Origin of the sequence: Klebsiella sp. JN_Kp126 (assembly GCF_033843325.1) — a bacterium.
GTDB classification, from domain to species: domain Bacteria; phylum Pseudomonadota; class Gammaproteobacteria; order Enterobacterales; family Enterobacteriaceae; genus Klebsiella; species Klebsiella michiganensis.
Genome location: NZ_JAWXQV010000042.1, coordinates 1 through 57,671, shown reverse-complemented (window position 1 = coordinate 57,671; position 57,671 = coordinate 1). Strand labels below are relative to the sequence as shown.

Genomic DNA, 57,671 nt, shown 5'->3' with positions numbered 1-57,671 from the left:
AGCAATAGGCGCTACCCATAATCGTGTTATCAACGAACGCCGGGTGGCACATCACCTCCAGCGATAGCTCATCACGCTGGATAGAGGCATCCAGGGTTTGCAGAAACAGCGCTTCCGAAACCCCTTCCCCGTAAAACTCGCTGGTAAACCCGTCGCTGCTGCGCGCCGCATCCTGCGCTAAACCTGACAGCGTCGCCAGCTGCCGATCGATCCGCAGCGCCACCCCCTTCTCGCGCGCAAAGGCCGCGACGATGGGGTAAATCTGCGCAATCATATGCACATGGTGATGGCTGTCGATATGCGTCGGCTCATGGCCAAACAGCTCGACAAAGCGCCGGTACTGGCACTCCAGCTCGTGCGCGATCTCATCCAGCGGCAGGCTATCCTCTTCCGCCATCTGCCAAATCCACTTACCGAGACGACCTTCGCGGGTTAAGCCCGGCATCGCCGACAGCGGTTCGCCCAGCGTCAGGACAAAGTGCATCCCCACCGCCAGCTCAGGGACGCAGCGGCTAAGCTGGGCAGCGTGGCCGATCGCCGCGCCGTTGACCAGCGCCGTCGTGGAGGTGACCAGACCGTTCTTGCAGGCTTCGATAATGCCGTAGTTTTGCCCTTTGCTGAGGCCAAAGTCATCGGCATTGACGATTAACACGCGTTCCATAAGCCGCTCCCGTTACTGTTTCAGTTTTTCGATAGTCGCCGCAAAGTTTGGCAGCCACTGCTCGTGCGCAAGGATCATCTCACGCGCCAGCTGTTCGGCGTCACGATCGGAGTGGATCAGCGGGCTCAGGTTAAGCGCCAGCAGCACGTCATCCAGTTTACCGCTGATTGCCGCTTCGCTGGCCGCGACTTCAAAGCCTTTAATGGTGTAAATCAGCCCCAGCACTTTTTCGTCGAAATGCGTGATGCGCGGCGTCGGTTTCGCACCGTCGCGACCCAGCGTACAGGTCATCTCGACCGCCCAGTCGGCCGGGATGTTATCCACGTGGCCATGGTGCGGCACGTTCACGTAATGTTCGGCCTGCTTATCATTATAAATGGCGTTAATCACTTCACAGGCCGCGTCGGAGTAATACGCCCCGCCGCGCTGTTCCAGCTCTTTTGGTTTAACGTTCAGATCCGGATCTTTGTACAGCTCAAACAGCTGTTTCTCAACCTTCTGCACCACCTGCGCGCGGGCGCCGCCTTTGTAGTACTCGCCCATTTCAATCGCCAGCATCTCTTTTGGCTTAAAGTAGTAGAGCAGATAGGAACAAGGGATCAGGCGCAGCGAACGGAGCAGCCCTTCGCTAAACGGCAAATCAAAGATATTTTTCACCGAGTTTGCGCTCAATCGACCCGACGCCACGCCGTCAAGCAGCTCGTCAAAGCGCGAAACGCCGTTGACCAGCACATCCCGCACGAACACCAGATGATTCAGACCAAACAGATCGATATTGAGCTCATCGCTCGGGCTCAGCTTCAGCACATCGGTGATAAACATCTTCATGCCGATAGGAATATTGCATACGCCGATAAAGCGCTTAAAGCCGGTATGACGATAAACCGCTTCGGTCACCATGCCCGCCGGGTTGGTAAAGTTAATCACCCAGGCGTTCGGACAGACTTCCTGCACATCTTTCACAATGTCAAAAATGACCGGAATGGTGCGCAGACCTTTAAACAGTCCACCCGCGCCGTTGGTTTCCTGGCCTAAATAGCCGTGGCTCAGCGGAATACGCTCATCCTTTTCGCGCGCCTTAAGCTGGCCGACGCGCAGCTGAGTAGTGACGAAATCTGCGCCTTCCAGCGCCGCGCGGCGATCGAGAGTCTTGTAGACTTTCATCGGGACGCCGGCTTTTTCCACCATGCGCTGGCACAGCGCGTGGATTATATCGAGCTTTTCCTGCCCTTCCGCGACGTCCACCAGCCACAGTTCGCTAATCGGCAGTTCATGGTAACGCTTCAGGAATCCTTCCAGTAATTCTGGGGTATAGCTGCTGCCGCCGCCGATAGTCACTACCTTCAATTTCTGGCTCATCTTTTTCTCCCTTGCGGATAGCGCGTATGCGGCACCCGCTCTCCGTTTAAATACGGACAGTTAATTTGAATATTTAGACCGCGCGGACTATTCCGCGCCCGGTTAATTAATACTGGTGAGGTGTTTCCGATAGCTGCTGGGGGTAAAGGAAGTCAGCTTCTTGAATGTTTTAATAAACAGACTTGGGCTACTGTACCCCGACTCATAGGCGATATCGGTCACCGAGTAGTTGGTTATCTCCAGCTGTTTTTTGGCGAAGTTGATGCGAATATCGTTAATCATCTGCATCGGCGTTTTGGCGTAATAACGCTGGGTCGCCCGGGTTAAGTATTCCTGAGTTTTCCCGGAAAGCTCGACCATATTTTCCAGCGCCCCCTCGCCAAATTTAAGCTTATCGTGCATACCCTCAACGGTATTTTTTAACCATTGCGGAATAACGTCTTCCGTAGGTTCTTCACGATAATGCCGCAAACGATTCAGGGTGTAAAAAGACACCAGCTCGATAAATTCGTCGAATTCAGTTTCGCGAAAATTCAGTGATGCAATAACCGACTCAATATAACTGAGAAAAGTACTTTTAACGGCATAGACCTGTGAGGCGACCAGACCAAACGGCAGCAGCGGCAGATAGTGTTTCTCAAAGAAACTTTTGCTGATGCCAACGTTAAGAATGCGCGTCGCACCAAATTCATAAAAACTCTGGTGATGCGACCCCATTGGGATGAAGACAAAATCCCCGCGCTCCAGCAGCACCCGCTTGCCATTAATAACCTGATAATAGCGCCCGGTTAAAACGATGGTGTACTCGTAGTAATCATGCTGGTGAAGCCCGCTTACGCTCTCCGTTTTGTTATAGATGACCACATGAAAGTTCTTGCCGTTAAAGAGTTGTTGCTCCCGGGCGGTACTGATTTCAGTGGTCATCATCTTTGGCTGCCTCATCGTGTCGATGACCTATTGTACCTTCTCGTGCAGCTCAATCAATTCGGCAACCAGCTCACGAGCCAGCATTGAGGTCATCAGATGATCCTGCGCATGAACCAGCACCAGGCTCACCTTCATTTTGCCTTCACCCTCATCGCTCTCAATCAGCTGCGTCTGCACAAGGTGCGCTTCGCTCAGCGCCATGCGCGACTGTTCCATCATCGTTTTCGCCGCCTCGAAATCTCCCTGCTTTGCCTGCTTCAGCGCGGCATAAGCCAGGCTGCGCGCTTGACCGGAGTTGATAATCAGCCCCATCACCACCTCTTCGAGGTCGTTTACCGCGGTCTCTTCTGCTGCGATGTTATCCAGATCAAACATAATGACTCCCTTATTTCCAGGACGGTACGGGAAATCTCCCGTACCGGCTCAATATTAGAATTTCAGTGCGTTAGCGATATCTTCTTCGCTCTCTTCCTGCTCAATGACGCCCTGCGCTTTGTTGGAAATCACCACAAACGGCAGGTAGACCAGGGTGGACACGGCAAGGTTGAACAGGGCCAGCAGCAGAGCGGCTACGCTACCGTTGGTGTTAAAGAAGGCGCCTAAACCGGTCGGCATGGTCCACGGCGCGATATTGGTAATCGGCGGAATGATGCCCAGGGTATAAGCCGTCATGGTGATAGCCGCCAGCAGAGGCTGAATCAGAATGAAGGGGATAAACATCACCGGGTTCATAATGATCGGCAGACCGAACAGGATTGGCTCGTTAATCTGGAAGATGCCTGACGGCAGCGCCAGTTTCGCCACCTGACGATGATCCTCACGACGTGAAGCGATAAAGATGGCGATGATTAAGCCCAGAGTCGCGCCGGTACCGCCAAGGAAGATGTAGGAATCCAGCATCGGCTTGGCCCACATATGGAAGCTCTTACCCGCGGCCAGCGCGGCCTCGACGGAACCGTACTGCTGGTAGGTTGCAATGTTTTCCAGCGCCCACGGCGTCATGATTCCGCTATCCAGCGCTGACAGCGCCAGCGACCCGTGTACGCCGAAGAACCACAGCAGCGAGGTGAAAATGACGTATGCCCAGCCTACGACGGCGCCCATTGAAGCCAGCGGCGTGGAGATAGTGTCCATGATGATCTGGTGGAAGTTAGTCCCCCAGTGGGTCAACGCCCAGGAGATAATCCCCATAATCGAGAGGATGATAAAGGCCGGGATGACCGCAGAGAATGAACGGGAAACCGAAGCCGGCACGCTGGACGGCAGCGTAATCACCCAGTTGCGATGCACGATAAAGGTGAACATCTCGGCAACGACCAGACCGATGACAATACCAGAAATGATATTGGCGCCGCCTAACCAGTTCGCACCCACGGCGTAGGCTTCACCGACGCTATAAGGCGTGACGGTCATAAATGCCGCAACGGCCAGTAAACCGGCGGCCATCGGGTCTACTCTCCGCTCCTCAGCTAAAGCTGAGCCAATAAAGAAAGGCGCCATGAGCGACATAATGCCAAGCGTACCGTTATAAACGTTACCGCCGATAGCTTTAAAACCGTTAAGCGTTTCTATTGTAGACGCATCCAGACGGATGCCCATTGAATAAAAGAATGAGCCGTCGCCAAAGCTCAAAAATACGTTGTTAATTAAAACAAACATCGCCCCGGCTAGCGTCAATGGCATTAACTTAATAAAGCCGTTTTTAATTGCATTGACGTGGGGCTGCCTTCCTATTTTGACGGCAAAAGGCAGGAGTACCTTTTCAAGCGAGTCAATCACTTTACTCATAATAAATACCCTTTAAGGCCGCAATATAGTCACTGCGGCAATGATAGATGAAATTACTCTTTGACGGGAAAATAAACTCTGGGTATTTCGGACAGCGAGCAGCTAAAACACACCCTCACGAAATTCTAACCGCTGCTATCCGAAATATGTCGAGTTTTAAAATAAAATTATTGTGCAGCAGCTTTCTTAATGGCCGCAACGGCCGCTTTCAGAACACCTAAACCATCGATCTTACCGTACAGAACAGAATCAATGACTTCTACGGGTTTATTTGGCAGTAAACGCTGAATGTCCGGCAGCATATAGGAAATTTGTGGGCCTAATAATACGACATCCGCATCAGGTCCTTTTTCACCGGCTAAGGTCTCCGGAAATGCTTCAATAATCACCGGCACTTCATACTTCTCGGCCTGGGCACGCATTTTCGATACCAGCAGTGATGTCGACATCCCAGCAGAACAGAACAGGTAGATATGTTTCTTTTCCATGAACGCTTCCTCAATTTGTGTGACCCGGTCCTCTCTGCAGCATTGATGCCTGAGAGGCGGTAAGAGATGTTTCTTTGAATTAGTATTGTTTATGCATTGAGTATACGGCATCGATCGGCAGCAGGATAATTCCTCCTTGAACAGAATTGTCTCTCATTGACCTCGCGTTTTGACTGCCTTCACATTTCCCTCAAATAATTCGCGCAATTAAATAAGCATCAGAACTCATAAAAAAACCCGACCAATGGTCGGGCTTTCGTAGGAATCAGCACTATGGCGGGGCGTTACTTACTGTTGCGTGGGTCGGTATCGTACTCGGCGCAGGTCTGATAACCAGAATTCATCACGCGGCCGGTTTCATCCAGCGCAACGAAGTAGGTTTCAATTTTACCATCGCGTTGACCCAGGATATATGTCTGGCAGGTACCGCGCGCGTGGATCATGGTGACTTCTGATGAAGGTTTACCGGCAATTTGCGCAACCTGCGCGCGGGTCATGCCTTTCTTAACGTCTTTAACCACGGGTTGAGTAAACTGATCTTTCGTACGGTCGTAGGCCGTACACCCTGCCAGCAGGGTCAATACTGCTGCTGCGCCCAGAAATCCTGCAAAATGCTTGTTCATATACCATCCTCTTTTTTTTGGCGTGTTAATAAGCCTGGAATAAATATCGTTATTTTTCAAGCCGAAGGTGGAAATGAAGCGAAATTAAGAGCTTTCCAATAATAAATCCCCTCTTGTTGAGGTTGCCTGCTTTTGCTTCACTCAAAATTGTGATCCTTGTCGTTTTACCGGCAAAGAGGTAGGTTAAACCACTGCTGATTGGCAAACAGATTCACTTCCCGGAGGGCGCAATGACGCTACAACAAGAGATTATTCAGGCGCTGGGCGCAAAACCCCAGATCGATGTCGAAGCCGAGATACGCCGCAGCGTAGACTTTTTGAAGGCCTATCTTCAGAGATACCCTTTTATTAAATCACTGGTCCTCGGCATCAGCGGCGGCCAGGATTCAACGCTAACCGGTAAATTGTGTCAGTTAGCCATCAACGAACTGCGTGCCGAAACCGGTGACAGCAGCCTGCAGTTTATTGCCGTGCGCCTGCCCTACGGCGTGCAGGCGGATGAGCAGGACTGCCAGGACGCTATCGCTTTTATTCAGCCGGATCGCGTATTAACGGTCAATATCAAAGGCGCCGTGCTGGCCAGCGAACAGGCGCTGCGCGAGGCCGGGATTGAACTTAGCGACTTTGTTCGCGGTAACGAAAAAGCCCGCGAACGCATGAAGGCGCAGTACAGCATCGCCGGAATGACCCACGGCGTCGTGGTGGGTACCGACCATGCGGCGGAAGCCATTACCGGATTCTTCACTAAATACGGTGATGGCGGTACGGATATTAACCCTATCTTTCGCCTTAACAAACGCCAGGGCAAACAGCTGCTGGCCCAGCTAGGCTGCCCGGAGCATCTGTATAAAAAGCTGCCGACCGCCGATCTTGAGGACGACCGCCCCTCCCTGCCGGACGAAGTGGCGCTGGGCGTGACCTACGAAAATATCGATGATTATCTGGAAGGCAAAGCGCTGGATGAGAAAATTGCGAAAACGATTGAAGGCTGGTATTTGAAAACCGAGCATAAACGCCGACCGCCGATTACGGTCTTCGACGACTTCTGGAAAAAGTAATTCGCCTCTCCCCCTCCGCCCCGACCCGGTTCGGGGCGATTTTTTATCCTTTTCGCCTCTTCCTTCGGCTGCTATACTGGATAAATAACCAGCATCAGGAGCAAAAGTGGCAAGAAGGCAATCCGCCCCGCGTCTCGAATTTGAAGCGGCGGCAATTTATGAGTATCCCGAACATCTGCGACCGTGGCTTGAGGCTTTGCCCAGGCAGCCGGGGGTGTATCTGTTCCACGGCGAAAGCGATACCCTACCGCTCTATATCGGGAAAAGCGTGAATATCCGCAGCCGGGTGTTGTCGCATCTGCGCACGCCCGACGAAGCGGCGATGCTGCGCCAGTCCCGGCGCATTACCTGGCAACGAACGGCGGGAGAGCTGGGCGCACTCTTATTAGAGGCACAGCTCATTAAAGAACAGCAGCCGCTATTCAATAAGCGTCTGCGGCAAAACCGACAGCTATGTTCATTACGCCTGGCTGACGCCCGTCCGCAGGTGGTGTACGCCAGCGAGCTGGATTTTTCCCTGCAAAGCGATCTCTATGGTCTTTTTGCCAACCGCCGCGCGGCGCTGCAGGCGCTGCAAAAAATTGCCGACGAGCATCGCCTGTGCTACGGATTAATGGGCCTCGAGCCGCTCAACCGCGGGCGGGCCTGCTTTCGTTCGGCGCTCGGCCGCTGCGCGGGCGCCTGTTGCGGAAAAGAGAGCGTTGAAACACACCAGCAGCGTCTGGTCGACAATATGCAAAAGATGCAGCTGGTATGCTGGCCCTGGGCCGGGGCGATCGCGCTGGAAGAGAGCAGCGAGGATATGACCCAATACCACATTATTCAAAACTGGCTTTGGCTTGGCGCGGTAGAGTCTCTGTCGCAGGCGTCATCACTCACGCGCCTGTCGGCCAAATTTGACCATGACGGTTATAAAATATTGTGTAAGCCGCTGCTCAGCGGCCGCTATAAGCTCCATCCTCTGTGAGGCGAATGTCAGCCCCGATGCGCTATCGGGGCAATTACCAGCCGCCCCCGCCGCCGCCGCCCGAGCCGCCTCCGGATGAACCGCCTCCGGAGGAACCGGAGCCGCTGTAACCTGAACCTGATGATGAACCGCTCCCTGAACCGCTATCCGGCGTTGACATAGAGGCGGTTCGGCAGGCTTCGCTGAAGTGGTGGACGCTTCCCCAGTCGGCGCCGGCAAACGCATGCGACACGGCGCCTGTACTACTCAGGTAGTGGGCAAAGGTATTTGCCCATGTTTTCCCTACGCCAAGCGCCAGGGCAACCGGCAGCAGCGCTTCAAAATGGGAAATCATCTGCTCAGGCGGATAGATAATCTGATAACGATGCTTTTCGGCGGTGCCCAGATAGCGCATCAATCCTTTCGCGATAGCCAGTTCATCAAGCCCGCGCTGCGTATAGCGAGGCGTTTTCCAGGCAACGAAAACGCACAGCACCAGCGCGGCAATAAGCGCGCCAATGTATCCTGACGGAAGCTGGGTGATGGGCAGTATACCAAAGAGAAAAATCCCGCCTCCCAGCGTCGCGAAGGGGCCGAAGATCGCCAAAAAAAAGAGCGGCACCGGCCCCCAGGCACGCCACATTTCCCGCGGGCGGCATATAAAGCGCAGCAAACAGGCGAGCATCGCTCCGCCAATCAGCATAAAAACCGCGGCCGGTATCGTCAGCAGCGCGGCCTCCGTATTAACCCAAAGACCGCAGGCCACCGGCACCAACAGCGCAATGTAGATGCAGCGCCGCAGCGGCTGCCCCCATTTGCGAAATAATTTATCCCGCTGCGCTTCACAACGCTTTTCCTGCTCTGCACGCGCTGTCTGCATCGATCGCTGATGGGCCTTGCTGAGATCGATATTTTTTTGTTTACCTTTAAAGAGCGTACTTAATAGCTGCCTGTCATCATAGTTTAATTGCCGGTTTCCCTCGACGGGCAAACGGGTCAGCCGCTGTTTTACGCCGGCGTTCGCAAGCCACGGGTTAGGGGTGTGTTGACTGTCCCCGCTGACCGCCATTCCGCGTTTAGCCACCAGCGCTAATAAATCGCTACTAAAAGCCACATCATCATATTTACGCCGGGTGATAAAACGCAGGTAGCCCGGAGACATGCCGGGAGGCGGCGAATAAAGCGCAACGACCGGCGGCATTTTTAGTCCGGCTTTGGTGACGTTTTTTCGCCACCACATCAGGTAATAAGCGGCCATCAGCAGCAGAGGTAGCCAGACCACGCTGGTTTTTAGGGTGGGGATAAGGAGATGCACAAGCGGCAAAGCGGCCTCCGGCGCCGGAGCGTCGGCAAGGATCGACCGAGGCCAGGTATAGACAACGGTCAACCCCTCCCCCCGCGCCAGAGGCCGCAGGGTGCGTACGCTACCGTCAGGAAGCACCTGCGCGTTGTGTTCTTTCGCCCCTGCGACGCCGGTATAAACATCAAGCGATCGCACTCTGGCGTCCTTAGCGTCGGCGTTGAGATTTCCGGCGGCGTCCGGCAGTTCAAGACGAAAGCTGGCCTTGCTGATAGGCCACGCCCAGTCATTGCCCGTCACGTTCCAGTAAAGCTCATCCCATTCGGGGAAGCGGCTGAAATGGTTGCTGATTTGATAGCGAATCTCGTAGTTATAGATCCCTGGTTTCAGGACCCGTTCGCCGCTGCCAATGCGTACCGTCAGGTTTTTTTCTGCTTCATCAAGGCTAAACGGCTCAGGCACGCCATCGCGCGACACCGACTCGATCGCGTAATACACGCGAAAGATCTTGCCGTCCTGGCGGTTCCAGGTCAGGGGCAGCGTACGGAAAATCCCCCGCCGAATCTGCCTGCCCAGAGAAAGTACTTTGATATTTTCCCGCATCTCCATGCTACCGTCCGGGTTAAAGCGCGCCCGGGCATCGAAAGAGAGGATATGTTCATACGCTGGAATAGCGTCAGCGGGAAGCTGGGAAGCATCCTTGATGATGATCATGTCGCCGGCGGCAAAAGCTGCGCTGATGTTCAGAAGCAGCAGCAGGACGAGGGTGCGCAGCCCCCGAAAAAGCAAATTCGCCATTTAATCACGCCATCCGCGATGATTTAGCTTCTTCTGGTGAGTCCAGCTCGAAGAAAACTTCCGTTTGAAAATTAAACAGTCGCGCCAGCAGCAGGCTGGGGAAAGACTCGACCAGGATATTGAAATCGCGCACCGTACCGTTGAAGTAGCGGCGAGCCATCTGCAGCTGCTCTTCTATTTCGCTGAGAGATTGCTGTAAGGCAAGGTAGTTTTCGCTGGCTTTAAGTTCCGGGTACGCTTCGCCAAGCGCGAAAACGCGCCCTAGCGTACCAGAGTACTGGCGTTCGCTATCGGCGATCTGTCGGGTACTGCCGACCAGTTCGCTGCGCTGGCGGGAGATCTCTTCCAGCAGTTCTTTTTCATGCTGCGCATAGCGTTTCACCAGGCTCAGCAGATTCGGCGCCAGGTCGTGGCGGCGCTTAAGCTGTACGGCAATGCCGCTCCAGGCTTCGTCTTTGAAACGTCGCAGGGAGATAAAGCGGTTATAGGTCATCACGACCCAGATGAGGACGACAACGAGGACGGCGAGGCCGATATACATTTCCATATGCAAGATCCATGAGCAGAGTAGGCTTTAGACCAGGACACCAGAGTCCGTGGCGATGGCACTCATACTGGCACATTCGTCCCTGCCGGGTAAATCAGCTTGTCGCTACAGATAAAGAAAAACCGCCGGTCCTGCCCAAAGCCTGTTGGCGTTATTGGGCAAGACCGGCGGTCTTAAGTCAGCGCGCTGAGTTATTCAGCAGGTGCAGGCATTTTACCTTCCGGCGCTTTACGATCTGTCAGATGCTTCTCAAAATTGGCATTGAACTGCTTTTTCTGTTCCGGCGTCAGAATGTTGTAAATCTTATTCTGGGTTTCCAGACGAGCCAGCGCCATCTCTTTATGCTGGGCTTCCATCTTATCAATCTGCGCTTCCGCTTTTGCCTTATCGAAGGTATCGCTGGCTACCAGCTCATGCATCGCGCGGCGCTCATCCAGGGACGGACGCTTCATGTTGTCGCGCTGGCTCTTCATAATGTCGCGGATTTGCGTTTTCTGCGCATCGGTCAGGTTCAGCCCTTTAAACATCATTTCATGTGGGCCCGCAGGTCCGCGCTTATGATGCATCATCGGCGCGTTATCGGTTGGGGTTGCAGTAGCGTCAGCCGCGTGGGCCAGGTTAGCCGCGCCCAGAGCCAGAGTAGAGGCAACAAACAGTGCAGTAATCTTCTTCATAGTTCAATCCTTACTTTGCGTTATTCTTACGGCGCGTTGCCGTGTTGACGAGATTAACTTTACGACGTTTATCGTCAATTAATCAGAGCAAGCGTAAAACATTGAAAGTGTAAAAAACATTTTCTCGCCAATTATGGAGAAAATAAGGAAAATGAGGGAATAAATGCAATAAAAAATAAATAAGCAACTGTTTTATTGGGAAATTATGAAGATTATAAATCAGCAGAGATTAAAAACAAAGCATTTAACCAGGAATAATCTGCAATCAATGGACAGAGCACGAAAAAATAAGATGGCTGCGGAAAAATAAACGCTGAAATAAATGCCGCCGCCCGGACGGGCGACGGATTCACCGGAAGCGCTCCAGCATGAGCCCGGCGCGCTGGCCGAAGGCGACGCTGGGATTGGGAAACAAAACGTACTCTTGCTCCCTTTCCACTATGTAGCGGGTATCGCCATCCTCAGCAAGCAGCGTCCCGGCGGCAAACGGCGTAAAGTTCAGCGTCTGCGCCGACATATGCAGCCGGAAACTGTCGCTGCTGCGGGTAATTTGCTGTACCACCCTGTAGCGCAGCGGCGCGTGCGCCTCTTCCGCCGCCACTTCTCCCGCCAGCAGCAGCGACAGCGCGCGTTGAGTCGCCGCGAACAAGCGCAGATCGTTTTCGCCAAAAGGTAGCGCCTTGCCGAGCTCCAGCGTGCAGGAGCGCGCGCCGAAGCGTTCGCAGCTGAAATGGGTAAAAGTCCCGCCAGGCTGCTGATGAAACACCAGCGCCTCCAGCCCTGCCGCCCCTAACCAGCGCAAAAACGCTTCATCCCACGGCGTATCCCGCGCTGGCAGGACACCAAAGCGGGTATGCAGCGAACCGCGTATGGCGGTATGTAAATCCAGGTGCCAGCGCTCGCCGGGCGTCCCGGCATAAAATCGCGCCAGCGCATGCTCCAGCTGCCGGGCGCGAACGGTTTCATCGCTGGCGCTAAAAGCGCGCCATCGCTCGCCGAACATCCGGTTGATATCGCTGTGCATATAGCGCTTGTTGGCCCGCAGCGCCGGAGGGTTACCAAAGATCGCCAGCAGCCGCCAGCGGAGCGGTATTTCCCCACGAAACAGCTGCCGCAGCAGTAAATCGGTGATTTCGACCGGCGCGGTTTCATTGCCGTGAAGCCCGGATGACAAAACCAATGACCGATCGCAGGGTTCATGAGGAATGAGCTGCAAAATACCGCAGTCAATCCAGTGCCAGCGAAAATGCGCGGTTTGACCGTGGAAATGGTGGGGCAGACGCCCCGCCAGAGTAAGTGCCAGAAAGTCGTCCACGACGCCTCCTTATTGCTGAAACGGATACACTGAGCCCAGGCGCAGGATTTGCGTTAAGCGGTCGAGCGCCTCGCGGCCTTCGCGCAGCAGCTGCGGATCCGCGAGATCGACCTGGGTCAGGCGATCGCGATAGTAGCGGTCTACCCAGTCATTAAGGGTGGCGAACAGCGTATCGTTCATCATGACCGCCGGATTCACCGCCTGTCGCTCGTCCTCCGTCAGCACCACCCGCAGCCTCAGGCAGGCAGGGCCGCCGCCGTTGGCCATGCTTTCGCGCAGATCGTAAACCTGTAGCTCATCGATGGGGTTATCGCCCTCCACCAGCCGGTTCAGGTAGCGCCAGACGCCCGGGTGTTCCTGCGCTTCCAGCGGCAAAATCAGCCGCATCCCGCCTTCTTCTTTGCTTAGCAGCTGGCTGTTGAACAGATAGGTCGCCACCGCCTCTTCCACCGAAACCTGACTCGCCGGCACCACCAGCGGCGTAAAGCCGGAGACCTGCTGCGCCAGCTGCTGCAGGAGCTGCGGCTGGTCAACAAACGCCTGCTCGTGGCAAAACAGCACCTGCTGATTGCTTACCGCAATCACATCGTTATGAAACACGCCCTTATCAATCACCGCCGGATTTTGTCGGGCGAAAATCACCTGCCGGGGATTGACCTGATTCAGGCGGGCGACGGCCTGGCTGGCCTCGAGCGTCTGCCGCGCCGGGTAGCGCAGCGGATTATCTTCGCCCCCCTGCTGGCGGCCGTAAATAAACAGCTGCACGCCGGGCGCGCCGTAGTCGCCGCCGAGGCGGTTGTGGTTTGCCGCCCCTTCATCGCCGAACAGCGATACCTGGGGCAGCGCGCCGTGTACGGCAAACCGCTGCTCATCGGGGAAAATCGCCCGCAGCAGCGCTTCGGTGGTCGGCGCTTCGCTGGCGCGATGGAATTTATCGTTCAGGTTGGCGACGGTCAGATGCACCCGGCCATCCAGCGAATCGGCCGAGGGCGAGACCGTGGCGGCGTTAGCCACCCACATCGATGACGCGGAGCTGACCGCCGAGAGCAGTTCCGGCGCCTGGCGCGCCGCCTTTTCCAGCACCTGCTCATCGCTACCGCTAAAACCGATCTGCCGCAACAGCGGAATGTTTGGCCGCTCCTGCGGCGGGATCAGCGCCTGCGGATAGCCAGCATCCGCCAGCGCTTTCATTTTTTTCAGCCCCTGCTTTGCCGCCAGCTGCGGGTTCGACACCCGATAGCGGTGCTTCGTCGAGGCTTCGTTGCCGAAAGATAAACCCGCATAGTGGTGGGTCAGGCCCGGCAGCCCGTCAAAGTTCACTTCCCGGGCTTTCATTGTGATGTCTCCTTACGGAAATTCAGCCCGGGGCTGAGGGTTGCCGGCAGCGCCAGCTCCGGTGATTCGAGACTGGCCATCGGCCAGGCGCAATAATCCGCGGCGTACCACGCCCCCGGCCGGTGGTTACCGGAAGCGCCGGTACCGCCGAACGGCGCGGTGCTGGCGGCGCCGGTTAAGGGTTTGTTCCAGTTAACGATCCCGGCCCGCGCCTCCAGCAGCAGCTGGTCGAATTTGTCGCGTTCGGCGGAGATCAGCCCGCAGGAAAGCCCGAAACGGGTCGCGTTAGCGAGGGCAATCGCCTCATCGAAATGGTCATAGCGCCAGACGCAGAGCAGCGGCCCGAAGACCTCTTCGTCGGCCACCTGCGCCACCGCGCTCATCTCGATAATACCCGGCGTCAGCAGCGAGGTTCCGGCCTGCAGCAGGCGCGGCTCCAGCAGGGTTTTTCCGCCGCTGGCCACGTGGGCCAGCCAGGCCTGATGTACCTTTTGCGCGGCCTGCGCTGAAATTAACCCGCCGAGGAACGGCTGAGGTTCAGCGTCCCACGCGTCGGGAATCAGCGTTTGTGACACCGTCACAAGCCGCTGAAGAAACGCATCGCCGGCCTCGCCGCGTTTTACCAGCAGCCGCCGCGCGCAGGTACAGCGCTGTCCGGCAGTAATAAACGCCGACTGAATGGTCAGATGGACCGCGGCGTCGATATCCTGTGGGTCATCGACGATCAGCGGGTTGTTGCCGCCCATCTCAAGAGCGAGAATTTTTTCCGGCTGCCCGGCAAGCTGGCGATGAAGTTGAAAACCCGTCGCAGAGCTGCCGGTAAATAGCAGGCCGTCGATGTCCGCCTGGCCGCTCAGCGCTTCGCCGGTTTCCCGCCCGCCCTGGAGCAGGTTAAGCACGCCCGGCGGCAGGCCGGCTTCGGCCCATAGCTTCACCACCGCCTCTCCGCTTTGAGGCGTCAGCTCGCTGGGTTTGAATACCACGGTATTTCCCGCCAGCAGCGCCGGAACGATATGCCCGTTAGGCAAATGTCCGGGAAAATTGTAGGGGCCAAAGACCGCCAGCACGCCGTGTGGCCGATGGCGCAGCGTCGCCTCTCCGTCCGCCATCGCGGTCTGCGCTTCCCCCGTACGGCTATGATACGCGTTCACCGAAATGGCGATTTTGTTGATCATCGCGGTAATTTCCGTTGCCGCTTCCCAGCGCGGTTTGCCGGTCTCCTGGGCGATAATCCGGGTTAATTCGCCTTTGTTTGCTTCCAGTAACGAAGCAAATTTTTCCGCTATCGCTTTCCGGGCGGCAAACGGCTGACGCGCCCACGCGGGAAACGCCGCGCGCGCCGCGGTGACCGCCAGCGCCACCTGCCCGGCATCGGCATCGTTGCCCTGCCACAGCAGCGCCTGGCTTACCGGGTTATGTTTACTACGGGCCGGGCCGCGACCGCTTTGCCAGTCGCCGTTAATCCATAAACTCATGATTTTTTCTCCTCAGGGCACAGACGAACCAGGCGAATCTGGTCGCCAGGGTGGCATTTCAGGGCATCCAGCTCGCGCGCGCTTAGCACCAGGCGGTCGCTCTCCGGGTCGGCGTGAACCAGCATGGCGCGAAACTGCTGGTACTGCTCATTAGCAACCAGACAGGCCGGCCACTCGCCCGGCGCGGGCTGGCCTTCAACGACGGTGACCAGCCGGCTTTTGCGAATGGCCCGCACCCGGTCAATTTCGCACTCCAGCGTCGGGCCGCCGTCGAAGATATCGACGTAGTTGAGATAGCGAAATCCCTCTTTCTCCAGCACCGCGCGTGCCGGCGCGGTTTGCGGATGGACCTCGCCGATGACCGCTCGCGCTTCGTCGCTTAAAAAGTCGATATACAGCGGGTGCTTCGGCATCAGCGCGGCGATAAACGCCTTCTGTCCGGTGCCGCACAGGTAGTCGGCGCGGGAGAACTCCATCGCGAAGAAGCGTTTCCCGAGACTCTCCCAGAACGGCGAGTAGCCGTGTTCGTCAATGACGCCGCGCATTTCCGCCACGACCTTATCGTTGAAACGTTCGCGAAAGGCGGCCATAAACAGAAAACGCGATTTCGACAGCAGATAGCCGTTGCCCTCTTTACGCCATTTTGGATCCAGGAACAGCGTACACAGTTCGCTGCTGCCGGTATGGTCGTTACTGAGAAACAGCGTCGGCAGGGCGTTGTAGACGTTAAGCTCTTTCGATGCGTGCACCTGGGTACCGACGCGATAGTTGTACCAGGGGTCGTTAAGCCCCACGGCCACCTCAATGGCGCAAATTCCCGCTACCGCGCCGCTGGCGCAGTCCTCAAGAACGAACACATAACCCTGCTCGCTTTTCGGCAGCTCGCCGCGCCAGGTCATCTGCGAACGTTCAATGCGCGCGGCCAGCGTGGCTTCATCGGCCGGCAGCGACGTCAGGCCGCCGCCGGTCTCGCCCGCCAGGGTCATTAGCCCCGGCAGATCGCCTTTTTCTACAGGACGGATCACCATCATGATGAGACCCCCGCGAGAAAGCGTTTGCAGGCCAGTTCGAAGCGATCCAGCCCGGCGTTGATCTCTTCTTCGCTGATAATCAGCGCCGGAGCGAAACGCACCACGTTGGCGCCGGCGATCAGCATCATCAGCCCCTCTTCCGCCGCTTCGTTACTGATGGTCTTCGCCTTGCCGGCATATTCATCCTTCAGCACGCAGCCGATAAGCAGCCCCAGGCCGCGAATCTCTTTAAACAGGCCGTAACGCGCGTTAATCGCGTTGAGCCGTTCGCAGAACCATTGATGGCGCTGCTTAACGCCGCTGAGCACTTCGCGGGTATTGACGATGGCAAACACTTCTCCCGCCACCGCGCAGGCCAGCGGGTTGCCGCCGTAGGTCGTGCCGTGGGAGCCGACGGTCATCACGCTGGCGCAGCGCTCCGATGCCAGCAGCGCGCCGATCGGGAAACCGCCGCCCAGCGCTTTCGCGGTGGAAAGCACGTCCGGCGTCACGCCGTAGTGCATATAGGCGTACAGCTCCCCGGTACGGCCGACGCCGGTCTGGACTTCGTCGAAAATCAGCAGCGCGTTGTGCTCATCGCACAGTTCACGCAGGCCGCGCAGGAAGTCCGCATCCGCAGGCACGACGCCGCCTTCACCCTGCATTGGTTCAACGATCACCGCGCAGGTATTGTCGTCGATCAGCGCCTTTGCCGAGTCGAGGTCGTTATAGATGGCGTGCTGAATCTGCGGCGGCAGCGGCGCAAAATCCTGCGAATAGGCCGGCTGGCCGCCAGCGGAAACGGTAAACAGCGTGCGGCCGTGGAAGGCATTCTTGAACGCCACGATGCCGCTTTTCTCACTGCCGAAACGATCGTGGGCATATTTGCGCGCCAGTTTTAGCGCCGCTTCGTTGGCTTCGGCCCCGGAGTTACAGAAAAAGACCCGGTCGGCAAAAGTGGCGTCAATCAGCTGCTTAGCCAGACGCAATACCGGCTCATTGGTATAGCCGTTACCGGTATGCCAGAACTTTTCCGCCTGCCCGGTCAGCGCCTTAACCAGCCGAGGATGAGCGTGGCCGAGGGCGTTCACCGCAATGCCGCCGGCAAAATCGATATACTCTTTTCCCTGCTGATCCCACAGGCGTGACCCCTCGCCGCGTACCGGAATAAAAGCCGCTGGCGCGTATACAGGCATCATCCATTCATCAAAGTTGCTACGCGTAATTGACTGAGACATATCGACCTCTTCCGGTAAATAAAAAGTTTAAATAATGTTAATGAATATGGTTATTACGCTGTAAATGTAGATTGCACGGTTCGTGCCAGCCAGAGGTAAAAATGCATAAATCGAGGTCGTCAACGAAATATCAATAAGTTACGAAAGAACGCTATTCACATAAAATGCATAAAAAGTGAATAAAAATACTAAAAGAGGCTTTTGCAGTGGAATAAAAAGAAAGATTATGCAGGAGTAAGATATAATTCTGTAATTGTGATCCTTAACGAAATTTATCGGCAATAATCGCCCTTTTTTGGCGCAGCGCGTTCCAGAATGGTGCACAGTTTGTGCAAACAGGCTACCAACCGCTGCAATCGGCAGAATAAAGCGCCTTTGCGCAGCCAGCCCGGCGAATTTCTGCTACCATCCCTGCACTATTCACCTTGCACAGTGGCAGCGACTATGAAATTTGTCTCTTTTAATATCAACGGCCTGCGTGCCCGCCCGCATCAGCTGGCCGCCATCATCGATAAACACCAGCCCGACGTCATCGGCCTACAGGAAACCAAAGTTCACGACGATATGTTTCCTCTCGAAGAGGTGGCAAAGCTGGGCTATAACGTCTTTTATCACGGGCAGAAAGGCCATTACGGCGTCGCGCTGCTGACCAAAGAGACGCCGATCTCCGTGCGTCGCGGTTTCCCAAACGATGGTGAAGAGGCTCAGCGCCGCATCATCATGGCGGAAATCCCTTCCCCGTTTGGCAACGTGACGGTGATTAACGGCTATTTCCCGCAGGGCGAAAGTCGCGATCATGAAACCAAATTCCCGGCGAAGGCGGCGTTTTATCAGAACCTGCAAAACTACCTTGATACCGAACTGAATAAAGAGAATCCGGTACTGATCATGGGCGACATGAATATCAGCCCGACCGATCTCGATATCGGCATCGGTGAAGAGAACCGCAAGCGCTGGCTGCGTACCGGCAAGTGTTCCTTCCTGCCGGAAGAGCGCGAATGGATGGAGCGCCTGCTGGGCTGGGGCCTGGTGGATACTTACCGCCATGCGAATCCGCAGGATAACGAACACTTCTCGTGGTTCGACTATCGCTCTAAGGGCTTTGACGATAACCGCGGGCTGCGTATCGATCTGCTGCTGGCAAGCACCCCGCTGGCGCAACGCTGCATCGAAACCGGCATCGACTACGAAATTCGCGCAATGGAAAAGCCGTCCGACCACGCGCCGGTATGGGCGACCTTTAAAGTCTAAATATTCCCTCCGTCAGGCTCTCCCGTCCGGAGAGCCTGAGCCATATCAAAAAAGCCGCCGTCAGAGATTGTGAACGGCGGCAAACTATTATACTGTCGCGCGCACTTCAGACCGCCCGCGCCATACAGGAGAACCCAATGCAAAAGAAGCCGTCATAAAGCAGAATATAAGCTGCTTTTTGTTGTGGTGATATTGAGCATTGTCGCCTGTATTATTCAGCAATCGGGTTTTGCCGGGCTGGTTACCCATTTTGATCGTCTGCGCGAAATGATCCGCCAGAGCGGCGCCTTCGGCTATACGCTCTATATTCTGCTGTTTATCGTCGCCACTCTGTTTTTGCTACCGGGCACTCTTTTAGTGATTGCCGGCGGGGTGATTTTCGGTCCGCTGGCAGGAACCTTGCTATCGCTGCTGGCGGCGACGCTCGCCTCCTCCGCGTCGTTTCTGTTCGCCCGCTGGCTGGGCCGCGAGCTGCTGCTTAAATACGTCGGGCAGACGGCGATATTTCAGGCCATTGAAAAAGGCATCGCCCGTAGCGGTGCCGATTTTCTAATTCTGACCCGGCTCATCCCGCTGTTTCCCTATAATATTCAGAACTACGCCTATGGCCTGACGGCGATTCCGTTCTGGACGTTTACCTTTATTTCCGCCCTCACCACCTTGCCCGGCATATTTATCTATACGCTGATGGCCAGCGAGCTTATCCGCGAGGGTATCACCCCCCTGTTTGTACTAAAGCTGACGCTCGCGGGGCTGGCCCTATTTATCCTGCTTCAGGCGGCGAAAAGATATGCTCGCTATCGGCGAATCGAGACATCACGGATACAGGCTAATGATGAAAAATAGCAACGCGCGCTACCGGCTAGCCATCGGCATGACGCTGTTTGCGCTTCTGCTGGCATGGTGGCTGATACCCGCTGTCAATGAGTTTATGCAGCGCAGCCTCGCCGCCTTTGCCACGCTCGATCAGCAGGCGATTGAGCGGTTTATCGACTCCTGGGGCCCGCAGGCGGCGCTGGTCTCCTTCGCCCTGATGATTTTACAGGCGATTATCGCCCCGCTTCCCGCCTTCCTGATTACCTTCGCTAACGCTTCCCTGTTCGGCGCCTTCTGGGGCGGCGCGCTGTCGTGGGTGAGCGCGATGGCCGGCGCGGCGCTATGCTTTTTTATCGCCAGAGCGCTCGGCCGCGACGCGGTGGAAAAGCTCACCGGCAAAAGCGTACTGCAGAGTATGGATGGCTTTTTTATCCGCTACGGCAAACACACCATATTAATCTGCCGTCTGCTGCCCTTCGTCCCTTTCGACCCGGTGAGCTACGCCGCCGGGCTGACGTCAATGCGCTTTCGCCACTTTATGCTGGCCACCGGTCTCGGCCAACTGCCCGCGACGATAGTTTATTCGTGGACCGGTAGCCTGCTGACCGGCGGTACATTCTGGCTGGTGACCGGTTTATCGATCCTGTTTGCGCTGGCGATTGTGGTGGTCGTCGCGAAAGCGCTCTATCTTGAACAACAAAAGAGGCGTTCACGATGAGCTTACCCCCTCTGAAGTCTATTCCGCTGATTCTTCGCCCGCAGGCCTGGCTGCATCGTCGCCACTACGGCGAGGTGCTCAGCCCTATCCGCTGGTGGGGCCGTATTCCGCTGGTGTTTTACCTGGTGTCGATGTTCGTCGGCTATCTGGAACGCAAGCGTTCGCCCCTCGATCCGGAGCTGAGATCGCTGGTCAGCGCCCGCGTCGCGCAGCTGTGCCTGTGCGAGTTTTGCATTGATATCACCAATATGAAGCTGGCGGAACGCAGCGGCGGCAGCGCTAAGCTACTGGCGGTCGCCGAATGGCGGAACAGCGCGCTGTTCAGCGACCGCGAGCGGCTGGCGCTGGAGTATGCCGAGGCGGCCAGCATGACGCCGCCGGTGGTCGACGATGCGCTGCGCGACAGGCTGGCGGGCCAGTTTGACGCCCGCGCGCTCACCGAACTCACGGCGCTGATCGGTTTACAAAACCTGTCGGCGCGCTTTAATTCGGCCATGGCGATCCCCGCCCAGGGATTGTGCCGGATCCCAACCGATTCAAAACCATAAGGAGTGGTTATGCGCAGTGTGCTGGTCTTCGCTTTGCTGTTGCTCTCCCCGCTGGCCGCCAGCGCCGGCTGGCAATCCCTACAACAAGAAGCCCGCGGCCAGACGGTGTGGTTTAACGCCTGGGGCGGCGATCCGGCGGTGAACCGCTATCTCGACTGGGTCAGCGGTGAGGTAAAGCGCGACTACGCTATCGACCTGCGCATCGTGCATATTGCGGATGCCGCCGACGCGGTAAAGCGCATCCAGACCGAAGCCCGCGCCGGACGCAGTAAAGGCGGTTCCATCGATCTGCTGTGGGTCAACGGCGAAAACTTCCGCACCCTGAAAAACGCCAGGCTGCTGCAAACCCGGTGGGCGGAAACCCTGCCCAACTGGCGCTTTGTCGATACGCAAAAGCCGGTGCGCGAGGATTTCTCCATCCCCACCGACGGCGCCGAGTCGCCGTGGGGCGGCGCGCAGCTCACTTTTATCGCCCGCCGCTCACAAACGCCCGACGGGCCCACCACTCCGCAGGCGCTGCTGGCTTTCGCCGCCGCGCATCCCGGCAGCGTCACCTACCCGCGTCCGCCGGATTTTACCGGTACCGCGTTTCTTGAACAGCTGCTGCTGACGCTGACTCCGCGGCCCGACGCGCTACGCCAGCCGCCTGAGGAGGCCACCTTCGCCGCCGTGACCGCGCCGCTGTGGCACTATCTTGATCGGCTTCACCCTCTGCTGTGGCGCCAGGGCCGCGACTTCCCGGCTTCGCCCGCCCGCATGGATGCCATGCTTAAAAATGGGACCCTCAGGCTGTCCATCACCTTTAACCCGCTGCACGCGCAGCAAAAAGCGGTCAGCGGCGAGCTGCCGAAAGACAGCTACGGTTTCGGCTTCCGCGAGGGGATGCTTGGCAACGTCCACTTTGTGGCGATCCCGTCCAATGCCCGGGCGACGGCGGGGGCGAAAGTGATCGCGAATTTCCTGCTCTCGCCGCAGGCCCAGCTGCGCAAGGCCGACCCGACTGTGTGGGGCGACCCCAGCGTGCTGGATCCGGCGAAATTAACCGAGACTGAGCGGCAGGCCTTTAACGCCGTTGTGCCGCAGAATATGCCGCCGATGCTGGGTGAACCGCACGCGGCCTGGGTTGACGCGCTGGAGCAGGAATGGCTGCGCCGCTACGGCACGCACTAAGGCTGCTGGCCTGGGCCGCCGTCGCGCTGATCTATCTGCCGCTGCTGCCGGCCGCTGCGCTGATGGCGCTTCCGGCGCTCCGCCGCGCGCGCTGGCTGTCGCTGTTTGCCGACCCGCAATTCAGCCAGGCGCTGGCGGCGACTCTCGTCTCAACCCTGCTATCGGTTGGCGGCGCGCTGATCATCACGCTCACCGTCGTGGCCGCACTCTGGCCGTCAGGCGGCTGGCGGCGGCTGGCCGCAAGGCTCCCTCTGCTGCTGGCGGTACCTCACGTGGCCTTCGCCACCGCAGCCCTGCTGCTCTTCGCCGATGGCGGCTGGCTCCCGCGCCTGTTGCCCTTTTTTACCCCGCCGGTTGACCGCTACGGCATTGGACTGGGCCTGACGATGGCGCTCAAAGAGAGCGCGTTTCTGCTGTGGGTGGTTTATGGCCTGTTAGGCGAGAAACGCCTGGCCGGACAGGCGACGGTATTAAAAAGCCTCGGCTACGGACGCTGGCAGTGCCTGAAATGGTTAGTCTTGCCCACGCTGCTTCCGGCGCTGTCGATAGCGCTGCTGGCCACCGCCGCCTGGAGCCTTTCGGCGGTCGACGTCGCGCTGGTGATTGGCCCGGGTAACCCGCCGACGCTGGCGGTGCTGGTCTGGCAATGGTTAAGCCAGGGCGATGAGATCCAGCAGGCGAAAGGCGCCCTCGCCAGCCTGGTACTGCTGCTGACGCTCGCCATCATGGCGCTGGCGGCGTGGGGAGTCTGGCGTCTCTGGCGACGGCGGATCCCGCAGGTTCAGGGGATCCGCCACCCGCAGCCGCGGGCGCTCGCCGGGAAAAGCTTCGCCCTTCTTCTACCGCTGTGCGGCGTGGCCTGCGCCCTGCTGCTTGCCGCGGCGGCGCAGAATAGCCAGCCGGTCAGCGATAGCGTCGGCAACAGCCTGTGGCTTGGACTCTGCTCAGCGTCGCTAGGCGCGGTTATCTGCCTGCTGTGGCTGGCGTCTGGCCTCTCCCGTTTCGACGGATGGATCTGGCTGCCGCTGATTTTACCGGCGCTGCCGCTGGTAGACGGCCAATATCAGCTGGCGCTGTATACGTGGCTGGACGGTGAGTGGATCGCCGTTTTATGGGGGCACCTGCTGTGGGTCGTGCCGTGGATGCTGTTTATTCTGCGTCCCGCCTGGCGCGCTCGCGACCCGCGCATGGAGCTGCTCGCCCGCACCCTCGGCTGGCAACGAGGCCGCATCTTCTGGCTGGTTACCTTACCCGCCCTGACGCGTCCTCTGCTGACCGCGCTGGCGGTGGGCTTTTCGGTAAGCATCGCGCAATATCTGCCGACGTTATGGCTGGGGGGCGGACGGTTCCCGACGCTCACCAGCGAAGCCGTCGCGCTGAGCAGCGGCGGCGAGACGTCCACTCTGGCCGCGCAGGCGCTATGGCAGCTACTGCTGCCGGCGCTGTTTTTTGCCGCCACCGCGCTGCTGGCCTGGCTGACCGGCCGCTATCGACAAGGATTACGCTAATGTTGATCGTCAAAAACCTGACTCTCAGCCTCAACGGAGAGCCTCTGCTGCGCAACGTCGACTTTTCCGTTGCTCCCGGCGAGATACTGACCCTGATGGGCCCCTCGGGCAGCGGTAAATCAACCCTGTTCGCCTGGATGGTCGGCGCGCTGGCGGAGAATTTTCGCGCCGCCGGCGAGCTGTGGCTGGATAACCAGCGCTGCGACAGTTTACCCACCGAGCGACGGCGCATCGGCATCCTGTTCCAGGACGCGCTGCTGTTCGACCACTTCAGCGTCGGGCAAAATTTACTGCTGGCGCTTGCCGCTGACGTCCGCGGCCCCCAGCGCAAAGCCCAGGTCGAACAGGCGCTGGAGCGCGCCGGTCTGGCGGGGTTTTATACGCGCGATCCGGCCACCCTTTCCGGCGGCCAGCGGGCGCGGGTCAGCCTGCTGCGCGCCCTGCTGGCCCGACCGCGGGCGCTGCTGTTGGATGAGCCGTTTAACCGCCTCGACGTTGCGCTGCGCGCCGATTTTCGCCGCTGGGTGTTCAACGAACTGGCGCGGCAGGCGATCCCCGCGGTGCTGGTCACGCATGATGACCAGGATACGCCCGCCGGCGGACGCTGTTTGCATGTGGGGCTCTGGCAATGAAAGCCTGCGCTATCGCAAAGAATTCTCCGCGTTGTTCGCGGAGAATTGCCGCTCAATTTTCTACTGCCGGGCATTTCGATGAAACGTGTTTCTCAATTGACCGCACTCGCCCTGCTGATGGGGCTTGCTGCTGCTTCCACCTCCGCCGCTGACACCATGCCAACGCTAACGCTTTCCACGCTGCAACAGCACAACGGCGTCGCTATTGACACGCGCCTTAGCGCTTTCTATAACGGTTGGCCGCAAGGCGCCAACGGCCCTCAGGGCCATGAACCGCAGGCGCTCAACCTTGCCGCCAGCTGGCTTGGCTCGCTGAACGATGAACAGCTGAGCGCCTGGGCTAAGCTGCACAATCTGCAGGCCTCTACGCCGATTGCGCTGTACGGCAACGCCGACGACAACGCGAAAGTCGCGGCGCGCCTTAAGGCGGCAGGTTTCACTCACCTCAGCTCGCTCGGCGACGCCCTGAGCCAGGCGGACCGCCTGCAGAAGCTGCCGCATTTTGAACAGCTGGTGTATCCGCAGTGGCTGCACGACCTCCAGCAGGGTAAACCGGTCACCGCCGCGCCTGCCGGGCACTGGAAGGTGTTCGAGGCCGCCTGGGGCGCGCCGAAGTTTTATCTGCTGAGCCATATTCCGGGCGCCGGGTATATCGATACCAACGAGGTGGAGAGCGAGCCGCTATGGAATAAAGTCTCCGACGCGCAGCTTAAAGCGATGCTGGCAAAACACGGTATTCGCCATGACACCACGGTGATTTTGTACGGTCGCGAAGTGTATGCCGCCGCCCGCGTGGCGCAGATCATGCTCTACGCCGGGGTGAAGGATGTGCGCCTGCTCGACGGCGGCTGGAAAACCTGGTCCGACGCCGGGCTGCCGGTCGAGCGCGGAACGCCGCCGAAGCAGAAGCCCGAGCCGGAGTTCGGCGCGCCGATCCCGGGTCAGCCGCAGCTGATGCTCAATACCGAGCAGGCTCGCGCCCTGCTGCACCGTCAGGACGCCTCGCTGGTAAGCATTCGTTCCTGGCCGGAGTTTATCGGCACCACCAGCGGCTACAGCTATATCAAGCCGATGGGGGAGATTGCCGGGGCCCGCTGGGGTCATGCCGGAAGCGACTCCACCCATATGGAGGATTTCCATAATCCGGACGGCACCATGCGTAGCGCAGATGATATCGCCGCGATGTGGAAATCATGGAATATTCTGCCGAACCAGCAGGTCTCTTTTTACTGCGGTACCGGCTGGCGCGCCTCAGAAACCTTTATGTACGCCCGGGCGATGGGCTGGAACAACGTCTCGGTCTACGACGGCGGCTGGTACGAGTGGAGCAGCAACCCGAAAAACCCGGTCTCGCGCGGGGAACGCGGCCCGGAAAGCAGTATGTAATTCGCCTGTTGGCCATATGCACCGCCGGGAAGCATCCTTCCCGGCGCATTTCCCGAAGACGGCGCTGGCGCACCGGACCGCTGACGACTGCGGCCCCGTAGCCCGGCTAAGCGCAGCGCGAGCCGGGAAAAACCCGCCCATCAATCTCTTACCTGCTTCAGGGTAAGGTATCCGCTCCACACCCGCGTAAAGGTCGTCAGCCAGCACAGCGCGCCAAACATCCACGCCAGCCACGCAAACCACGCCGGAAACAGACAGCTCAGCACAAACAGCGCGATAGTTTCCGTCCCTTCCGTCAGCCCGCCGAGATAATAAAACGATTTGTGGGCGTAGCCCGGATTATCGATTTGATGCTTAGCCGCCAGCGCGGCAAAGGCGAGAAAGCTGCTGCCGGTGCCGATAAACGCGAACAGCAGCCAGCCGCCCGCCAGCGCGTTGTGCGTCGGATCGGCAAGAATAAAGCCAAACGGCACCAGGGCGTAAAACAGGAAATCGAGCGAAATATCGAGAAAACCGCCCGCATCGGTCAATCCGCGTCGCCGGGCCAGCGCGCCGTCCAGGCCATCCAGCAGGCGATTGAGCACGATCGCCGCCAGCGCCGCCGGATACCAGCCCAGGGCTAAAAACGGCAGCGCCAGCACGCCAATCGCAAAGCCAAAGAGCGTCAGGCCATCGGGAGAGATAGCCGGACGATCCAGCAGGGCGGCGGCGGCGTTGAGGACAGGTTTCAGGCGGGGATGCAAATGACGGTCAAGCACAAAGTCTCTCCAGCGAATTCAGGGTTGTTTGACGGGGACAAGGACGGTGATAATAGGCCATTATCCCCTACAGAACGATGATTCACATGCTAAAAACCCTTGATGTTGTTGCCGCCATTATCGAACGCAACGGGCAAATTCTGCTGGCGCAGCGGCCGCCCCACGCGGATCAGCCGGGAATGTGGGAGCTGGCCGGCGGTAAAATCGAACCCGGCGAAACCCAGGCCCAGGCGCTGGCGCGCGAGCTCCAGGAGGAGCTGGCGATCGACGCCCGGCCGGAATGCTACATCGCCAGCCACCAGCGCGAAGTGTCCGCCCGCCTGATACATCTTCACGCCTGGTGGGTTCCGCATTTTAACGGCGAACCCATCGCCCGCTACCACAGCCATCTGCGCTGGTGTTCACCGCAGGAGGCGTTAACCTTCCCTCTTGCGCCAGCCGATATTCCCCTGCTCGAAGCCTTTATCGCCCAGCGCGCCGCTCTCCATTCCCGCTAATTTTATCGGGTGGTTGTCATCGTTTTTGATTATGACCACCGCCTGATTATAAATTTTGCTTTCTGAACAATTTTTCCTTGCTTAACTAACGATTTCCGATGGTATAGTCGGAAAATCGGCTTTTTCAAGGGCCGAATCATAATAAATAGACGCAACCACAACCATAAGGGGAACTTATATCTATGGATCAGACGTGCACTCTGGAAGGTTTTCTCGCCCGCGTTCAACAGCGCGATCCAAATCAAACTGAATTTGCTCAGGCGGTCCGCGAGGTGATGACCACCCTGTGGCCATTCCTTGAGGAAAATCCGCGCTATCGTCAGATGAATTTGCTGGAACGTCTGGTTGAACCGGAGCGTGCTATCCAGTTCCGCGTCGTTTGGGTTGATGACCGCAATCAGGTTCAGGTTAACCGCGCCTGGCGCGTGCAGTTCAACTCCGCCATCGGCCCGTATAAGGGCGGTATGCGTTTCCATCCCTCTGTAAACCTGTCGATTCTGAAATTCCTCGGCTTTGAACAAACCTTCAAAAACGCCCTCACCACCCTGCCTATGGGCGGCGGTAAAGGCGGCAGCGACTTCGATCCTAAAGGAAAAAGCGATGGCGAAGTGATGCGTTTCTGCCAGTCGCTGATGACTGAGCTCTATCGCCACCTCGGTCCGGATACCGACGTGCCGGCCGGTGATATCGGCGTGGGCGGTCGTGAAGTGGGCTTTATGGCCGGAATGATGCGTAAGCTCTCCAACAACAGCGCCTGCGTCTTCACCGGTAAAGGCCTCTCCTTCGGCGGCAGCCTGATTCGTCCGGAAGCCACCGGTTACGGACTGATTTACTTCACCGAAGCGATGCTTAAACGCCACGGTTTGGGCTTTGAAGGGGCTCGCGTCGCGGTGTCCGGGTCGGGCAACGTGGCGCAGTACGCGATTGAGAAAGCCATGGAGCTCGGCGCCCGGGTGATTACGGCTTCCGACTCCAACGGTACCGTGGTTGACGAATCTGGCTTCACCAAAGAAAAACTGGCGCGCCTGATCGACATTAAAGAGCGCTGCCACGGCCGCGTGGCGGATTACGCGCGCGAGTTCGGCCTGACCTACCTTGAAGGTAAGCAGCCGTGGTCCGTGCCTGTGGATATCGCTCTGCCGTGCGCCACGCAGAACGAGCTGGACGTCGACGCTGCCCGCCAGCTGATTGCCAACGGCGTGAAGGCCGTCGCGGAAGGCGCCAACATGCCAACCACTATCGCGGCGACCGATCTGTTCCTCGAAGCGGGCGTGCTGTTCGCTCCGGGTAAAGCGGCCAACGCCGGCGGCGTCGCTACTTCAGGACTGGAAATGGCGCAGAACGCCGCGCGTATGGGCTGGAAAGCGGAGAAAGTGGACGCTCGTCTGCACCATATCATGCTGGATATCCACCACGCCTGCGTTGAATACGGCGGTGAAGCGAAGCAGACCAACTACGTACGCGGCGCGAATATCGCCGGTTTCGTGAAGGTCGCCGACGCAATGCTGGCGCAGGGTGTTATTTAAGTCCACTCGCTGAATGAACCCCTGTATATGGGTTCGGAGCATAATTGAAAAACCCCGGTTTCCCGGGGTTTTTTATTGCGGGCTTTCCGCCGCAGGGCCGGCGGCGCTTTTTTTATCTTTCGCTTTGGCTCTGCCTTTCCCCTTGCTAAAGCTCTTCTTGCCGTCGCCCGGGGCCACAATTCCGCGGAAGCGGCGTACCGGCGTGCTCCTGGCCTGGTCGATAAGCTGGAACAGGGTACCGACCAGCGGCTGCATAAAGTCCTGATAGCGGCACTGTTTCTCGCTGATTTGCGTCAGAATAGATTCCCAGTGGGCGGTCATATCCGGGCGCGTCGCCATTTCAGGCAAAGAGTGGAACAGCGCCTTCCCGGCGTCGGTGGAGTGGATATAGCGCCCTTTCTTGGTTAAGAAGCCGCGTTTGAACAACAGTTCGATAATCCCGGCGCGGGTTGCCTCCGTACCGAGGCCGTCCGTTGCGCGCAGGATCTTCTTCAGGTCTTTATCCTGCACAAAGCGGGCAATACCGGTCATCGCCGATAGCAGCGTCGCATCGGTAAAATGACGCGGCGGCTGGGTCTGACGCTCCACCACTTCGCCTTTTTCGCACAGCAGCTCGTCATCCTTTGCCACCACCGGCAGCGGCATGCCGTCGTTCTCTTCATCGCGCTCTTTATTGCCCAGCAGGGTTCGCCAGCCCGCTTCCGCCAGAAAACGCGCTTTGGCAACGAACTTGCCGTTGGCGATATCGAGATCGATCTGGCATTTGCGGAACACCGCATCCGGGCAGAACTGCATCAGATACTGGCGGGCAATCAGGCCGTAAACCTTTTCTTCGTTGTCGCTGAGTTTTACCTGCGAACTGCGGGCGGTCGGAATAATCGCGTGGTGGGCATCGACCTTTTTATCGTCCCAGCAGCGGTTACGGATCTCCGGATCCACCACCGGCTGCGGCAGCAGATCCGCCGCGTGCACGCCGATCGCGTTCAGCACCGCATGGCGCCCGGCAAAATGCTCCTCCGGCAGGTAGCGGCTATCCGAACGCGGATAGGTAATCAGCTTATGGGTTTCGTACAGCTTCTGGCAGATATCCAGCACGTTCTGCGCGCTAAAGCCGAAGCGCTTCGCGGCTTCAATCTGCAGCGCCGAGAGGGAGAACGGCAGCGGCGCTGGCTCAGAGTCCCGCTTATCGTTATAAGCGGTGACCGTCGCCGGCTGCCCCTCAATGCGCTTGACGACGTGCTCGGCAAGCGAGCGATGCAGCAGTCGCCCCTCTTCATCCTGGTACGGTTCGCAGGCCTCGCTGGGCACCCAGGTGGCGACAAAACGCTCATCCTTGGGGGTAACGATATGCGCCTTGACGTCGAAGAAGTCTTTAGCGACGAAGTTTTCAATCTCTTCATCGCGGCGTACCACCAGGCCAAGCACCGGCGTTTGCACGCGCCCGACCGAGAGTACCCCCTGGTAACCCGCGTTACGGCCAAGGATGGTGTACGCGCGGGTCATATTGATCCCGTATAGCCAGTCGGCGCGGGCGCGGGCCAGCGCGGAGACGCACAGCGGAACAAATTCGCTGTTGGCGCGCAGGCGGTTAATCGCCCGCTCCACCGCCTGCGGGTTAAGATCGTTAATCAGACAGCGCTGCACCTGCTGACGCTTTTCCGGCGCCAGCTGCAGGTAGTCAAGTACCTCATCCACCAGCAGCTGCCCCTCTCTGTCCGGGTCACCCGCATGAATGACTTCCTGCGCATCGCCGAGCAGACGCTTAATCACGTTAAGCTGTTTGGTCACCGACGGTTTAGGCTGGAGCTGCCACTTTTCCGGCACGATAGGCAAGTCGAGCAGGTTCCAGCGCGCATAGCGAGCATCGTAGACGTCGGGCTGGGCCTGCTCCAGCAGGTGGCCGATGCACCACGTGACCACCTGCCCGTTACCGCACTCAATGTAGCCGTCGCCTTTGCGATGCGGTTTTGGCAGCACATCGGCGATGGCGCGGCCGAGACTCGGTTTTTCTGCAATAAACAGCCGCATGAAATCAACGGATCTCGATCATAGGGCGTCCGCCGCGGGCGGTCACCAGCTCGCCGATAGCGGTAAGCGTGATACCAAACTCAGCGGCGGCTGCCTGCACCTCAGCCTCGGCTTCCGGCGTTACCGCCAGCAGCAGACCGCCGGAGGTTTGCGGATCGCACAGCAGATCGCGCCACGCTGGCGGCATGTCGCCCATCAAATGGCCGTAGCTGGCAAAGTTACGCCCGGTACCGCCCGGCACCGCGCCCGCCGCGATGTAGGCTTCGACGCCGGGCAATTTCGGGATATCCGCATAGGTAAGCTGCGCCTGTACGCCCGCGCCGCGGCACACTTCGCTCAGGTGGCCCAGAAGCCCGAAGCCGGTGATGTCGGTCATCGCTTTCACGCCGTCAATGTTGGCGAACGCCGAGCCGACGAGGTTCATCTGGCACATGGTTTCCGTCGCCAGCCCCTGGTGCTCAGGCTTCAGCAGCGACTTTTTCTCCGCGGTGGTCAGCACGCCAATACCCAGCGGTTTAGTGAGATACAGCTTGCAGCCGGCCTGCGCGGTGCTGTTTTTCTTCACCCGCTCGGTCGGGACGACGCCGGTCACGGCAAGCCCGAAGATGGGTTCCGGAGCGTCAATGGAGTGGCCGCCGGCAAGCGCGATCCCCGCCTGCTTGCAGGCAAAGCGCCCGCCCTCAACCACCTGACGAGCAATTTCCGGCGCCAGGGTATTGATGGGCCAGCCGAGAATAGCGATCGCCATAATCGGCTTACCGCCCATGGCGAAAATATCGCTGATGGCGTTGGTCGCCGCAATGCGCCCAAAGTCGAATGGGTTGTCGACGATCGGCATAAAAAAATCGGTAGTACTGACGATCGACGTGCCGTTACCGAGATCGTAGACCGCGGCATCATCGCTGGTTTCGTTGCCCACCAGTAGATTCGGGTCGATAAATTTGGCCTGGTCGCTTTGCAGGATAGTTTCCAGCACCTTAGGGGAAATTTTACACCCGCAACCGGCTCCGTGGCTGTATTGCGTTAAACGAATGGCTTGCTCGCTCATGGACATCTCCTGTCATTGCAATCCCGATATGGTAGCGCCCAAATGGCGGAGTGGTAAGTGCGACAGTCCGAAATCGCGTATGGTTGCTCATTAAGCAGACAAAAAACCGATTTTGCGATGCGGCCCCGCTTTTTCAACGTGATTTTACCCTTTACTAAAAAATGACAGAAATATGACAAGCATAAATTCTGTTTTCTCTGGACATATAACAACGTAAGGAAGTTTTCATGAAAAAGCGTGTTCTCGCCGTTTGCCTGGCCAGTCTCTTCTCCCTTAACGCTTTCGCCCTGGTTCCCGCCGGTAACGACGTCACCACAAAACCCGATCTCTACTACCTGACCAACGCCCAGGCCATCGACAGCCTGACGCTGCTGCCGCCGCCGCCGGAAGTGGGCAGTATCGCGTTTTTAAACGATCAGGCGATGTATGAGAAAGGCCGTCTGCTGCGCGGCACCGAGCGCGGTAAGCTGGCGGTTGAAGACGCCAACCTGAGCGGCGGCGGCGTCGCCAACGCCTTCTCCGGCGCCTTCGGCTCGCCCATTACCGCCAAAGATGCGCCGGAGCTGCACAAGCTGCTCACCAACATGATTGAAGATGCCGGCGACCTGGCGACGCGAGGAGCGAAGGAGAAGTACATGCGCATTCGCCCATTTGCGTTTTATGGCGTCGCCACCTGTAACACCAAGGAACAGGATACGCTGTCGAAAAACGGCTCCTACCCCTCCGGCCACACCTCTATCGGCTGGGCCACCGCGCTGGTGCTGGCTGAGATTAATCCCCAGCGGCAAAATGAAATCCTTAAGCGCGGCTTTGAGCTCGGCGAGAGCCGGGTGATCTGCGGCTATCACTGGCAGAGCGACGTAGACGCGGCGCGTATCGTCGGTTCGGCGGTCGTCGCCACGCTGCATACCAATCCGGCCTTCCAGCAGCAGCTTCAGAAAGCGAAAGACGAATTCGCGAAACGACAGAAGTAACATCGTCGCCGTTGAATGCCCGGAGGCGGCGTCTGAAACGCTCTGCCTCGGCTACGGGTTCCCAGCCGTCCGCGGTTTGGTAGTCCGGACTGGTGCGCCAGCACCGCCTCCGGGAAAGGTGTCAAGTCTGATACACTGACACTGCTTCCACCCGGCTCGCGCTGCGCTTAGCCGGGCTACTTCCCCCGAGGAGGCGGTGAGCCGGGCCCGCCCGGCATAACGAGAACGGACTCAGAAGCGCGTCACGAACGGCGCGGTATCCGGCAAAGCGATGGTGGTTGACGCTTTGAGCTGCGGGGTCCCCAGATAGAGAAAGCCCACGATCTTATCCTGCTCGCGGCAGGCAAACCCTTCGCGTACAACCGGGCTTTCGGTTAACGCGCCGCTGCGCCAGATGCCGTTAAACCCCTGCGCCACGGCCGCCATCTGCATGGCCATCACCGCACAGCCCGCCGACATCTCTTGCTCCCACTTTGGCACCTTCGGATGATCTTCACAGTGCGCCACCACCGCAATGATCAGCGGCGCGCGAAACGGCGCGCTGCGCGCTTTTTCAATCGCTTTTTCATCTCCCCCTGCCGCCACCGCGCCTTTTTCCAGCAGCTGGCTGAAGCGCTCGCGCCCTTCATCGGCAATAATGAAGAAGCGCCACGGCTGCAGCGTCCCGTGGTCCGGCGCGCGCAGGCCAGCGCGAAGGATGTTTTCCAGCTGTTCGCCCGCCGGAGCCGGGTCGGTCAGACGTGAAGCGCTGCGGCGATTAACCAGTAGTTCGAGAGCATCCATCTGTATAACTCCTGTGATGTGATTTTTCATAAAATTAACATGCGCAAGGATTTTGTTACAGCCCAACGGGTGATTCCTGCTGACAACCGACGGCACTCTCATTAGGATAGCCAGACGCGGCAGCCCCTGCGGCTCGCCCATTTTTGATTATGGTTAGGGAGAATACATGCGAACTCTTTGGCGACTGCTCGCCGGATTTTTTAAATGGACATGGCGCGTGCTCAATTTCATTCGCCAGCTCGCACTGAACGTGGTTTTCCTGGTGCTGGTGCTGGCCTGCGTCGGCATCTGGGCCCAGTTCAGCAGTACAACGACAGAGCACGCTACCCGCGGCGCGCTGCTGCTGGATATCACCGGCGTGGTGGTCGATAAACCCTCGGCCAGCAGCAAGCTTGGCGTGATTGGCCGCCAGCTGTTTGGCGCCAGTTCCGATCGCCTGCAGGAAAACTCGCTGTTCGACATTGTGCAGACAATTCGCCAGGCGAAAGACGACCGCAATATCACCGGTATCGTGCTGGATCTGAAGGACTTTGCCGGCGGCGATCAGCCGTCGATGCAGTATATCGGTAAAGCGCTGCGCGAATTCCGCGATAGCGGCAAGCCGGTATATGCCATCGGCAGCAGCTACAGCCAGGGTCAGTACTATCTGGCCAGCTTCGCCAATAAGATCTGGCTCTCGCCGCAGGGCGAAGTGGACCTGCACGGCTTCGCGACCAACGGCCTGTACTACAAATCGCTGCTCGACAAGCTCAAAGTGTCGACCCACGTTTTCCGCGTCGGCACCTACAAGTCAGCGGTAGAGCCGTTTATCCGCGATGATATGTCCCCGGCGGCGCGCGAGGCGGACAGCCGCTGGATTGGCGAGCTGTGGCAAAACTACCTCAATACCATTGCCGCCAACCGCCAGATCACCGCTCAGCAGCTGTTCCCCGGCGCTCAGGGCGTGATTGACGGCCTGCGTAAAGTCGATGGCGATACGGCAAAATACGCGCTGGATAACAAGCTGGTTGATGCGCTGGGCACCTCTACCGAGGTGGAAAAAGCGCTGACTAAACAGTTTGGCTGGAGTAAAGAGGACAACAACTACAGCGCAATCAGCTACTACGATTACACGCTGAAAACGCCTGCCGACCAGGGTTCCGCAATAGCGGTTATCTTTGCTAACGGCGCGATTATGGATGGCGAAGAAACGCCGGGTAACGTCGGCGGCGACACCGCCGCCGCGCAGATCCGCGACGCGCGCCTCGATCCGAAAGTGAAAGCGATCGTGCTGCGGGTTAACAGCCCGGGCGGCAGCGTCAGCGCCTCCGAGATGATTCGCGAAGAGCTGGCGGCGGCAAAAGCGGCCGGTAAACCGGTGGTGGTCTCAATGGGCGGCATGGCAGCATCCGGCGGCTACTGGATCTCCACCCCGGCGGATTATATCGTCGCCAACCCCAGCACCCTTACCGGCTCTATCGGTATCTTTGGGGTGATCAATACCGTCGAAGATACCCTCGGCTCAATTGGCGTCCATACCGACGGCGTGGCCACCTCGCCGCTGGCTGATGTCTCAACCACCAAAGCGCTGCCTCCGGAAGTGCAACAGCTGATGCAGCTCAGCATCGAAAACGGCTACAAGCGTTTTATCACCCTGGTGGCGAACGCGCGTAAGAGCACGCCGGAGAAAATTGACCAAATCGCTCAGGGCCACGTCTGGACCGGTGAAGATGCAAAAGCGAACGGCCTGGTCGATAGCCTTGGCGACTTTGACGACGCGGTGGCAAAAGCCGCCGAGCTGGCGAAGCTGAAACAGTGGCATATCAACTACTATCAGGAAGAACCGACCTTCTTTTCGATGGTGGTGGATAGCCTGACGGGTTCCGTTCGCGCGGCGCTGCCGGCAGCGGTCCAGGCGTATCTGCCCGCACCGGTCGCCGCGGCGGCCAATGCGGTGAAAACCGAGAGCGATAAGCTGGCGGCATTCAACGATCCGCAAAACCGCTACGCGTTCTGCTTAACCTGCGCCAATATTCGTTAATCCTCTGCCGCCCCATCCCGTGGGGCGGCATTTACTTTATTTTTTCTTCCGCCCCTCTATACTGCGCCTGTCTACGTTTAACCTAAGCGATGCTATGCAGAAGAAATCTATTTACGTTGCCTATACCGGCGGCACCATTGGTATGCAGCGTTCTGAACACGGCTATATCCCCGTTTCCGGCCATTTACAGCGCCAGCTGGCGTTGATGCCCGAGTTTCACCGCCCGGAGATGCCGGACTTCACCATTCATGAATACGCCCCGTTAATGGACTCTTCCGATATGACGCCGGAAGACTGGCAGCATATCGCCGACGATATTCGCGACCATTATGACCAGTACGATGGTTTCGTGATCCTCCACGGCACGGACACCATGGCGTTTACCGCCTCGGCGCTCTCCTTCATGCTGGAGAATCTGGGAAAACCGGTCATTGTGACAGGGTCACAAATCCCGCTTGCCGAACTGCGCTCTGATGGCCAGATTAACCTGCTCAACGCGCTGTACGTCGCCGCCAACTATCCGATTAACGAAGTGTCGCTGTTCTTCAATAATCGCCTCTACCGCGGCAACCGCACGACGAAGGCCCATGCCGACGGCTTTAACGCCTTCGCCTCTCCCAACCTGGCGCCGCTGCTGGAAGCCGGTATCCATATTCGCCGGCTCGGCACGCCTCCCGCGCCGCACGGCAGCGGCGAGCTGGTGGTTCACCCTATCACGCCGCAGCCGATTGGCGTGGTGACGATTTATCCCGGCATTTCCGCCGACGTGGTGCGCAACTTCCTGCGCCAGCCGGTCAAAGCGCTGATCCTGCGCTCCTATGGCGTCGGTAACGCGCCGCAGAACGGCGAGTTTATTCAGGTCCTGGCCGAAGCCAGCCAGCGCGGTATCGTGGTGATTAATTTGACCCAGTGTATGTCCGGCAAGGTCAACATGGGCGGCTACGCCACCGGCAACGCGCTGGCGCAGGCTGGCGTGATTAGCGGATTTGATATGACCGTCGAGGCCACGCTGACCAAGCTACACTATTTGCTGAGCCAGGATCTGGACGTGGCGGCTATCCGTCACGCCATGCAGGAGAATCTGCGCGGCGAACTGACACCCGATGAGTAAGGAGAAGCACATGACCCAGCGCGCGCTGCTACTGGTCGATTTACAAAATGATTTCTGCGCCGGCGGCGCGCTAGCCGTCCCGCAGGGCGACAGCACGGTGGACGTCGCCAACCAGCTTATCGCCTGGAGCACGCCGCGGGGCGAAACGGTGGTTGCCAGCCAGGACTGGCACCCGGCGAACCACGGCAGCTTTGCCAGTCAGCATCAGGTCGAACCCTATACCCAGGGCGAGCTTGATGGCCTGGCGCAGACGTTCTGGCCGGATCACTGCGTGCAGAATAGCGAAGGCGCGTCGCTGCATCCGCTGCTCAAACAGCAGGCTATTGCCGCCGTGTTCCACAAAGGGGAAAATCCGGCCATTGACAGCTACAGCGCCTTTTTCGACAACGGCCACCGGCAGAAAACGCAGCTCGATGCATGGCTGCGCGAGCGCGGCATCAGCGAGCTAACGGTGCTGGGTCTCGCCACCGACTACTGCGTCAAGTTTACCGTGCTTGACGCCCTCAATCTGGGCTACACCGTCAACGTGATTACCGACGGCTGCCGCGGGGTGAATATTCAGCCGCAGGATAGCAATCTGGCGTTTATGGAGATGGCCGCCGCGGGCGCAACTCTCTATACCCTTGACGACTGGCTGGAAACCCACGCATAAAATACGCCGACAGGCATTGTCCTGTCGGCGCGTTATCTCAGGCCAGAGCGGAAATCTCTTCCAGCGACGCGTTGCGCGTTTCGATGCCAAAACAAAACAGAATCAGCGCGCAAAGCGCCAGCAATAAACCAAGAACCATAAATACGGTAATCGCGCCGTAGCGGGTCAGCAGGATAGCGACGCCGTAAGGGGTAAATACGGCGACAATTCTGCCTACCGCGTTAACAAAACCTGAACCGCGCAGACGGAGATGCGTTGGCCACAGCTCCGGCACATATACCGCTGAAGCAAAGCAGACGTACATGTACAGGAAAAATATCATCACCAGACCATAGCTTAAGATGGCCCACTCTGCGGTTTGAATCGAATAGACGTAGCCGAGTACCGCAATAATTATCAGTAGAAATGAGCCAAATAATCGCCGCGGAAAACGGTCGATAATCAGCGCGGCGATAAATATCCCCACCGGCGCCCCAACCATCATTATCGCGGTCATCAAGATAGATTTCGTCACGTCGATCCCCGAATTGACGAAAATCGTTGGGATCCACACCGTGATGGTATAGAGCGAAATGTTCATGGCGATCAGTACCGTGATCGCCACCAGCGTTCGCCGCAGCATCTGACCTTTAAACAGCAGCCAGAAAGAGCCGCTTTCCGCGCACGGCTCCGCCACCGGGGCAGTACTCTGCCAGGACGGTAATGTGATGTTTTTCTCTTTCTCGATTTGCGACTCCACCTGCCGGAGGTGTTCTTCAGCCGCATGTCGTTGTCCCTTGCCGGCCAGCCAGCGTGGGGATTCAATAAAATACATCCCCGACAGATACCAGGCCAACAGCATAGCCGCACCGCCGAGCAGAAACATCATCCGCCAGCTTAAAAAAGCGATCACTACAACGCCGATGGCCGCCGACAGCATGGGCGACCAGTTGCCGACAAACGACAGTCGGGCGGACCATTTGCCACGCACCGCGGGCGGTATAAATTCGGTAAATGAGGCATAGCCCACCATAATCAGCGCGCCCATCCCGCAGCCCATCAGACAGCGGAATAAGATAAGCCAGTACATATTGGGCACAAAGGTTGCCGCACAGGCAGAGATCCCGACGATCAGTAAATTGACGCGAAAAGCTTTGCGCCGTCCGAGATAGTCCCCCATAAAACCACCGGTCAGCGAGCCGATAAAGTAGCCAAACATCAGCGCCGAGGTAAATGCCGCATTGAGATAATTATTTGACCAGCCGTTGCTGACTAATTTTGCCAGCACCACGTTACCGGAATAGCTGAGAAAACCGGTGATTAATAAACTAAAACTAATAATGCCAAAAATACGAAAATGAAATCGCGACAAGGGTAAGCGGTCTAATCTTGCTCCGATAGGGTCACATTGTTCCATCTGGATGCCTCAAATTCAGCTAAATTATAAAGTATGGCGTTGGCGGCAGGGTCACTTTTGCCGCGCTGTCCGTCATCATTAAATTTTTATGGCATTACCCAGGTGCAAACGAAAACAATATCGACACCACCAACGGCGAAGTTAATAAACCAGTTGAATATTATTTTCTTTACAGAATGCAATCCACTGTGCACCCGGCGCCTTATTAGTGATAAGGTAATTAATATGGCTAAAATCCACCAGCTGGACGAACGCTTTACGATCGAATTTGGAGTGATCGACCAGCAGAGCTACTTCGGCTGCCTGGCTAATCATGGTTTTCTTGATTTCCGCTTCCGCTTCGTTCGAGTCAAGCGCCCCGCTCTGCATATCGAGGCCTTTGCAGCTCATTACCATAATATCTACATGATAACGACTGATAATTTCCTTGGTGATCCGCCCCTGCAGCGACAGCGTGTTCTTATTCAGTTCTCCGCCGGTCGAAACAACATTTATTTCCGACTGCGCCAGCTCATGAAATGCTTCCGCCGAGTTGGTTAACAGCGTGAGATCTTTTCTCTCCTTTAGCAGCTTTAATAACTCCATCGCCGTACTGCTGGAATCGGCAGCCATGGTGGTTTTATTTTTAATAAACGGCAAGGCATTACGGGCAATAATTTGCTTCTCTTCAAAATGAGACTTTGCCCGTTTATAAAAATGAATATTGTCGGATAAAGCACTGGTATTTAATACCGCACCGCCGTACGTTCGGGTCAAAAAACCTTCATCTTCGAGCTTTTCCAGATCGCGGCGTATGGTTTCCTCAGTGACCTGAAAAATTGCGCTTAAATTAGAAACCGCCACTTTCTTATCGTTAGTCACCATTTGCTTAATGGCCTGAATCCTGTCTTTTGCCGCCACGATAACACCTCTGTTTCCCGCAAAGTAATAACCCCCTGGCTTCTGCCAGGATATGTTTGTTTTCAAAATAACATGTCCGAATAGCAGATTCCAATATTCTTTTACACAGAAACAGAGGTCAATGATGCCGCTCTTATTTTGTCTCCACCGCTTCCGCCATTCGTCTCATCAATAATGAATCATCATCCGTCAGAGCGATGGTCAGCGCGGCAATATTCTCACGCACCTGTTCGGGCGCCGTGGCGCCGCTGAGTAAGGTGATTAAATCGCTTTGCTTTAAAATCCACGCCAGCGCCAGCGCGGGGATGGTGCAGCGGTATTTTTCGCACAGCGGCTGCCACTGCTCAAGCATATCAATCACGCGCAGCATATTTTCCCGCTGGAACCAGACCTTATTAGCGCGCGCGCCGCCGGGAACATAATCGCGGCCGATAGTGCCGGTCAGTAGCCCCTGTTCAAGCGGCGAGTAGACCTGCACCACAATACCGTTCTGCTGACAGAGCGGCAGCAGCTCGGCTTCCAGCGCCCGGTCAAGAATGCTGTACTTGGCCTGCACGATATCCAGCTCGCCGTGTTTGAGGTACTCCCTGATATGCCCGACATCGACGTTCGCCGCGCCGATGGCGCGAATCTTGCCCTCTTTCTTTAGCGCGTTCAGCGTGGCGACGGTCTCCGCAATTGGCGTAAAGCAGGGCTCCACCGACTGCCAGTGGGTCATATAGATATCAATGGTGTCGATACCCAGCCTTTGCAGGCTGGCCTCCACCTCTTCGCGAATCGACTCGGGCGTCAGGTTTTTGTACAGCTGGCGATCGCCGACCTTGTTAAACAGGCTACCCGTCCGCTCCCAGACGATACCGCATTTGGTTTCGACGACGACTTCACGGCGCGGAAGCTGTTTAAGCGCCTGGCCGACAATCACTTCGCTGTTGCCGAAGTTGTAGCCCGGCGCGGTATCAATCAGATTGATCCCACAGCGATGCGCCTCAACAATGGTATCGATACATATCTGCAGGTCGAGATCGCCGTTCCATGCCGGGCCGCCGCCAATGGCCCATGTGCCTAATCCCATGCGGGAAAGCGTCATATCCGTACTGCCTAAAGGAATCATTTTCATCTGCTGCTATTACCCTTCGTATTCGTCGAGAAGTTGTTCAACCAGCTTTCTGTTCTTCACGCCCGTGGTGGCGCCTACGCTAAGCACCGAGATCGCGGCCGTTGCGTTAGCAAACAGCGCGCAGTCGCGCAGCGGCTTGCCTTCCAGCAGCGCGGAGATAAATCCCGAGGCAAAATTGTCCCCCGCGCCAATGGTGTCGATGGCGGTAATGCCAGAAACCGCCGGAACCTCCATTTTCATATCGGCACGCTTAATAAAGCAGCCTCTCTTACCGGTCTTGATGACGACCGTTTTTACGCCGCAGCTCAGGAAACAGTCGGCAATCTCATCCAGCGTCTCTTTGCCGGTGAGCAGTTTTGCCTCGGCAAAATTGGGAAACAGATAATCGACGTAGCTCAGCGCCTCACGAATATCCTCAAGGGTTTCGTTAAGCCGCGGCTTAATCATATCGGCGCAAATAATTAACCCATGCGCTTTGGCCTGAATGAAGATCTCCGTTAACGCTTTGCCGTCGAGCAGCGGGCTATTAAAAATGCTCGCCAGCGACAGCAGCGTTGCCTGAGAGAAGCGGTCAAAATCAACATCGTTAATATTCAGCTTCCACAGGCTCCCGTTGCGGTTAGTCACAAAAGTACGCTCGCCATCGGCGGTGACTAAGCCCACGTTGATTGAGGTATCGATTTCGCTATCCTGCTTCAGGCTATGGATATCAATATTCTCCCGGCGGCAGTGTTCAAGAATAAAATGTCCTGCTGCGTCGTTCCCTATCCGGCTAATTAATGCTGTTCGGTGACCGAGTCGGGAAATAATAGTGGCCTCATTAATGGCATCTCCCCCGGTGGTCATGGCGATGCGTTCTAACGGATAAGAGTCGACATCAAAGATATTTTTACTCACCGGCTGCAGAGGAATATCTACGATAGCCGCGCCCAGACAAATAACCTCGATATTATCCATATTGTCATTCCGCTTTCCCGTCAGAACCAAACAGTTTGATCTTCTCCAGCGCGCGCGCTTTCACCGCTTTGCGAACTTCACGTTCTACGTGCAGGAACGGCTGATTGTGGTTCTCCTGTACCGCCGCCATCGCCGCCTGGCACAGTTCGGTATGGATGTTAATCTTCGAAATACCTAACGAAATGGCCTGCTTAATATCCGCGTCGCTAATGCCGGACGCGCCGTGTAGCACCAGCGGAACGAATACCGCCTCGCGCACGCGTTTCACTACATCAAAATTCAATTTCGGTTCTGAGGTATAGACGCCGTGCTGGTTGCCAATCGCCACCGCCAGCGAATCGCAGCCGGTACGCTCGACGAACTCCGCCGCCTGATCCGGGTCGGTATAGTGATAGTCCGCCAGCGCTTCTTCGTAGACCGTTTCATTCCCCACATGCCCCAGCTCCGCCTCAACCGGAATACCCAGCGGATGGAAGAAATCCACCGCCTCTTTGGTCAGGCGAATGTTCTCTTCAAAATCAAAGGCTGAAGCGTCGCGCATCAGCGAATTCATACCGTGGGCCCAGGCGTTGTGGATTATCTCCATGCTGCGCCCGTGGTCCCAGTGAGCAATCACCGGAACCGACGCCTTTTTGGCCATCGAAACCATCATATGCGAAAAATCTTCAAACGAGGTATTGCCCACAAATCCGGTACCGAAAGAGATAATCACCGGCGACTTAGCCTCTTCCGCTGCATCAATAACTCCCATCAGCATTTCCGCATTCCACACGTTAAAGTGGGCAATCGCATAATGTTTATTCTGGGCATCGCTTTCCCAATATTTAATATCTGCCAGCATGGTTGTTTCTCCCTTTGCAATACATTAATGGTTAACTTTAATAACGCCTTTAATAATCTCGCGTTTGTCATTAACGGATTCATTAAACGCGCGCTGAACATCCTCAAAATCATAAATATGCGTCACCATCGATTTCACATCGAAACGCCCGGAGGAGATCGCTTCTATGGTGACCGGATAGCGGTTGGCATAGCGGAAGACGGTCTGAATCGAGACCTCACGGTTAATTTTGAGGAAATTGATGGCTGAATCACCGGGAACCGTACCGACGATCATGATTTTTCCTCCGCGCATCACCAGGTAAGGAGCCTGCTTAACGGTGATGGCAGACCCGGCCGTTTCAAAAACAACATCGGCCCCCATATCGCCGGAGAACTGCTGGCAACGCCCAACGGTGTCCTCTTTCGCGCCGTTGATAACGACTTTGGCTCCGAGTTGTTCGGCCATGGCAAGGCGTTTTTCCAGCACATCAACCACCGCGATGTCGCTTGCCCCCAGGCAAAGGCATGCCTGCAGGGTCATTAAGCCAATACAGCCTGCGCCAAGTATGACGATTTTCTTGCCCGGCTTGACGTTCGCCAGCATTGCGGCATGCATGCCAACCGCCGCAGGCTCCACCAAAGCGCCTTCAAGGGTGTCCATGTTATCGGGCAGTTTGTAAGTGAAGCTCTCCGGATGGCATAAATAGTGGGTTAGCGCGCCGCGATAATTTGGCTGCGTGGCCATAAAGTCGACGTCGGGACAGATATTGTATTTTCCCTCCAGGCAGTAGCGGCAGTGGCCGCACGGTACCCCGGGTTCAATATTCACCCGGTCGCCCGGATTAAATTTGCTCACGCGCTTGCCTACGGCCACCACCGTACCGGCGCATTCGTGTCCCAGACCAATTTCCTGATTAGGGTCTTTCGGCGGAATAAAGGGCCCCGACTCAAAACCGTGGATATCTGAACCGCAAATTCCGACGTATTCAATTTTGATCAGCACTTCATGTTCTTTGGGTACCGGGATATCGGCAGCGATAATTTTCATCGTGCCCGGTGTTTTTAATATCGCTTTTGAATTTTTCATTTTATTGCCCGTCAATATTATTTGCTGGTAACTGCATCAATACCGAGACTTTCGACAGAGACGCCTTTAGTTTCAATTCCGATGGTTGCAATAGCGATAGCGACAATAATGGAGACGGCCCCCAGCAGCACAAACACACCAGTTACGCCATAGCCGTTAAGCAGTACCGCCACCGCATAAGGCGCGGCGATACCGCTGATTCGCCCCACCGCGTTCGCGAGACCCGACCCGCGAAGCTTCGCTTCAGTCGGCCATATTTCCGGAACATAAACCGCCGAGGCGTAACAGACGTACATATAGACAAACGTAATCAGGAAGAAACCAATTAACGTAATCAGCAGCATGCTGGTTTGCAGCGAATAGATATATCCCAGCGCGGCAATTAACACTAACAGACCTACACCCATCGTCTTTCTGGGAATTTTATCCATCACCAACATGGCGATAAAAATTCCGAACGGCGCGCCGAACATACTCATGGTATTTAAGACAATTGAGTCTTTCAGATTAATACCCTGGGTCATAAATATCGTCGGTAGCCAGTTAATTAAGGTGTACTGGACGACGTTCATGGCTATCAGCACGAAGGAGCCTAAAATAACCCGTTTCAGCAATGCGCCCGTTAATAAGGCCGAATAAGGAACGGCGCGCGGCGGTTTGCCGTCATCATCGATAACTACCGGCGGCAGCGACTTGCCCGTCTGCCGAGCCACACGCCCTTCAATGGCCCGCATTATCTCCTCAGCTTCCGCATAGCGCCCGCGCGACTCCAGCCAGCGGGGGGATTCAGGGAAACTGCGCCAGGCAATCACGGTAGCTATCAGCGACAACGCGGCCGGGATCAACAGCTGCACGCGCCAGTTCCATTCCGCGCTAATTAGCGGCGTTAATGCCATCGCGATTAGCGAACAGAGCGGATAAGACCAGTTACCGATAAACGAGACCCGACTGGACCAGGTTCCGCGATTTCTGCCGGGCATATATTCGGTGAAACCGGCAAATAAGGTTACCAGCAGCGCGCCTAATCCCACGCCCATGACAAAACGACAGGCAATAAGGAAGCTCATATTCGGGGAAAACGCCCCAATGACCATGGCGATAATATGAATCGCTTCATACAAAATAAACGCGTTTTTACGCCCAATTTTATCGCCGATGATGCCGCCGCCGAGCGCGCCGAGAAACATACCTGCCGTGGTAATGGCGGAGAACGTGGCGGTAGTCGAATTGTCGGTCCAGCCGAGCTCTTTTAACTGCGCGAGAATTAATCCACCAACGGCATTACTCCAGCAGACCAGTAATCCGAAAGCGACCATGGCAAACATTGAAGAGTGCCAGCGGCAGTCAGGCAGGCGATCCAGCCTGGCGCCGCAGTGCGGTTTTGCTATCTGTTCCATCGGATAACGTTCCTTTTTATCACGGGGGTTATTCATCAAAGTCGTAAGTCATGATGACTTTGATGGCGGTTTTATCGACCATGGCGTCAAACCCTTCGCGCCATTGCGACAGGCCAATGCGGTGCGTGATCATTGGTTTGACTTTGATAGCGCCGCTGGCGAGCAGGCGAATGGCGTTGCGCCAGGACGTAGAGTCATAGGCCATATGCCCGATGATGCTTTTGTTCCACGCGGTGATATCGTTGATGGAGAAGTCCAGCGCTTTGAAGCCCATACCTACGCGTACCACTTCACCGTTGGGGCGCAGCATTTCAATGGATTGTTTGAGAGCGATATTGGCGCCGGAACATTCGATAACCAACCCCAGATTATCTTTGCCGCAGATTGCCTGGCAGCGGGCGACCACATCTTCGGATGAACCGTTGACGACCGCCGTTGCCCCGAGCGCTTTGGCAACAGGGAAACGCACCGCGACGTCCTCTTCCAGACCGACCATCACGATATTAACGGCCCCCATAATGCGCGCCATCTGTACGGCAAATAGCCCTAATGGACCGGTACCGAAAACCACCACGTCCTGACCGGGAAGAAACCTGGATTGTTGGGCGAGCGATTTATAGGCATTACAGATAGGATCCAGCACCGCAGCTTCTTCGTAATCAACGCCCGGCGGGATTTCCCACAGCGCGTGGCGATGAATTTTGAGGATCTCCCCCGGCACCAGGCAGTATTTCGAAAATCCGCCGCCCCAGGTATTGTTGTCCAGGCCTAAATTCACTTTTTCTGTACAACACAGAAAATCGCCCTGTTCGCAGGCCGGACACACGCCGCAGACGTGCCCGCTGTTGTCAGAAACCACCCGCTGGCCGACCTTCCAGTCCTTGACCTTTTCGCCAACCCGGACAATTGCACCGGCAAATTCGTGACCGCGAATGGAGTTAAATTCATCGGAGCCGCTGTCCACGTTGTAGTGTTTCATATCCGCGCCGCAGATGGCGGCGGCTTTGATTTCAATCACCACGTCATCCGGTCCGCACGCCGGCTCCGGAACATCAATCATCTTATAGCCGCCAAAGGCCTTACCAAATCTTGCCAGTGCTTTCATTGCGTTTTCCTTTGTTTAATGATTTTGCATCAGTGAAGGCCATACTTAACCACAGAGTCTTTGAGGTCAATATTAAATCTTTAAAACACAGATATTGATCTGCATTTCACAACTCAGATCACAAATACGGTAAAATTCGTCGAGGGAGATGATTGAAGTGAAGAAAAGGACGTCGTCTCACTACCGCTTCGCTAATGCAGCCGTGAACCGCTTCGCATTTTTGCGCAGCGGAAGATGCTAGGCTGCACGAGTTGTTTTTTTCGCCACGCCATTTCCGTGGCGTGTTTGCTTTTCAATGTCACTTTTAAGTCAAAGAGGATCCGCTATGAAACTTTTGCCTTTACTGGCAGCTTTACCCCTGCTCTGCGCAAGCGTTGTTTCCGCTAACTCACTGATGTCCGTCGGCTACTTTAACGGCGGCGGCGACGTCACTGCCGGTCCAGGCGGCGATATTGATAAACTGGACGTACGCCAGATTACCCATCTCAACTACTCGTTTGGTCTGGTTTACAACGATGAAAAAGACGAAACCAACGCCGCCCTGAAAGATCCGAGCAAGCTGCATCAAATTTGGCTGTCGCCGAAAGTGCAGGCTGATTTACAGAAAATCCCCCGCTTGCGCCAGCAGAACCCGAACCTGAAAGTCTTGCTTTCCGTCGGCGGCTGGGGAGCGCGCGGATTCTCCGGCGCGGCGGCGACGAAGGAAACCCGGGCGGTGTTTATTCAGTCCGCTCAGGCGATTATTGAAAAATACGGTCTCGATGGGATCGATCTGGACTGGGAGTATCCGGTCAACGGCGCGTGGGGGCTGGTCGCCAGCCAACCGGCCGATCGCGATAATTTTACCGCCCTGCTGAAAGAGCTGCGCGCGGCGGTCGGTAATAAAAAACTGGTGACCATCGCCGTAGGCGCCAACGCGGAGAGCCCAAAAAGCTGGGTGGACGTCAAAGCCATTGCGCCATCGCTCGACTACATCAACCTGATGACCTACGACCTGGCCTACGGTACCCAGTACTTCAATTCCAACCTGTATGATTCAACCCGCTGGCCGACGGTCGCCGAAGCGGATAAGTACAGCGCGGACTTTATAGTGAACAACTACCTTGCCGCCGGTCTAAAGCCGAGCCAGATGAACCTGGGGATTGGTTTCTATGGCCGGATACCCAAACGCGCCGTCGAGCCGGGTATTGACTGGAGCAAGCCGGACGCGCAGAAAAACCCGGCCACCCGCCCCTACTTTGCGGCTCAACAGATTGAACTGTTCGAATCGCTGGGTGTCGATCTGACCAAAGATACCTATGTGAAATATAACGATATCGTGGCGAAGTTAATCAACGATCCGCAGAAGCGCTTTACTCAGCATTGGGATGATGAAGCGAAGGTACCGTGGCTGTCGGTGCAGTCCGCCGACGGTCAAGCCCTCTTTGCGCTTTCTTATGAGAACCCGCGCTCGGTGGCCATCAAGGCTGACTACATCAAGAGCAAGGGGCTGGGTGGCGCGATGTTCTGGGAGTACGGCGCCGATGACCAGAATCAGTTAGCGAAACAGCTGGCCGAGTCATTGGGGATCAAACGCTGATCTGCGCGGTGTCAGCGCCAGCACAATAGGTTATGATAACCCCATTCCGCTGCGCCGGCTCCGGCGCAGCTTTTCATTTGCAACAAAAGGCATGGGTATTATGGCTTATATCCCGAAAAACTACGCCCGTCTGGAAGTCGGTTACCGCGAAAAAGCGCTGAAGCTCTTCCCCTGGGTCTGCGGACGCTGCTCGCGAGAGTTTGTCTATTCAAACCTGCGTGAACTGACGGTACACCATATTGACCACGACCACTCCAATAACCCGGAAGATGGTAGCAACTGGGAGATGCTGTGCCTGTACTGTCACGATCATGAGCACTCAAAATACACCGAAGCCGATCTGTATGGCTCGACGGTGGTTGCTGGCGAAGATGCGCAGAAAAGCGTCGGCGAAGCGAAATATAACCCCTTCGCCGATCTTAAAGCGATGATGAACAAGAAGTAACGTTGTGATGCTTCAGAGCCCGGCGCGGAGTTAGCCGGGCTGACGCAGGCCTTTTCAGCCTCAGGATTTAAAGGTCGCGATAGGCTGCGGCGTAATGCCGAAGTCAACTTTCAGCTGCTGTTTACTCTTCATCACCATCTGCCCGTTGGTATCGATGGTCATATGCTGCGCGTCAACGTTGTATCGCGCCTGCCAGAGCATCACCAGCTGCAGACAGTTCTCTTTCTGTTCGTCAGTCAACGCCACGCCGTCCGGCCATTTACCCAGCTCAACCGCCGTCGCCAGGCGCTGATAAACTTCCGGCGTCATACCGTCAATAATCCGCTCAATTTCCATCTTCCGCCAACCCCGTTTGGAATAATTTGCTGAATCGTTTTTTCAACCCTTAATTTGCTCACCGTTTTCATCATTGGTGAAGCTTAATGAGGCCGAATTAACACAAAAACGCTCTCCGGTAGGCTGTGGACCATCCGGGAATACGTGCCCAAGGTGAGCATCGCAGTTTCCGCAGCGAATTTCCGTGCGCTGCATACCGTGGGAGTAATCATTAAGGTAGCGGATAGCGTCATCGCTGACGGGCTCATAAAAGCTTGGCCAGCCGCAGCCGGAATCATACTTGGTTTGCGAGTGAAACAGCGCGGCATCGCACACCAGGCAGTGGTAGACGCCATCGCGTTTGTTGTGGAGCAACCGCCCGGTGAACGGCGGTTCAGTACCGTGATTCTGCGTCACGTAAAACTGCATCTCGCTCAAATTTTTTTTGAGCTCGTCCGAAGAGGGTTTATTCGACATTGGCTTGCTTCTCGCTGTGAAAGGACAACTTTTCACGTCAATTCTAACAAAATATTAACAATGAAGCGTGCACTTTTGTTCTAAACTTAGGCGACGCCAAAAGGCAGCCACACAATTGTGATGAATATCACATTTTTATCTTCAGTGACCTTTAAAATTCCGGGCGCAGCCCCCATATGGAATTGGGCTCAAAGGGAAAGTGGGATAAATCGACCGCGCAAAGGCATGCTCTGGATTGATTTGTCGCAATGATTGACACGATTCCGCTTGACGCTGCGTAAGGTTTTTGTAATTTTACAGGCAACCTTTTATTCACTAACAAATAGCTGGTGGAATATATGACTATCAAAGTAGGTATCAACGGTTTTGGCCGTATCGGTCGCATTGTTTTCCGTGCTGCTCAGGAACGTTCTGACATCGAGATCGTTGCAATCAACGACCTGTTAGACGCTGACTACATGGCTTACATGCTGAAGTATGACTCCACTCACGGCCGTTTCAACGGTACCGTTGAAGTGAAAGACGGTCATCTGATCGTTAACGGTAAAAAAATCCGTGTTACCGCTGAGCGTGACCCGGCTAACCTGAAGTGGGACGAAGTGGGTGTTGACGTTGTTGCTGAAGCAACCGGTATCTTCCTGACCGACGAAACCGCTCGTAAACACATCACCGCTGGCGCGAAAAAAGTCGTACTGACTGGCCCGTCCAAAGACAACACTCCGATGTTTGTTAAAGGCGCTAACTTTGACAAATACGAAGGCCAGGACATCGTTTCCAACGCATCCTGCACCACCAACTGCCTGGCTCCGCTGGCAAAAGTTATCAACGACAACTTCGGCATCATCGAAGGTCTGATGACTACCGTTCACGCAACCACCGCGACTCAGAAAACCGTTGATGGCCCGTCTCACAAAGACTGGCGCGGCGGCCGCGGCGCAGCTCAGAACATCATCCCGTCCTCTACCGGCGCTGCTAAAGCTGTAGGTAAAGTTCTGCCAGAACTGAATGGCAAACTGACCGGTATGGCGTTCCGCGTTCCGACTCCGAACGTATCCGTTGTTGACCTGACCGTTCGTCTGGAAAAAGCTGCTTCTTATGAAGAAATTAAGAAAGCAATCAAAGCTGCTTCCGAAGGCGCAATGAAAGGCGTTCTGGGCTACACCGAAGATGACGTGGTATCCACCGATTTCAACGGTGAAATCTGCACTTCCGTATTCGACGCCAAAGCGGGTATCGCTCTGAACGACAACTTTGTGAAACTGGTTTCCTGGTACGATAACGAAACTGGTTACTCCAACAAGGTTCTGGACCTGATTGCTCACATCTCCAAATAAGTTGAGATGAGACAGTAATCTGTAAGAGCGACTTCGGTCGCTCTTTTTTTTGTCTGAAGATAAAGGATTGCGTAATGATTAATAAAATTTTTGCCCTCCCGGTTATCGAACAGCTTACCCCTGTACTTTCCCGCCGCCAGCTTGATGACCTGGAGCTGATCGTCGTTGACCATCCGCAGGTGAAAGCGTCCGTGGCTTTCCAGGGCGCTCACCTGCTCTCCTGGAAGCCCGCTGGCGAAGAAGAAGTCCTGTGGCTCAGCGGCAACACCCCATTTAAAAACGGCGTTGCCCTGCGCGGCGGCGTGCCGATTTGCTGGCCGTGGTTTGGTCCTTCTGCTCAGCAGGGTCTGCCCTCCCACGGCTTCGCCCGCAACCTGCCGTGGGCCCTGAAAGGGCACGATGAAGACGACAACGGCGTGGTGCTGACCTTTGCACTGAAAAGCAGCGACGCCACCCGCCAGTACTGGCCGCACGAGTTCACCCTGCTGGCGCGCTTTAAGCTGGGCAAAACCTGCGAAATTGAGCTGGAGGCGCACGGCGAATTTGAAACCACGTCTGCCCTGCATACCTATTTCAACGTCGGCGACATTGCGGCAGTGAAGGTCAGCGGTCTGGGCGACCGTTATATTGATAAAGTGAAAAACGCGGAAGAAGGCGTATTAAGCAACGGCACAGAGACTTTTCCCGATCGTACCGACCGCGTCTATCTGAATGCCGAAACCTGCAGCGTGATTCATGACGATGCGCTGAACCGCAACATCGACGTTACGCATCATCACAACAGCAACGTAGTGGCCTGGAACCCGGGCCCGGCGCTTTCCGTCAGCATGGGCGACATGCCGGATGATGGTTACAAGACCTTCGTTTGTGTAGAAACCTGCTGCGTGACCGAAACGCAGAAGGCCAGCGAAGAGAAACCTTCGCGCCTGACGCAAACCCTTCGCGTGGTGAAACGCTAACGCCAGGAAGGTTGGCCCACGGGTTAACCGCGTGTGCGCCACATCTGCCGGATGACGGCTGAAGCCCCGCGAAGTCGGGGCTTTTCTTTAACGCTTGTTCAGACCATATCCAGCGGCGTTTTTCTGGCCGGCGCCGGGTAGGCGTTATCCAGAAGCGCAAGCTCCTCATCGTTCAGCACAATATCCAGCACCGCGGCATTTTGCCTGACATGCTCAATGCTTGACGCTTTCGGGATCGCCATTACGCCCCGGTGGCTAATCACCCACGCCAGCAGAATCTGCGCCGCGGTTACGCCCCGCGCCTGCGCAATATTTTTCACAACGGTATGATTTAAAAGTCCATTGCGCAGTCGACCGGCCTGAGCCAGCGGACAATATGCCATCACCGGCAGCCGCTGCTGCTGGCACCACGGCAGCAGGTCATGTTCAATACCGCGGGAGGCCAGATGGTAGAGCACCTGATTGGTCGCGCACTGTTCGCCGCCGTCCGCCTGCCAGAGTTCCTGCATATCATCGTAATCGAGGTTTGATACGCCCCAGCGGCGAATTTTTCCCTGCGCAACGAGCGCGTCCATGCCCGCAACCGTCTCCTGCAATGAATAGTCCCCGCGCCAGTGCAGCAGGTAGAGATCCAGATAGTCGGTATTGAGGCGGCGCAGGCTCTCCTCGCAGGCGCTGGCTATTTTGCGACCGCCAGCGTTCCACGGATAGACTTTAGACACCAGCACCACGCGCTCGCGCTGCCCGCGAATGGCCTCGCCGACAACCTCTTCGGCGCCGCCGTCGGCGTACATTTCCGCCGTATCGATCACCGTCAGGCCAAGATCGATGCCCGCGCGTAGTGCAGCAGACTCCTGCGCGCGCAGAGCCGGGTTTTCGCCCATGAACCAGGTCCCCTGCCCTATGAGCGGAACCGCTGAATGCTCGCCAAAACGGATGGTCCTTGCTGCCATGACATGCTCCTGTGTTTGATTGCACCACCGTAATGCAAAACAGGGCTTTACGCCCTGTTTTGATGCACAAATTGCACTGTAATAATGCACTATCAGAAGGAGTAAGTGATCCCGGTTGAAATCAGCCCGCTCCAGGATTTGTCCACCATCGGGCTATCGGTAATTTCGTCAGACAGGCGGGTATAGCGCGCCACGCCGTATACGCTCCAGTCGCCGAGGAAACGATAGTTAGCCGACAGCTCGAGGTACGGGTTCCAGCTGCTGTCCGGATCGTAGCTGCGCATGCCGCTGCGATTCGATTCATGCTTCGAAACACCGTAGTAGTACTCGTTCTGGTTGTCGCTGTTCCACTCCACGCCAATACCCGGCGTAAGCGTCAGGTTGCCGTTGGTATAGCGATACAGCCAGGCCAGATCCCACACGATACCGTTGCTGTTATCGAGGGTGTCCCCCGACAGCGCGGTGCGCAGGAAACCGTACTGCGTATAGTGTTCGTAGGAAAGCCCTGCCATCACCGTGGACTTACGTTTATCCAGACGGCGCATCTGCTCGCTATCGCTGTCGCCTGGCTTAAAGTACATCGGCGACCAGTAGGCGGTCACGGAGAGCTTATCGTTGGTATCATTCCACAGGTAGAGGCCACCGCCCAGGCCGCGGAACCAGAAGTTATCGCTCTCGTAATTAATCACCGGCACCGGGTAAACATCAGCATCATATTGCTTGTACGGATGTTCAACGACGCCTACACCCGCCCCTAAAGTGAACTTCCCTTCAGCGTGTACGGCGGATGCTGAAGTCGCAATCAACACACCAAGTGCCAGAAGTTTGATTTTAGTCACGATCCATATTCCTGTTGTCAAATTATTAGCGCAGGCAGTTTAACGTTGTATACGTCATGCCTCAAATTCTTTACCAGTCATTACACTGAATTCACCAGATTCTCATCATCAGATGACCACCCGCTGACAGCTGAATGACAGCGTCATGACGCGGCGAAACCCGAAGTGCGAATGAGACGCTGCTTTTCCGGATGAGTTGTTGATAAGTCATTGAAATTGATTTTCTGCGCCATGCAAGTTTTCCAAATGCATCTACGCTTTAATTTAGAAGAAGTAAATGCGGGGCACGTTATCCCGAGACTTCGCCAACCTGGCATAAGGGTTGCTGGAGATTCAGAGAGCGCTGTGCAGCTTACCTCTTCCGGGGGCTCCCACTATTCATATGAACGGCTCTCAACCTGTGCTAAAAACGAAAGGACGGCATGCCATGAATATATTCGATCACTATCGCCAGCGCTATGAAGCTGCCAAGGACGAAGAGTTCACACTGCAGGAGTTTCTTACCATCTGTCGGCAAGATCGCAGTGCTTATGCTAACGCAGCAGAAAGATTGCTGATGGCCATCGGTGAGCCGGTCATGGTCGATACGGCCCTCGAACCCAGGCTATCCCGTCTCTTTTCAAACCGGGTCGTCGCGCGCTACCCGGCCTTTGAAGAGTTTTACGGTATGGAAGATGCCATCGAGCAAATTGTTTCTTACTTAAAACACGCCGCTCAGGGGCTGGAAGAGAAGAAACAGATTCTGTATCTGCTGGGCCCCGTGGGCGGCGGTAAATCATCGCTTGCCGAACGCCTGAAGTCCTTGATGCAGCGCGTCCCTATCTATGTGCTCAGCGCAAACGGTGAGCGCAGCCCGGTCAACGACCATCCGCTGTGTCTGTTTAACCCGCAGGAGGATGCGCAAATCCTCGAAAAAGAGTACGGCATTCCAAACCGCTATCTGGGGACGATTATGTCGCCGTGGGCGGCCAAGCGTCTGCATGAATTCGGCGGCGACATCACGAAATTCCGCGTGGTGAAAGTGTGGCCGTCAATCCTGGCGCAGATTGCCATCGCCAAAACCGAGCCCGGTGACGAAAACAACCAGGATATCTCGGCGCTGGTCGGTAAAGTCGATATCCGTAAACTGGAACACTACGCGCAGAATGACCCGGATGCCTACGGCTACTCCGGCGCTCTGTGCCGCGCCAACCAGGGGCTGATGGAGTTCGTCGAGATGTTTAAAGCGCCTATCAAGGTGCTGCATCCGCTGCTGACCGCGACGCAGGAAGGCAACTATAACGGTACCGAAGGGATCTCCGCCCTGCCGTTCAACGGGATTATCCTCGCCCACTCCAACGAATCGGAATGGGTGACCTTCCGTAATAACAAAAACAATGAGGCCTTCCTCGACCGCGTGTATATCGTCAAGGTGCCTTATTGCCTGCGTATCTCGGAAGAGATCCGTATCTATGAAAAACTGCTTAACAACAGCGAGCTGACCCATGCGCCGTGCGCGCCGGGCACGCTGGAAACGCTGTCGCGCTTCTCCATTCTGTCGCGCCTGAAAGAGCCTGAAAACTCAAGCATTTATTCAAAAATGCGCGTCTATGACGGCGAAAGCCTGAAAGACACCGACCCGAAAGCGAAATCCTATCAGGAGTATCGCGATTATGCCGGCGTTGATGAAGGGATGAACGGCCTGTCTACCCGCTTCGCGTTCAAAATCCTGTCGCGGGTATTTAACTTTGACCATGCCGAGGTCGCCGCCAACCCGGTGCATCTGTTCTACGTCCTCGAGCAGCAGATCGAGCGCGAGCAGTTCCCGCAGGAGCAGTCAGAGCGTTACCTTGAGTTCCTCAAAGGCTATCTGATCCCGAAATACGCCGAGTTTATCGGGAAAGAGATCCAGACCGCCTACCTTGAATCCTACTCGGAGTACGGGCAGAACATTTTTGACCGTTATGTCACCTACGCTGACTTCTGGATTCAGGATCAGGAGTATCGCGACCCGGATACCGGCCAGCTGTTTGACCGCGAGTCGCTGAATGCGGAACTGGAGAAAATCGAGAAGCCCGCCGGGATCAGCAACCCGAAAGACTTCCGTAACGAAATAGTCAACTTCGTGCTGCGCGCCAGAGCGCACAACAGCGGGCGTAATCCAAACTGGACCAGCTACGAGAAACTGCGCACGGTTATCGAGAAGAAAATGTTCTCCAATACCGAAGAGCTGTTGCCGGTGATTTCCTTCAACACCAAAACGTCAACCGATGAGCAGAAAAAACACGATGACTTTGTCGACCGCATGATGGAGAAAGGCTATACCCGCAAGCAGGTTCGCCTGCTCTGCGAATGGTATCTGCGGGTACGTAAATCATCCTGATAGACCAGCCCGGCAGGCAGCGGCTGCCGGGCTAATAATAACTGCGAAGACCCAATGACATTCAGCGCCAGGCATATTTCGGCGCCTGAATGGCCGGGGCATAAGTTGGCAAATGCAGTACAGGAGGGCATATGACCTGGTTCATAGACCGACGCCTGAACGGGAAAAATAAAAGCGCCGTCAACCGGCAGCGCTTTCTGCGCCGCTATAAAGCGCAGATAAAACAGTCGATCTCCGAGGCCATAAACAAGCGCTCGGTGACCGATATTCAGAGCGGAGAGTCCGTCTCCATCCCAACGGACGATATTAACGAACCGATGTTTCATCAGGGGCGCGGCGGCCTGCGCAATCGCGTACACCCGGGTAACGATCACTTCGTACAGAATGACCGCATTGAGCGCCCTCAGGGCGGCGGAGGCGGTGGAGGCAGCGGTCAGGGCCAGGCCAGCGCCGACGGCGAAGGCCAGGATGAGTTTGTTTTTCAGATTTCGAAAGACGAATATCTCGATCTGCTCTTTGAAGATCTCGCCCTGCCGAACCTGAAAAAAAACCAGCAGCGTCAGCTGACGGAATATAAAACCCATCGCGCGGGCTATACCGCTAACGGTGTGCCCGCTAACATCAGCGTCGTTCGCTCGCTGCAAAACTCGCTGGCGCGCCGCACGGCGATGACCGCCGGTAAACGCCGGGAACTGCACGCGCTGGAAGAAGACCTGGACACCATTAGCAAAAGCGAACCGGCGCAGCTGCTGGAAGAGGAGCGGCTGCGTAAAGAGATAGCCGAACTGCGGGCGAAAATTGACCGCGTGCCGTTCATTGACACTTTCGATCTGCGTTACAAGAACTACGAAAAACGGCCAGAACCATCAAGTCAGGCGGTGATGTTCTGCCTGATGGACGTTTCCGGCTCCATGGACCAGGCGACAAAGGACATGGCAAAACGCTTTTACATCCTGCTGTATCTGTTCCTCAGCCGGACCTATAAAAACGTTGATGTGGTTTATATCCGCCACCATACGCAGGCGAAAGAGGTCGACGAACACGAATTCTTCTATTCGCAGGAAACCGGCGGCACCATTGTCTCCAGCGCCCTGAAGCTGATGGATGAAGTGGTCAAAGAGCGCTATGACCCGGCGCAGTGGAATATCTACGCCGCGCAGGCTTCGGATGGCGATAACTGGGCGGACGATTCACCGCTGTGTCACGAACTGCTGGCGAAGAAAATCCTGCCCGTGGTGCGCTACTATAGCTATATCGAGATAACCCGGCGCGCGCACCAGACGCTGTGGCGGGAATATGAACACCTGCAGTCAACCTTCGAAAACTTTGCTATGCAGCATATTCGCGACCCGGAAGATATTTATCCGGTGTTCCGTGAACTGTTTCACAAGCAGACTTCCAAAATTGACACTTAGTTAAATAAAATCAGCCAGTTATATAAACTTCCTGGCTGATTTTCCCCTCTTTTGAGTATGTTTTATTTTCTTATTTAATCAATGATATGCCTTTCATTTTGGGGAAGCATTCTTCCTTTTTAAGCTTAACTTTACTCACATCAAATAGGGCTATCGTCCTGCCTCAAGTCGTTGATCGCGTGCGTAGCCACCCCCAACACTTCAACATCTTCCATCGCCTCCCCTTCTATCGATTCACCTTCGACAGTGATAAAAGAACGCCCCATCAATTTTGCAAACTGCAGTTCGCCAGCCAGGCGGATAAGAAGGACGCTTCCTTGCGTCACTTTTAATGACAGGTCAAGAACAACGAAGCCGCGATCAGTCTCTATAATCTGAGAGTTCGCGCCAATGTTGCACGCAGCCGTGACAGTCAGAGCAGACTCAATATAATCAGCAGCAGGAGAAGGAAAATAGCTGGCAGTCATTACATCACCCTCCCCATGTTGCGGAGAATCCACAGCCTGTTTTCTGTGTGATCCGGCGTTTTGTCAGCGAAGCACGACTGATAGCGCTCTATCCACCGATTAGCCTCAGAGTGTGAGAAGTGAATACCGCGCTGCTGTAATGATGAAACGAAATCTCTTGTATGTAAGTACTGATATCCCTTTGAGTTACGTAAAACCGACTCGCGAAATGCCTGGTTAATGTCTGTTTGTCTAAGCACGATCTTACCTCGCATAAACACTGTTTATATATACAGTAATTTCATCGTGAATTTTGTTCAATGCAGGTTTCATCTATCGATCTTTATCACTGAGGTAACGCTTTGCTTTTTGTGGGGATACCGACTGGAAGATATTTGTAAATGCTTTTGGTGCCCACCCCAACTACATCGGCTATCTGCTGGCGTGAAGCTCCGTTCTCCAGCATGCGCCGGCAGCGTTCCACAACTTCGGTTGTCATTACCCGGCGGCGGCCACCGATACGCCCCTGCTCCCTTGCCGCGGCTAAACCGGCGCGGGTGCGCTCCACTATCAATTCCCTCTCCATCTCCGCCAGAGCGCTCATGACGTGGAAAAAGAAGCGGCCTGCTGGCGTGCTGGTATCAATGCTGTCGGTCAGGCTGCGAAAATGAATCCCCCTCTCCTGCAATTCAGATACCAGAGTGATGAGGTCACGAACGCTGCGGCCGAGGCGCCCCAGCTTCTAGACCTCGCGCCAACCAGTTAAAGCAACTGGTGTTCTCTAGCTTCATCATGTAT

General features: G+C 56.3%; 54 protein-coding genes and 2 pseudogenes (1 of these 56 running past the window's edge). 22 read left to right on the top strand and 34 right to left on the bottom strand.

What is annotated here, in order from left to right; translation table 11 throughout:
• The 7 genes from chbG to osmE form a co-directional block, all read right to left on the bottom strand.
• A protein-coding gene (gene chbG, locus SIK97_RS03180) for a chitin disaccharide deacetylase (RefSeq protein WP_032749478.1) crosses the window boundary here: on the bottom strand, positions 1-661 show its 5' portion. Its footprint begins 98 nt before the window's first position; the window shows 661 of its 759 coding nt (coding positions 1-661); its start codon is at positions 659-661; its stop codon lies beyond the left edge, outside the window.
• Between the two features lie 12 nt (positions 662-673).
• Positions 674-2,020, bottom strand: coding sequence for a 6-phospho-beta-glucosidase (locus SIK97_RS03175; protein WP_009653470.1), 1,347 nt, complete (start codon positions 2,018-2,020; stop codon positions 674-676).
• Between the two features lie 102 nt (positions 2,021-2,122).
• The gene (gene chbR / locus SIK97_RS03170) at positions 2,123-2,962 is read right to left on the bottom strand and encodes a transcriptional regulator ChbR (protein WP_071532282.1); all 840 of its coding nucleotides are present in this window, start codon (positions 2,960-2,962) and stop codon (positions 2,123-2,125) included.
• 12 nt (positions 2,963-2,974) lie between these two features.
• On the bottom strand, positions 2,975-3,322 hold the full coding sequence (gene chbA, locus SIK97_RS03165) for a PTS N,N'-diacetylchitobiose transporter subunit IIA (RefSeq protein ID WP_004850090.1): 348 nt from the start codon (positions 3,320-3,322) through the stop codon (positions 2,975-2,977).
• Positions 3,323-3,376: 54 nt separating this feature from the next.
• Complete coding sequence (chbC, locus tag SIK97_RS03160; protein WP_004850089.1) at positions 3,377-4,735, bottom strand: PTS N,N'-diacetylchitobiose transporter subunit IIC; 1,359 nt, start codon at positions 4,733-4,735, stop codon at positions 3,377-3,379.
• Positions 4,736-4,902: 167 nt separating this feature from the next.
• Complete coding sequence (gene chbB / locus SIK97_RS03155) at positions 4,903-5,223, bottom strand: PTS N,N'-diacetylchitobiose transporter subunit IIB (protein ID WP_004101340.1); 321 nt, start codon at positions 5,221-5,223, stop codon at positions 4,903-4,905.
• A gap of 284 nt (positions 5,224-5,507) precedes the next feature.
• A complete protein-coding gene (osmE, locus tag SIK97_RS03150; RefSeq protein WP_004850085.1) occupies positions 5,508-5,846 on the bottom strand; it encodes an osmotically-inducible lipoprotein OsmE in 339 nt (112 codons plus the stop codon).
• Between the two features lie 230 nt (positions 5,847-6,076).
• Here osmE and nadE point away from each other — a divergent pair, with 230 nt between their 5' ends.
• Together nadE and cho are read left to right on the top strand one after the other, a co-directional pair.
• Entirely contained in the window at positions 6,077-6,904 is an 828-nt protein-coding gene (gene nadE, locus SIK97_RS03145; protein ID WP_004850083.1) for an ammonia-dependent NAD(+) synthetase, read from the top strand.
• A 106-nt stretch (positions 6,905-7,010) separates the two neighbouring features.
• Entirely contained in the window at positions 7,011-7,871 is an 861-nt protein-coding gene (gene cho / locus SIK97_RS03140; protein ID WP_032749480.1) for an excinuclease Cho, read from the top strand.
• A 34-nt stretch (positions 7,872-7,905) separates the two neighbouring features.
• On the opposite strand, the gene SIK97_RS03135 is transcribed toward cho, so the two are convergent.
• The 8 genes from SIK97_RS03135 to SIK97_RS03100 all read right to left on the bottom strand — a co-directional run bounded on the left by SIK97_RS03135 (position 7,906) and on the right by SIK97_RS03100 (position 17,542).
• The gene (locus SIK97_RS03135) at positions 7,906-9,948 is read right to left on the bottom strand and encodes a DUF2207 domain-containing protein (protein WP_057173379.1); all 2,043 of its coding nucleotides are present in this window, start codon (positions 9,946-9,948) and stop codon (positions 7,906-7,908) included.
• 4 nt (positions 9,949-9,952) lie between these two features.
• Entirely contained in the window at positions 9,953-10,495 is a 543-nt protein-coding gene (locus SIK97_RS03130; protein ID WP_057173381.1) for a LemA family protein, read from the bottom strand.
• A 191-nt stretch (positions 10,496-10,686) separates the two neighbouring features.
• Positions 10,687-11,169, bottom strand: coding sequence for an ATP-independent periplasmic protein-refolding chaperone Spy (gene spy, locus SIK97_RS03125; RefSeq protein WP_014228981.1), 483 nt, complete (start codon positions 11,167-11,169; stop codon positions 10,687-10,689).
• Between the two features lie 349 nt (positions 11,170-11,518).
• Positions 11,519-12,484: a succinylglutamate desuccinylase gene (astE, locus tag SIK97_RS03120; RefSeq protein ID WP_047724034.1), complete on the bottom strand. Its 966-nt coding sequence runs from the start codon at positions 12,482-12,484 to the stop codon at positions 11,519-11,521.
• A gap of 9 nt (positions 12,485-12,493) precedes the next feature.
• The gene (gene astB, locus SIK97_RS03115; protein WP_009653522.1) at positions 12,494-13,819 is read right to left on the bottom strand and encodes an N-succinylarginine dihydrolase; all 1,326 of its coding nucleotides are present in this window, start codon (positions 13,817-13,819) and stop codon (positions 12,494-12,496) included.
• Positions 13,816-15,294 (bottom strand): succinylglutamate-semialdehyde dehydrogenase, encoded by a 1,479-nt coding sequence (gene astD / locus SIK97_RS03110; protein ID WP_047724036.1) that lies wholly within the window; start codon positions 15,292-15,294, stop codon positions 13,816-13,818. The genes astB and astD overlap by 4 nt, the downstream gene beginning before the upstream one ends.
• Positions 15,291-16,325: an arginine N-succinyltransferase gene (gene astA, locus SIK97_RS03105; protein WP_014228978.1), complete on the bottom strand. Its 1,035-nt coding sequence runs from the start codon at positions 16,323-16,325 to the stop codon at positions 15,291-15,293. The genes astD and astA overlap by 4 nt, the downstream gene beginning before the upstream one ends.
• Positions 16,322-17,542, bottom strand: a complete 1,221-nt coding sequence (locus SIK97_RS03100) for an aspartate aminotransferase family protein (protein ID WP_057173383.1) — start codon at positions 17,540-17,542, stop codon at positions 16,322-16,324. Before SIK97_RS03100 ends, astA begins: the two co-directional genes overlap by 4 nt.
• 444 nt (positions 17,543-17,986) lie before the next feature.
• Here SIK97_RS03100 and xthA point away from each other — a divergent pair, with 444 nt between their 5' ends.
• The 8 genes from xthA to SIK97_RS03060 all read left to right on the top strand — a co-directional run bounded on the left by xthA (position 17,987) and on the right by SIK97_RS03060 (position 25,571).
• Positions 17,987-18,793, top strand: a complete 807-nt coding sequence (xthA, locus tag SIK97_RS03095; protein WP_004850068.1) for an exodeoxyribonuclease III — start codon at positions 17,987-17,989, stop codon at positions 18,791-18,793.
• Between the two features lie 210 nt (positions 18,794-19,003).
• A complete protein-coding gene (locus SIK97_RS03090) occupies positions 19,004-19,639 on the top strand; it encodes a TVP38/TMEM64 family protein (RefSeq protein WP_375294103.1) in 636 nt (211 codons plus the stop codon).
• The gene (locus SIK97_RS03085; RefSeq protein ID WP_049078872.1) at positions 19,629-20,327 is read left to right on the top strand and encodes a TVP38/TMEM64 family protein; all 699 of its coding nucleotides are present in this window, start codon (positions 19,629-19,631) and stop codon (positions 20,325-20,327) included. The genes SIK97_RS03090 and SIK97_RS03085 overlap by 11 nt, the downstream gene beginning before the upstream one ends.
• Positions 20,324-20,875, top strand: a complete 552-nt coding sequence (locus SIK97_RS03080; RefSeq protein ID WP_057173384.1) for a carboxymuconolactone decarboxylase family protein — start codon at positions 20,324-20,326, stop codon at positions 20,873-20,875. Before SIK97_RS03085 ends, SIK97_RS03080 begins: the two co-directional genes overlap by 4 nt.
• A gap of 9 nt (positions 20,876-20,884) precedes the next feature.
• Complete coding sequence (locus SIK97_RS03075; RefSeq protein WP_057173386.1) at positions 20,885-22,045, top strand: ABC transporter substrate-binding protein; 1,161 nt, start codon at positions 20,885-20,887, stop codon at positions 22,043-22,045.
• A complete protein-coding gene (locus SIK97_RS03070) occupies positions 22,018-23,553 on the top strand; it encodes an ABC transporter permease subunit (RefSeq protein WP_057173388.1) in 1,536 nt (511 codons plus the stop codon). The genes SIK97_RS03075 and SIK97_RS03070 overlap by 28 nt, the downstream gene beginning before the upstream one ends.
• A complete protein-coding gene (locus SIK97_RS03065; RefSeq protein ID WP_057173390.1) occupies positions 23,553-24,185 on the top strand; it encodes an ATP-binding cassette domain-containing protein in 633 nt (210 codons plus the stop codon). The genes SIK97_RS03070 and SIK97_RS03065 overlap by 1 nt, the downstream gene beginning before the upstream one ends.
• Positions 24,186-24,263: 78 nt before the next feature.
• Positions 24,264-25,571, top strand: coding sequence for a rhodanese-like domain-containing protein (locus SIK97_RS03060; protein WP_057173395.1), 1,308 nt, complete (start codon positions 24,264-24,266; stop codon positions 25,569-25,571).
• A 140-nt stretch (positions 25,572-25,711) separates the two neighbouring features.
• On the opposite strand, the gene SIK97_RS03055 is transcribed toward SIK97_RS03060, so the two are convergent.
• Positions 25,712-26,329 (bottom strand): CDP-alcohol phosphatidyltransferase family protein, encoded by a 618-nt coding sequence (locus SIK97_RS03055; RefSeq protein WP_025106957.1) that lies wholly within the window; start codon positions 26,327-26,329, stop codon positions 25,712-25,714.
• A gap of 86 nt (positions 26,330-26,415) precedes the next feature.
• Between SIK97_RS03055 and SIK97_RS03050 the strand changes: the two genes are divergently transcribed.
• Both SIK97_RS03050 and gdhA read left to right on the top strand, forming a co-directional pair.
• Positions 26,416-26,826, top strand: coding sequence for a pyrimidine (deoxy)nucleoside triphosphate diphosphatase (locus SIK97_RS03050; RefSeq protein WP_025106956.1), 411 nt, complete (start codon positions 26,416-26,418; stop codon positions 26,824-26,826).
• 182 nt (positions 26,827-27,008) lie between these two features.
• A complete protein-coding gene (gene gdhA / locus SIK97_RS03045) occupies positions 27,009-28,352 on the top strand; it encodes an NADP-specific glutamate dehydrogenase (protein ID WP_004850048.1) in 1,344 nt (447 codons plus the stop codon).
• A gap of 95 nt (positions 28,353-28,447) precedes the next feature.
• Here gdhA and SIK97_RS03040 read toward each other — a convergent pair.
• Positions 28,448-30,380, bottom strand: a pseudogene (locus SIK97_RS03040) (DNA topoisomerase III); the annotation flags it as partial.
• Between the two features lie 4 nt (positions 30,381-30,384).
• The gene (selD, locus tag SIK97_RS03035; RefSeq protein WP_047724037.1) at positions 30,385-31,428 is read right to left on the bottom strand and encodes a selenide, water dikinase SelD; all 1,044 of its coding nucleotides are present in this window, start codon (positions 31,426-31,428) and stop codon (positions 30,385-30,387) included.
• 227 nt (positions 31,429-31,655) lie between these two features.
• Between selD and phoC the strand changes: the two genes are divergently transcribed.
• Positions 31,656-32,402: an acid phosphatase PhoC gene (gene phoC / locus SIK97_RS03030; protein ID WP_032749502.1), complete on the top strand. Its 747-nt coding sequence runs from the start codon at positions 31,656-31,658 to the stop codon at positions 32,400-32,402.
• A gap of 231 nt (positions 32,403-32,633) precedes the next feature.
• Here the strand turns inward: phoC and SIK97_RS03025 are convergent, their stop codons facing one another.
• The gene (locus SIK97_RS03025) at positions 32,634-33,185 is read right to left on the bottom strand and encodes an NAD(P)H nitroreductase (protein WP_038424334.1); all 552 of its coding nucleotides are present in this window, start codon (positions 33,183-33,185) and stop codon (positions 32,634-32,636) included.
• Between the two features lie 166 nt (positions 33,186-33,351).
• Between SIK97_RS03025 and sppA the strand changes: the two genes are divergently transcribed.
• The 3 genes from sppA to pncA all read left to right on the top strand — a co-directional run bounded on the left by sppA (position 33,352) and on the right by pncA (position 36,968).
• Positions 33,352-35,205: a signal peptide peptidase SppA gene (gene sppA, locus SIK97_RS03020; RefSeq protein ID WP_057173392.1), complete on the top strand. Its 1,854-nt coding sequence runs from the start codon at positions 33,352-33,354 to the stop codon at positions 35,203-35,205.
• Positions 35,206-35,299: 94 nt separating this feature from the next.
• Positions 35,300-36,316: an asparaginase gene (ansA, locus tag SIK97_RS03015; RefSeq protein WP_004850037.1), complete on the top strand. Its 1,017-nt coding sequence runs from the start codon at positions 35,300-35,302 to the stop codon at positions 36,314-36,316.
• Positions 36,317-36,326: 10 nt separating this feature from the next.
• A complete protein-coding gene (gene pncA / locus SIK97_RS03010) occupies positions 36,327-36,968 on the top strand; it encodes a bifunctional nicotinamidase/pyrazinamidase (protein ID WP_047724039.1) in 642 nt (213 codons plus the stop codon).
• 37 nt (positions 36,969-37,005) lie between these two features.
• Here the strand turns inward: pncA and SIK97_RS03005 are convergent, their stop codons facing one another.
• The 8 genes from SIK97_RS03005 to SIK97_RS02970 form a co-directional block, all read right to left on the bottom strand.
• The gene (locus tag SIK97_RS03005; protein ID WP_032749512.1) at positions 37,006-38,364 is read right to left on the bottom strand and encodes an MFS transporter; all 1,359 of its coding nucleotides are present in this window, start codon (positions 38,362-38,364) and stop codon (positions 37,006-37,008) included.
• Between the two features lie 141 nt (positions 38,365-38,505).
• Positions 38,506-39,264, bottom strand: a complete 759-nt coding sequence (locus SIK97_RS03000; RefSeq protein WP_047724041.1) for a DeoR/GlpR family DNA-binding transcription regulator — start codon at positions 39,262-39,264, stop codon at positions 38,506-38,508.
• Between the two features lie 133 nt (positions 39,265-39,397).
• Complete coding sequence (locus tag SIK97_RS02995) at positions 39,398-40,381, bottom strand: aldo/keto reductase (protein ID WP_032749514.1); 984 nt, start codon at positions 40,379-40,381, stop codon at positions 39,398-39,400.
• 9 nt (positions 40,382-40,390) lie between these two features.
• Entirely contained in the window at positions 40,391-41,338 is a 948-nt protein-coding gene (locus SIK97_RS02990) for a sugar kinase (RefSeq protein WP_032749515.1), read from the bottom strand.
• A 4-nt stretch (positions 41,339-41,342) separates the two neighbouring features.
• The gene (locus SIK97_RS02985) at positions 41,343-42,179 is read right to left on the bottom strand and encodes a ketose-bisphosphate aldolase (RefSeq protein ID WP_047724042.1); all 837 of its coding nucleotides are present in this window, start codon (positions 42,177-42,179) and stop codon (positions 41,343-41,345) included.
• 24 nt (positions 42,180-42,203) lie between these two features.
• Positions 42,204-43,247, bottom strand: coding sequence for an NAD(P)-dependent alcohol dehydrogenase (locus tag SIK97_RS02980; RefSeq protein WP_047725081.1), 1,044 nt, complete (start codon positions 43,245-43,247; stop codon positions 42,204-42,206).
• Positions 43,248-43,264: 17 nt separating this feature from the next.
• Positions 43,265-44,644, bottom strand: coding sequence for an MFS transporter (locus SIK97_RS02975; RefSeq protein WP_047724043.1), 1,380 nt, complete (start codon positions 44,642-44,644; stop codon positions 43,265-43,267).
• 28 nt (positions 44,645-44,672) lie between these two features.
• Positions 44,673-45,749, bottom strand: coding sequence for a zinc-binding dehydrogenase (locus SIK97_RS02970; protein ID WP_032720024.1), 1,077 nt, complete (start codon positions 45,747-45,749; stop codon positions 44,673-44,675).
• 325 nt (positions 45,750-46,074) lie between these two features.
• On the opposite strand from SIK97_RS02970, the gene SIK97_RS02965 reads away from it, so the two are divergent.
• Positions 46,075-47,328: a glycoside hydrolase family 18 protein gene (locus SIK97_RS02965; protein ID WP_057173619.1), complete on the top strand. Its 1,254-nt coding sequence runs from the start codon at positions 46,075-46,077 to the stop codon at positions 47,326-47,328.
• Positions 47,329-47,428: 100 nt separating this feature from the next.
• On the top strand, positions 47,429-47,773 hold the full coding sequence (yajD, locus tag SIK97_RS02960) for an HNH nuclease YajD (RefSeq protein WP_004138290.1): 345 nt from the start codon (positions 47,429-47,431) through the stop codon (positions 47,771-47,773).
• A 60-nt stretch (positions 47,774-47,833) separates the two neighbouring features.
• Here the strand turns inward: yajD and SIK97_RS02955 are convergent, their stop codons facing one another.
• On the bottom strand, positions 47,834-48,109 hold the full coding sequence (locus tag SIK97_RS02955) for a YeaC family protein (RefSeq protein WP_004850031.1): 276 nt from the start codon (positions 48,107-48,109) through the stop codon (positions 47,834-47,836).
• Between the two features lie 42 nt (positions 48,110-48,151).
• A complete protein-coding gene (msrB, locus tag SIK97_RS02950; RefSeq protein ID WP_004121465.1) occupies positions 48,152-48,565 on the bottom strand; it encodes a peptide-methionine (R)-S-oxide reductase MsrB in 414 nt (137 codons plus the stop codon).
• A gap of 338 nt (positions 48,566-48,903) precedes the next feature.
• Between msrB and gapA the strand changes: the two genes are divergently transcribed.
• Positions 48,904-49,899, top strand: a complete 996-nt coding sequence (gene gapA / locus SIK97_RS02945) for a glyceraldehyde-3-phosphate dehydrogenase (RefSeq protein ID WP_004138295.1) — start codon at positions 48,904-48,906, stop codon at positions 49,897-49,899.
• Between the two features lie 74 nt (positions 49,900-49,973).
• Entirely contained in the window at positions 49,974-50,858 is an 885-nt protein-coding gene (locus SIK97_RS02940; RefSeq protein ID WP_014838178.1) for a D-hexose-6-phosphate mutarotase, read from the top strand.
• A gap of 98 nt (positions 50,859-50,956) precedes the next feature.
• Here SIK97_RS02940 and SIK97_RS02935 read toward each other — a convergent pair whose 3' ends face one another.
• Together SIK97_RS02935 and SIK97_RS02930 are read right to left on the bottom strand one after the other, a co-directional pair.
• Entirely contained in the window at positions 50,957-51,811 is an 855-nt protein-coding gene (locus SIK97_RS02935) for an aldo/keto reductase (RefSeq protein WP_057173617.1), read from the bottom strand.
• A gap of 92 nt (positions 51,812-51,903) precedes the next feature.
• The gene (locus SIK97_RS02930) at positions 51,904-52,650 is read right to left on the bottom strand and encodes a MipA/OmpV family protein (RefSeq protein ID WP_004850021.1); all 747 of its coding nucleotides are present in this window, start codon (positions 52,648-52,650) and stop codon (positions 51,904-51,906) included.
• Positions 52,651-53,077: 427 nt separating this feature from the next.
• Between SIK97_RS02930 and yeaG the strand changes: the two genes are divergently transcribed.
• Positions 53,078-55,012, top strand: a complete 1,935-nt coding sequence (yeaG, locus tag SIK97_RS02925; protein ID WP_004121478.1) for a protein kinase YeaG — start codon at positions 53,078-53,080, stop codon at positions 55,010-55,012.
• A gap of 131 nt (positions 55,013-55,143) precedes the next feature.
• Positions 55,144-56,427, top strand: a complete 1,284-nt coding sequence (locus tag SIK97_RS02920) for a YeaH/YhbH family protein (RefSeq protein WP_004121480.1) — start codon at positions 55,144-55,146, stop codon at positions 56,425-56,427.
• A gap of 140 nt (positions 56,428-56,567) precedes the next feature.
• Here the strand turns inward: SIK97_RS02920 and SIK97_RS02915 are convergent, their stop codons facing one another.
• The 3 genes and pseudogenes from SIK97_RS02915 to SIK97_RS02905 all read right to left on the bottom strand — a co-directional run.
• The gene (locus SIK97_RS02915; protein WP_155000040.1) at positions 56,568-56,894 is read right to left on the bottom strand and encodes a hypothetical protein; all 327 of its coding nucleotides are present in this window, start codon (positions 56,892-56,894) and stop codon (positions 56,568-56,570) included.
• Positions 56,894-57,133, bottom strand: a complete 240-nt coding sequence (locus tag SIK97_RS02910) for a hypothetical protein (RefSeq protein ID WP_064185257.1) — start codon at positions 57,131-57,133, stop codon at positions 56,894-56,896. The genes SIK97_RS02915 and SIK97_RS02910 overlap by 1 nt, the downstream gene beginning before the upstream one ends.
• An 86-nt stretch (positions 57,134-57,219) precedes the next feature.
• Positions 57,220-57,615, bottom strand: a pseudogene (locus tag SIK97_RS02905) (recombinase family protein); the annotation flags it as partial.
• Positions 57,616-57,671: the final 56 nt, after the last annotated feature.

Bases quoted from the DNA above. Each gene is read 5' to 3' on its own strand.
- SIK97_RS02935 (WP_057173617.1), bottom strand. From the start codon at position 51,811: ATGGCAGCAAGGACCATCCGTTTTGGCGAGCATTCAGCGGTTCCGCTC.
- gdhA (WP_004850048.1), top strand. From the start codon at position 27,009: ATGGATCAGACGTGCACTCTGGAAGGTTTTCTCGCCCGCGTTCAACAG.
- phoC (WP_032749502.1), top strand. From the start codon at position 31,656: ATGAAAAAGCGTGTTCTCGCCGTTTGCCTGGCCAGTCTCTTCTCCCTT.
- SIK97_RS03085 (WP_049078872.1), top strand. From the start codon at position 19,629: ATGAAAAATAGCAACGCGCGCTACCGGCTAGCCATCGGCATGACGCTG.
- SIK97_RS02985 (WP_047724042.1), bottom strand. From the start codon at position 42,179: ATGCTGGCAGATATTAAATATTGGGAAAGCGATGCCCAGAATAAACAT.
- selD (WP_047724037.1), bottom strand. From the start codon at position 31,428: ATGAGCGAGCAAGCCATTCGTTTAACGCAATACAGCCACGGAGCCGGT.
- astB (WP_009653522.1), bottom strand. From the start codon at position 13,819: ATGAAAGCCCGGGAAGTGAACTTTGACGGGCTGCCGGGCCTGACCCAC.
- SIK97_RS03050 (WP_025106956.1), top strand. From the start codon at position 26,416: ATGCTAAAAACCCTTGATGTTGTTGCCGCCATTATCGAACGCAACGGG.
- chbR (WP_071532282.1), bottom strand. From the start codon at position 2,962: ATGAGGCAGCCAAAGATGATGACCACTGAAATCAGTACCGCCCGGGAG.
- spy (WP_014228981.1), bottom strand. From the start codon at position 11,169: ATGAAGAAGATTACTGCACTGTTTGTTGCCTCTACTCTGGCTCTGGGC.
- SIK97_RS03130 (WP_057173381.1), bottom strand. From the start codon at position 10,495: ATGGAAATGTATATCGGCCTCGCCGTCCTCGTTGTCGTCCTCATCTGG.
- SIK97_RS03060 (WP_057173395.1), top strand. From the start codon at position 24,264: ATGAAACGTGTTTCTCAATTGACCGCACTCGCCCTGCTGATGGGGCTT.
- SIK97_RS02940 (WP_014838178.1), top strand. From the start codon at position 49,974: ATGATTAATAAAATTTTTGCCCTCCCGGTTATCGAACAGCTTACCCCT.
- astA (WP_014228978.1), bottom strand. From the start codon at position 16,325: ATGATGGTGATCCGTCCTGTAGAAAAAGGCGATCTGCCGGGGCTAATG.
- xthA (WP_004850068.1), top strand. From the start codon at position 17,987: ATGAAATTTGTCTCTTTTAATATCAACGGCCTGCGTGCCCGCCCGCAT.
- SIK97_RS03070 (WP_057173388.1), top strand. From the start codon at position 22,018: ATGGCTGCGCCGCTACGGCACGCACTAAGGCTGCTGGCCTGGGCCGCC.
- chbB (WP_004101340.1), bottom strand. From the start codon at position 5,223: ATGGAAAAGAAACATATCTACCTGTTCTGTTCTGCTGGGATGTCGACA.
- SIK97_RS02915 (WP_155000040.1), bottom strand. From the start codon at position 56,894: ATGACTGCCAGCTATTTTCCTTCTCCTGCTGCTGATTATATTGAGTCT.
- sppA (WP_057173392.1), top strand. From the start codon at position 33,352: ATGCGAACTCTTTGGCGACTGCTCGCCGGATTTTTTAAATGGACATGG.
- SIK97_RS02990 (WP_032749515.1), bottom strand. From the start codon at position 41,338: ATGGATAATATCGAGGTTATTTGTCTGGGCGCGGCTATCGTAGATATT.
- nadE (WP_004850083.1), top strand. From the start codon at position 6,077: ATGACGCTACAACAAGAGATTATTCAGGCGCTGGGCGCAAAACCCCAG.
- SIK97_RS02965 (WP_057173619.1), top strand. From the start codon at position 46,075: ATGAAACTTTTGCCTTTACTGGCAGCTTTACCCCTGCTCTGCGCAAGC.
- SIK97_RS03135 (WP_057173379.1), bottom strand. From the start codon at position 9,948: ATGGCGAATTTGCTTTTTCGGGGGCTGCGCACCCTCGTCCTGCTGCTG.
- ansA (WP_004850037.1), top strand. From the start codon at position 35,300: ATGCAGAAGAAATCTATTTACGTTGCCTATACCGGCGGCACCATTGGT.
- SIK97_RS03080 (WP_057173384.1), top strand. From the start codon at position 20,324: ATGAGCTTACCCCCTCTGAAGTCTATTCCGCTGATTCTTCGCCCGCAG.
- SIK97_RS02920 (WP_004121480.1), top strand. From the start codon at position 55,144: ATGACCTGGTTCATAGACCGACGCCTGAACGGGAAAAATAAAAGCGCC.
- SIK97_RS02955 (WP_004850031.1), bottom strand. From the start codon at position 48,109: ATGGAAATTGAGCGGATTATTGACGGTATGACGCCGGAAGTTTATCAG.
- SIK97_RS03065 (WP_057173390.1), top strand. From the start codon at position 23,553: ATGTTGATCGTCAAAAACCTGACTCTCAGCCTCAACGGAGAGCCTCTG.
- msrB (WP_004121465.1), bottom strand. From the start codon at position 48,565: ATGTCGAATAAACCCTCTTCGGACGAGCTCAAAAAAAATTTGAGCGAG.
- SIK97_RS02995 (WP_032749514.1), bottom strand. From the start codon at position 40,381: ATGAAAATGATTCCTTTAGGCAGTACGGATATGACGCTTTCCCGCATG.
- SIK97_RS03075 (WP_057173386.1), top strand. From the start codon at position 20,885: ATGCGCAGTGTGCTGGTCTTCGCTTTGCTGTTGCTCTCCCCGCTGGCC.
- SIK97_RS03025 (WP_038424334.1), bottom strand. From the start codon at position 33,185: ATGGATGCTCTCGAACTACTGGTTAATCGCCGCAGCGCTTCACGTCTG.
- SIK97_RS02970 (WP_032720024.1), bottom strand. From the start codon at position 45,749: ATGAAAGCACTGGCAAGATTTGGTAAGGCCTTTGGCGGCTATAAGATG.
- gapA (WP_004138295.1), top strand. From the start codon at position 48,904: ATGACTATCAAAGTAGGTATCAACGGTTTTGGCCGTATCGGTCGCATT.
- chbC (WP_004850089.1), bottom strand. From the start codon at position 4,735: ATGAGTAAAGTGATTGACTCGCTTGAAAAGGTACTCCTGCCTTTTGCC.
- SIK97_RS03005 (WP_032749512.1), bottom strand. From the start codon at position 38,364: ATGGAACAATGTGACCCTATCGGAGCAAGATTAGACCGCTTACCCTTG.
- SIK97_RS03100 (WP_057173383.1), bottom strand. From the start codon at position 17,542: ATGTCTCAGTCAATTACGCGTAGCAACTTTGATGAATGGATGATGCCT.
- pncA (WP_047724039.1), top strand. From the start codon at position 36,327: ATGACCCAGCGCGCGCTGCTACTGGTCGATTTACAAAATGATTTCTGC.
- SIK97_RS03175 (WP_009653470.1), bottom strand. From the start codon at position 2,020: ATGAGCCAGAAATTGAAGGTAGTGACTATCGGCGGCGGCAGCAGCTAT.
- SIK97_RS02975 (WP_047724043.1), bottom strand. From the start codon at position 44,644: ATGGAACAGATAGCAAAACCGCACTGCGGCGCCAGGCTGGATCGCCTG.
- yeaG (WP_004121478.1), top strand. From the start codon at position 53,078: ATGAATATATTCGATCACTATCGCCAGCGCTATGAAGCTGCCAAGGAC.
- astD (WP_047724036.1), bottom strand. From the start codon at position 15,294: ATGAGTTTATGGATTAACGGCGACTGGCAAAGCGGTCGCGGCCCGGCC.
- osmE (WP_004850085.1), bottom strand. From the start codon at position 5,846: ATGAACAAGCATTTTGCAGGATTTCTGGGCGCAGCAGCAGTATTGACC.
- chbA (WP_004850090.1), bottom strand. From the start codon at position 3,322: ATGTTTGATCTGGATAACATCGCAGCAGAAGAGACCGCGGTAAACGAC.
- SIK97_RS02980 (WP_047725081.1), bottom strand. From the start codon at position 43,247: ATGAAAAATTCAAAAGCGATATTAAAAACACCGGGCACGATGAAAATT.
- yajD (WP_004138290.1), top strand. From the start codon at position 47,429: ATGGCTTATATCCCGAAAAACTACGCCCGTCTGGAAGTCGGTTACCGC.